The sequence below is a fragment of the Bifidobacterium biavatii DSM 23969 genome (genome assembly GCF_000741165.1).
Classification (GTDB): domain Bacteria; phylum Actinomycetota; class Actinomycetes; order Actinomycetales; family Bifidobacteriaceae; genus Bifidobacterium; species Bifidobacterium biavatii.
Map to the genome: position 1 here is coordinate 1 of NZ_JGYN01000013.1, position 57,671 is coordinate 57,671.

General features: G+C 63.8%; 46 protein-coding genes, 1 tRNA gene and 1 pseudogene (1 of these 48 running past the window's edge). 27 read left to right on the top strand and 21 right to left on the bottom strand.

Annotated elements, in window-relative coordinates:
• The 5 genes from BBIA_RS14845 to BBIA_RS13290 form a co-directional block, all read right to left on the bottom strand.
• The coding region (locus BBIA_RS14845; protein ID WP_274518577.1) for a Mur ligase family protein at positions 1–1,138 on the bottom strand (1,138 nt) is incomplete at its 3' end.
• Between the two features lie 22 nt (positions 1,139–1,160).
• Positions 1,161–2,588, bottom strand: coding sequence for a replicative DNA helicase (gene dnaB / locus BBIA_RS05340; protein ID WP_033494439.1), 1,428 nt, complete (start codon positions 2,586–2,588; stop codon positions 1,161–1,163).
• Between the two features lie 339 nt (positions 2,589–2,927).
• Positions 2,928–4,136, bottom strand: coding sequence for an AAA family ATPase (locus BBIA_RS13285; RefSeq protein WP_051923817.1), 1,209 nt, complete (start codon positions 4,134–4,136; stop codon positions 2,928–2,930).
• Between the two features lie 16 nt (positions 4,137–4,152).
• Positions 4,153–4,980: a nicotinamide riboside transporter PnuC gene (gene pnuC / locus BBIA_RS05350; RefSeq protein WP_238548449.1), complete on the bottom strand. Its 828-nt coding sequence runs from the start codon at positions 4,978–4,980 to the stop codon at positions 4,153–4,155.
• Between the two features lie 287 nt (positions 4,981–5,267).
• Positions 5,268–5,780, bottom strand: a complete 513-nt coding sequence (locus tag BBIA_RS13290; protein WP_051923818.1) for an NUDIX hydrolase — start codon at positions 5,778–5,780, stop codon at positions 5,268–5,270.
• Positions 5,781–6,418: 638 nt separating this feature from the next.
• Here BBIA_RS13290 and BBIA_RS05360 point away from each other — a divergent pair.
• On the top strand, positions 6,419–7,861 hold the full coding sequence (locus BBIA_RS05360) for an MATE family efflux transporter (protein WP_051923819.1): 1,443 nt from the start codon (positions 6,419–6,421) through the stop codon (positions 7,859–7,861).
• Positions 7,862–7,958: 97 nt separating this feature from the next.
• Here BBIA_RS05360 and BBIA_RS05365 read toward each other — a convergent pair whose 3' ends face one another.
• From BBIA_RS05365 to ftsY, 4 genes are all read right to left on the bottom strand, one after another.
• A complete protein-coding gene (locus BBIA_RS05365) occupies positions 7,959–9,791 on the bottom strand; it encodes a [protein-PII] uridylyltransferase family protein (RefSeq protein WP_033494401.1) in 1,833 nt (610 codons plus the stop codon).
• A 226-nt stretch (positions 9,792–10,017) separates the two neighbouring features.
• A complete protein-coding gene (locus BBIA_RS05370; protein WP_033494400.1) occupies positions 10,018–10,356 on the bottom strand; it encodes a P-II family nitrogen regulator in 339 nt (112 codons plus the stop codon).
• 1 nt (position 10,357) lies between these two features.
• On the bottom strand, positions 10,358–11,641 hold the full coding sequence (locus BBIA_RS05375; RefSeq protein ID WP_033494399.1) for an ammonium transporter: 1,284 nt from the start codon (positions 11,639–11,641) through the stop codon (positions 10,358–10,360).
• A gap of 281 nt (positions 11,642–11,922) precedes the next feature.
• Positions 11,923–13,323 carry a signal recognition particle-docking protein FtsY gene (gene ftsY, locus BBIA_RS05380; RefSeq protein ID WP_033494398.1) on the bottom strand — a complete coding sequence of 467 codons (1,401 nt, stop codon included), beginning with the start codon at positions 13,321–13,323 and terminating at the stop codon, positions 11,923–11,925.
• A gap of 597 nt (positions 13,324–13,920) precedes the next feature.
• Between ftsY and BBIA_RS05385 the strand changes: the two genes are divergently transcribed.
• From BBIA_RS05385 to BBIA_RS05395, 3 genes and pseudogenes are all read left to right on the top strand, one after another.
• A complete protein-coding gene (locus BBIA_RS05385; RefSeq protein ID WP_081892066.1) occupies positions 13,921–14,613 on the top strand; it encodes a TetR/AcrR family transcriptional regulator in 693 nt (230 codons plus the stop codon).
• A 73-nt stretch (positions 14,614–14,686) separates the two neighbouring features.
• A pseudogene (locus BBIA_RS05390) lies at positions 14,687–15,720 on the top strand (glycosyltransferase family 2 protein).
• 504 nt (positions 15,721–16,224) lie between these two features.
• Entirely contained in the window at positions 16,225–18,381 is a 2,157-nt protein-coding gene (locus BBIA_RS05395) for a DUF5696 domain-containing protein (RefSeq protein ID WP_033494396.1), read from the top strand.
• 302 nt (positions 18,382–18,683) lie between these two features.
• On the opposite strand, the gene BBIA_RS05400 is transcribed toward BBIA_RS05395, so the two are convergent.
• Positions 18,684–20,759: a C69 family dipeptidase gene (locus BBIA_RS05400; protein WP_420796684.1), complete on the bottom strand. Its 2,076-nt coding sequence runs from the start codon at positions 20,757–20,759 to the stop codon at positions 18,684–18,686.
• A gap of 26 nt (positions 20,760–20,785) precedes the next feature.
• On the opposite strand from BBIA_RS05400, the gene BBIA_RS05405 reads away from it, so the two are divergent.
• The 6 genes from BBIA_RS05405 (at position 20,786) to BBIA_RS05430 (ending at position 27,579) form a co-directional block, all read left to right on the top strand.
• On the top strand, positions 20,786–21,034 hold the full coding sequence (locus BBIA_RS05405) for a mycoredoxin (RefSeq protein ID WP_033494394.1): 249 nt from the start codon (positions 20,786–20,788) through the stop codon (positions 21,032–21,034).
• A gap of 817 nt (positions 21,035–21,851) precedes the next feature.
• Positions 21,852–22,511 carry an MptD family putative ECF transporter S component gene (locus tag BBIA_RS05410; protein ID WP_033494393.1) on the top strand — a complete coding sequence of 220 codons (660 nt, stop codon included), beginning with the start codon at positions 21,852–21,854 and terminating at the stop codon, positions 22,509–22,511.
• Between the two features lie 121 nt (positions 22,512–22,632).
• Positions 22,633–23,565 carry an energy-coupling factor transporter transmembrane component T family protein gene (locus BBIA_RS05415; protein ID WP_081892068.1) on the top strand — a complete coding sequence of 311 codons (933 nt, stop codon included), beginning with the start codon at positions 22,633–22,635 and terminating at the stop codon, positions 23,563–23,565.
• Positions 23,566–23,702: 137 nt separating this feature from the next.
• The gene (locus tag BBIA_RS14850; protein WP_051923820.1) at positions 23,703–25,577 is read left to right on the top strand and encodes an ABC transporter ATP-binding protein; all 1,875 of its coding nucleotides are present in this window, start codon (positions 23,703–23,705) and stop codon (positions 25,575–25,577) included.
• Positions 25,574–26,500, top strand: a complete 927-nt coding sequence (locus tag BBIA_RS05425; RefSeq protein ID WP_238548450.1) for a hypothetical protein — start codon at positions 25,574–25,576, stop codon at positions 26,498–26,500. Before BBIA_RS14850 ends, BBIA_RS05425 begins: the two co-directional genes overlap by 4 nt.
• A 386-nt stretch (positions 26,501–26,886) precedes the next feature.
• Positions 26,887–27,579 carry a hypothetical protein gene (locus BBIA_RS05430; RefSeq protein WP_033494392.1) on the top strand — a complete coding sequence of 231 codons (693 nt, stop codon included), beginning with the start codon at positions 26,887–26,889 and terminating at the stop codon, positions 27,577–27,579.
• Positions 27,580–27,900: 321 nt separating this feature from the next.
• Here BBIA_RS05430 and nrdF read toward each other — a convergent pair whose 3' ends face one another.
• From nrdF to BBIA_RS05450, 4 genes are all read right to left on the bottom strand, one after another.
• Complete coding sequence (gene nrdF / locus BBIA_RS05435; protein WP_033494391.1) at positions 27,901–28,893, bottom strand: class 1b ribonucleoside-diphosphate reductase subunit beta; 993 nt, start codon at positions 28,891–28,893, stop codon at positions 27,901–27,903.
• Positions 28,894–29,221: 328 nt separating this feature from the next.
• Positions 29,222–31,366: a class 1b ribonucleoside-diphosphate reductase subunit alpha gene (gene nrdE, locus BBIA_RS05440; protein WP_051923821.1), complete on the bottom strand. Its 2,145-nt coding sequence runs from the start codon at positions 31,364–31,366 to the stop codon at positions 29,222–29,224.
• 311 nt (positions 31,367–31,677) lie between these two features.
• The gene (gene nrdI / locus BBIA_RS05445) at positions 31,678–32,190 is read right to left on the bottom strand and encodes a class Ib ribonucleoside-diphosphate reductase assembly flavoprotein NrdI (RefSeq protein WP_420796685.1); all 513 of its coding nucleotides are present in this window, start codon (positions 32,188–32,190) and stop codon (positions 31,678–31,680) included.
• A gap of 140 nt (positions 32,191–32,330) precedes the next feature.
• Entirely contained in the window at positions 32,331–32,630 is a 300-nt protein-coding gene (locus BBIA_RS05450; RefSeq protein ID WP_033494390.1) for a glutaredoxin family protein, read from the bottom strand.
• Positions 32,631–33,058: 428 nt separating this feature from the next.
• Between BBIA_RS05450 and msrB the strand changes: the two genes are divergently transcribed.
• Positions 33,059–34,045: a peptide-methionine (R)-S-oxide reductase MsrB gene (gene msrB, locus BBIA_RS05455; protein ID WP_033494389.1), complete on the top strand. Its 987-nt coding sequence runs from the start codon at positions 33,059–33,061 to the stop codon at positions 34,043–34,045.
• An 891-nt stretch (positions 34,046–34,936) separates the two neighbouring features.
• Entirely contained in the window at positions 34,937–35,416 is a 480-nt protein-coding gene (locus BBIA_RS05460) for a hypothetical protein (protein WP_033494388.1), read from the top strand.
• Between the two features lie 464 nt (positions 35,417–35,880).
• Here the strand turns inward: BBIA_RS05460 and BBIA_RS05470 are convergent, their stop codons facing one another.
• A complete protein-coding gene (locus tag BBIA_RS05470) occupies positions 35,881–37,050 on the bottom strand; it encodes an ImmA/IrrE family metallo-endopeptidase (RefSeq protein ID WP_033494386.1) in 1,170 nt (389 codons plus the stop codon).
• A gap of 606 nt (positions 37,051–37,656) precedes the next feature.
• On the opposite strand from BBIA_RS05470, the gene BBIA_RS13295 reads away from it, so the two are divergent.
• The 5 genes from BBIA_RS13295 to BBIA_RS05495 all read left to right on the top strand — a co-directional run bounded on the left by BBIA_RS13295 (position 37,657) and on the right by BBIA_RS05495 (position 41,199).
• Entirely contained in the window at positions 37,657–38,109 is a 453-nt protein-coding gene (locus BBIA_RS13295; protein WP_051923822.1) for a helix-turn-helix domain-containing protein, read from the top strand.
• A gap of 342 nt (positions 38,110–38,451) precedes the next feature.
• On the top strand, positions 38,452–39,777 hold the full coding sequence (locus BBIA_RS14590) for a helix-turn-helix domain-containing protein (protein ID WP_033494385.1): 1,326 nt from the start codon (positions 38,452–38,454) through the stop codon (positions 39,775–39,777).
• Positions 39,774–40,358 carry a WhiB family transcriptional regulator gene (locus tag BBIA_RS13300; protein WP_051923823.1) on the top strand — a complete coding sequence of 195 codons (585 nt, stop codon included), beginning with the start codon at positions 39,774–39,776 and terminating at the stop codon, positions 40,356–40,358. Before BBIA_RS14590 ends, BBIA_RS13300 begins: the two co-directional genes overlap by 4 nt.
• A gap of 44 nt (positions 40,359–40,402) precedes the next feature.
• Positions 40,403–40,984: a ParA family protein gene (locus BBIA_RS05490; RefSeq protein ID WP_033494384.1), complete on the top strand. Its 582-nt coding sequence runs from the start codon at positions 40,403–40,405 to the stop codon at positions 40,982–40,984.
• Positions 40,981–41,199, top strand: a complete 219-nt coding sequence (locus BBIA_RS05495; protein ID WP_033494383.1) for a hypothetical protein — start codon at positions 40,981–40,983, stop codon at positions 41,197–41,199. The genes BBIA_RS05490 and BBIA_RS05495 overlap by 4 nt, the downstream gene beginning before the upstream one ends.
• Before the next feature lie 71 nt (positions 41,200–41,270).
• Here BBIA_RS05495 and BBIA_RS13790 read toward each other — a convergent pair whose 3' ends face one another.
• Positions 41,271–41,795 (bottom strand): GNAT family N-acetyltransferase, encoded by a 525-nt coding sequence (locus tag BBIA_RS13790; RefSeq protein WP_081892078.1) that lies wholly within the window; start codon positions 41,793–41,795, stop codon positions 41,271–41,273.
• 20 nt (positions 41,796–41,815) lie between these two features.
• On the bottom strand, positions 41,816–41,983 hold the full coding sequence (locus tag BBIA_RS14190; RefSeq protein ID WP_156103674.1) for a hypothetical protein: 168 nt from the start codon (positions 41,981–41,983) through the stop codon (positions 41,816–41,818).
• 365 nt (positions 41,984–42,348) lie between these two features.
• Here BBIA_RS14190 and BBIA_RS05505 point away from each other — a divergent pair, with 365 nt between their 5' ends.
• From BBIA_RS05505 to BBIA_RS14200, 10 genes are all read left to right on the top strand, one after another.
• Complete coding sequence (locus BBIA_RS05505) at positions 42,349–44,061, top strand: SpaH/EbpB family LPXTG-anchored major pilin (RefSeq protein WP_033494381.1); 1,713 nt, start codon at positions 42,349–42,351, stop codon at positions 44,059–44,061.
• A gap of 285 nt (positions 44,062–44,346) precedes the next feature.
• Positions 44,347–47,259, top strand: a complete 2,913-nt coding sequence (locus BBIA_RS05510; RefSeq protein ID WP_081892080.1) for an LPXTG cell wall anchor domain-containing protein — start codon at positions 44,347–44,349, stop codon at positions 47,257–47,259.
• Between the two features lie 169 nt (positions 47,260–47,428).
• Complete coding sequence (locus tag BBIA_RS05515) at positions 47,429–47,632, top strand: hypothetical protein (RefSeq protein ID WP_033494380.1); 204 nt, start codon at positions 47,429–47,431, stop codon at positions 47,630–47,632.
• Between the two features lie 64 nt (positions 47,633–47,696).
• Positions 47,697–48,548, top strand: a complete 852-nt coding sequence (locus BBIA_RS14405) for a VirB6/TrbL-like conjugal transfer protein, CD1112 family (RefSeq protein WP_160268251.1) — start codon at positions 47,697–47,699, stop codon at positions 48,546–48,548.
• Positions 48,549–48,574: 26 nt separating this feature from the next.
• A complete protein-coding gene (locus tag BBIA_RS14410) occupies positions 48,575–48,940 on the top strand; it encodes a PrgI family protein (RefSeq protein ID WP_033494379.1) in 366 nt (121 codons plus the stop codon).
• A gap of 2 nt (positions 48,941–48,942) precedes the next feature.
• A complete protein-coding gene (locus BBIA_RS05530; RefSeq protein ID WP_033494423.1) occupies positions 48,943–51,303 on the top strand; it encodes a VirB4-like conjugal transfer ATPase, CD1110 family in 2,361 nt (786 codons plus the stop codon).
• Positions 51,303–52,622 (top strand): CHAP domain-containing protein, encoded by a 1,320-nt coding sequence (locus BBIA_RS13305; protein WP_051923826.1) that lies wholly within the window; start codon positions 51,303–51,305, stop codon positions 52,620–52,622. The genes BBIA_RS05530 and BBIA_RS13305 overlap by 1 nt, the downstream gene beginning before the upstream one ends.
• 28 nt (positions 52,623–52,650) lie before the next feature.
• Positions 52,651–53,196 (top strand): hypothetical protein, encoded by a 546-nt coding sequence (locus BBIA_RS05540; protein WP_033494378.1) that lies wholly within the window; start codon positions 52,651–52,653, stop codon positions 53,194–53,196.
• A gap of 31 nt (positions 53,197–53,227) precedes the next feature.
• The gene (locus BBIA_RS05545) at positions 53,228–54,235 is read left to right on the top strand and encodes a hypothetical protein (RefSeq protein WP_033494377.1); all 1,008 of its coding nucleotides are present in this window, start codon (positions 53,228–53,230) and stop codon (positions 54,233–54,235) included.
• Positions 54,236–54,498: 263 nt separating this feature from the next.
• Positions 54,499–55,314, top strand: a complete 816-nt coding sequence (locus BBIA_RS14200; protein ID WP_100496521.1) for a hypothetical protein — start codon at positions 54,499–54,501, stop codon at positions 55,312–55,314.
• Between the two features lie 183 nt (positions 55,315–55,497).
• Here the strand turns inward: BBIA_RS14200 and BBIA_RS05555 are convergent.
• From BBIA_RS05555 to BBIA_RS14855, 4 genes are all read right to left on the bottom strand, one after another.
• Positions 55,498–55,570, bottom strand: a tRNA-Lys gene (locus tag BBIA_RS05555).
• An 89-nt stretch (positions 55,571–55,659) separates the two neighbouring features.
• Positions 55,660–56,757: a hypothetical protein gene (locus tag BBIA_RS05560; RefSeq protein ID WP_033494376.1), complete on the bottom strand. Its 1,098-nt coding sequence runs from the start codon at positions 56,755–56,757 to the stop codon at positions 55,660–55,662.
• Complete coding sequence (locus BBIA_RS05565) at positions 56,754–57,356, bottom strand: ATP-binding cassette domain-containing protein (RefSeq protein ID WP_033494375.1); 603 nt, start codon at positions 57,354–57,356, stop codon at positions 56,754–56,756. The genes BBIA_RS05560 and BBIA_RS05565 overlap by 4 nt, the downstream gene beginning before the upstream one ends.
• On the bottom strand, positions 57,346–57,671 hold the 3' portion of the coding sequence (locus tag BBIA_RS14855; protein WP_238548451.1) for a peptidoglycan-binding domain-containing protein. It continues 775 nt past the right edge of the window; the window shows 326 of its 1,101 coding nt (coding positions 776–1,101); its start codon lies beyond the right edge, outside the window; its stop codon occupies positions 57,346–57,348. The genes BBIA_RS05565 and BBIA_RS14855 overlap by 11 nt, the downstream gene beginning before the upstream one ends.

Here is a 57,671-nt window from a genome sequence, read left to right on the forward strand (position 1 = left end):
GGGCGGACGCGTCGGCCTGCACCGCGCGCACGACGGCGAGCGCGGCGGCCGCGTTGTACAGGTTGTACACGCCTTCGAGCCTGACCGTAGTGGAGCGCGGTGCCGATTCGCCGGCAAACAGGAAGTCGGCCTCGTGATCGCCCACGCGGGTGAGTGTCACGTCGGCGGGGAGCCGCCGCTCGCCGGAAATGCCAGAAGTGCCAGTTCCATCATTGGGTGTGAACGAACGATCCGGAGCGCTGTTTTCGGGGCCGGAACCACCTGCCTCTCCCCCAGTCGGCTGCGCCGACAGCCCCCTCGTCAGGGGGGGCCGAGAAGCACCGGGCTCCCCCGTCGTTCCGGCATCGTGCACGGCGCCGGCGTCCGCCGGGACACTGTTCGCAGCATCGTCCTCGACGTCTGCCGCAGCACCGCTCGCAGCACCGTCAGCAGCCCCTTCCACGGCCACGGTCGTCGCCATGTCGTCGTCGGACGGGAAGAACGAGCGCAGATCGTCGCCCAAGCCGAAATACCGAACGGAAGCACCCGGCTGATGCACGAGCTCGGCCAGTCGCGCGATGCGCGGATCCTCGCGGTTCAAGACCACCGTGCCGGTCGTCGCCGCGGCCACGTGGCCGAGCAGCCGCGCGGTGTTGTCGATTTCGCCGAACCGGTCGAGCTGGTCGCGCATCACGTTGAGCAGCAGCGCATAGCGGGGACGCACCTGCCGCACGAAGTGCACGGCGTACGCCTCGTCCAGTTCGAGCACGGCGATGTCCGCGTCGAGCCGGCCGCCGAGCGACACCGTTTGCAGCAGCGCGGAGACGACACCGCGCGTGAAGTTCGATCCGGTCGGATTGGTGAACACGCGCAATCCCAGGTCGGACAGCATGGACGCGACCATGCGCGTGGTCGTGGTCTTGCCGTTCGTGCCAGAGACGAGCACCACGCCGAGCGGCAGTTGTGCGAGCGTTCGCGCGAGGAATCCCGGGTCGATCTGTTCGACGATCTTGCCGGGGAACGCCGATCCGCCGTGCTTGGTGACGCGGGCCGCCGCGCGCACGAGCTTGCCGATCGCGGGCGTCGCGAACGAATTCCACGTCCTGTTGGCCATGCTGTCGGCTCCGCCGTTGCCCCCGTTGGCGGCCCCGCTGGTCATGTCGGTCTTGTTGCCGGCCATATCACACCCCCTGATTCGCGTTGTAGTCCTGCGGCATGTCCTTGAACTTGGACGTGGCGCCCAGGAACGCCAGATGGAACGTTTCGGTCGGACCGTTGCGATGCTTGGCCATGATGATGTCGGCCTCGCCCGGCCGGTCCTCCTTGTCGTAGAAGTCCGGTCGGTGCACGAGGAACACCACGTCGGCGTCCTGCTCGATCGAGCCGGATTCACGCAGATCCGACAGCTGCGGCTTCTTGTCGTTGCGCATTTCCGGGCCGCGGTTCAGCTGCGAGAGCGCCACGACCGGCACTTCGAGCTCTTTGGCGAGCAGCTTGAGCGCACGCGAGAATTCGGAGACCTCCTGCTGGCGGCTTTCGACGTGCTTGCCGGACGTCATGAGCTGCAGGTAGTCGATCACGACGAGCTTTAGATCATTGGTCTGCTTGAGCCGGCGACATTTCGCGCGGATCTCCATCAGGCTCATGTTCGGCGAGTCGTCGATGAACAGCGGCGCGTTGCGCATCTTGTCCCAGAAGTTGTTGAGCGTCGTCCAGCGTTCCGGCGTCAGGTTGTCGTCGTCGGCGCGGCGCAGCGCGACGAGCGGAATGTTCGTTTCTGCCGAAATGATGCGCTGCGCGAGCTCGACCTTGCTCATCTCCAAGCTAAACACGATCGACGTGAGCCCGTGGTGCAGCGCGGCCGCGCGCGCGAAGTCGATGCCGAGCGTCGACTTGCCCATGGCCGGGCGTCCTGCGACGACGATCATCTGGCCGGGCTGCAGGCCCTGCGTCACGTCGTCGATGTCGCGGAAGCCGGTCGGCACGCCCTTGTTGACGAGTCCCTGCTGCAGCTTGTCGAGCTGGTCGAGCGCGTCGTGCACGACCGGGCCGATCGCCGTGTAGTCCTGACGCACCTTGCCGACGCTCATCTCGTACACTTCGGCCTGCGCGAGATTGACGACGTCCTCGGCCTGCGATCCCTCCGCCGAATAGCCGAGCTGCGCGATCTTGGTGCCCGCCGCGATCACGTTGCGCAGAATCGCGCGCTGATGCACGATTTCCGCGTAGTACGTGGCATTCGCGGCGGTCGGCACGGACGCGACGAGACTGTGCAGATAGTCCGCGCCGCCGACCTTGTCGAGATCACCGTCGGCGAGCAGCTTGTTCGCGACGAGCACCACGTCGACCGGCTGCGACGCGGAGAACAGCGTGATGATCGCGTCGTAGATCGTCTGATGCTTCGGCTGGTAAAAGTCGGCTTCGTCGATCATCTGCGACACTTCGCCGATGGCGTCCTTGCTCATCAGCATGCCGCCGAGCACGGCCATTTCCGCGTCGTCGTCGTGCGGCGGCACGCGGTCGAACAACGCGTCGCGCACGGGCGCGCCTGCACCGCCGTTGTCCGACGATTCGGGGCGGCTGTCTTCCCAGTTGGTTCCTTCTGCCATAGTCCCCGAGTATAGATTGCCCCCGGCACCCCATGCTGCGTTACCTTGCAGAGAACCCGCCCCCCCCCCCGCTCGGGCCGGATGCGTTACCTCGCCGAGGTCTTTTCGCGCGTAGTGGGGAGAATGTCACGCCAATCCCCTCCGTTGCGTGACATTTTCCCCACTACGCGGCTCATGCTCTCTCCGATGTCACTCTACGGACACTTTTTGCGTGACATCGGAGAGGGTATGGTACGAGTACTGGCGCGGATGCAACGGATAGGTTTCCGCATGGAAAACAGCACAGGCCCAGTTCCCGGGATTGTTGAGTGAGCAATCCCGGGAACCGAGTCCCCCAACTCAATTCCTCGGCGTGAACCCGGTGCGCTCCCCGATCACGCGGATCGCGTGCGCGTCGCGCTCGGCGAAGGTCCTGTCGTCCAGCAGGACCACCCGGTCCGCGTATGGCGACTCGTTCAGCACGTCCATGAGCGTTTCATGGAACTTGTACCGGTCGGACGCCCACTGCATCGCGCGGAACCCGTCGTCCACGTACTCGGTAACCGGCGGGATCACGAGCACCAGGTCGGGCCGTTCCTGCCGAATCACCATGTCGAACGTCGAGTCGAGCCGCGCGGCCTCCTCCGGCGGCAGGTAGCGCTTCACGTACGTCTTGGTCACCATTGCGTCGGTGTCGAGGAAGACGATGCCGTGGTTCGCGTCCGAGGCGAGCGCCTGCTCGTTCTGCGCGAATTTGCTCAGAATGAGCCGCTGATAGTCGAACGCGGTCAGCTCGTCGTCGTCCACGTTGCGCGCCTCTTCGAACTCGCGCGCGTATTCGACGGCGATCGGCGCGTCGAACAGCTTCGACAGTCGCGTGACCATGGTCGTTTTGCCGACGGACGCGCTGCCGACGACGAGCACGACGGTCGTGAATTCGCGGCGGAACGTGTGATTGATGACCGGCCAGTACTTGCGATTGTGCGGATCGTCGCAGATCGTGCGCTGCAGGTCGTCGGAGCCGGCGACGAAATCGCCGACGCTCCAGCGGACGCGTTCGGACGACACGGCTTGCGTTTGCCCGTCGACTGCCGCGGCCGCCGCGGGTGACGACGATGCCGACGATGCAGTTTCGGCCGCCGGCCACACGTTGCGCAGCGTGCGGTCGACCGCGGTGATATCGGTCACGACGGTGATCTCGCGAGCCGCGGACGGATCGGCCAGTGCGGACAGCGCGACATCCTGCAGCCGCTTGATCCACGCGGGCGCGTCGACCGTTGCGGCTTCGTCGGACCAGATGAGTTTCTTCGGGCTGATCGCAGGATCGTCGTTGAACGCTTCGCGCAGATAACGGTACCGGTTGCGCGCGCTCAGGCCGGTGAGCGAGTCGAGGCCGATGCCGTCGGCCGGGTCGGGGCGCGAGGCGAGTACGAGGATCACGCCGTCATAGTGCGAGGCGAGATCGTAAATACGCTGTTCAAGGCCGACGTGCAGCGGGCTGAAGCGGCTGACGAGAACAGCAAAATGCGAGCCGGCGAGCGGCGCGGTGGACAGGTTGCAGCTGGGCATGGCGGGACGGCTTTCCTCAGGCCTGCGCGGCGGCCGTGCGCGCGGACTGGGCGCCGAGCTGCTCGGCCTTCTCGGCCGCGGCGGAGACGCTGTCCTTGTGGAACCAGACCCACGTGCCGTAGAAGCCGTTGACGAGCATGACGACCTGCAGCACGAACATGGACATCGCGCCCGGGCCGCCAGCGGCGAGCTGGTTCCACCAGATGACGACCTTGATGACGTCGAGCAGCAGCCATGCGATCCACTGCGAACGGTAGCCGTACGTCATGAGCACCTGGCCGATGATACCAAGCGGCAGCAGCGTGCCGTCGAGCCAGATCTGCACGCCGCCGGTCGCGTGCGAGGTGAACACGACGATCAGGTAGACGGCGACGGTGAAGACGGCGGCGAGCAGGCCCTGCCACCAAGTGATGTTGCGAGCCTTGACCTCAGCGGAGCCGACGGCGGACGAGTCGGAGCCGGCGGCCTGCTGGCGGTCGAGCTGGCGCTGCCAGACGTACACGCCGACGAACTGCATGATCACGTAGAAGATCTGCGAGAAGATGTCGCCGACGAGGTGGTTCATGACGGCGACCCACAGCCAGGTCGCGCAGCCGAGGAAGCCCCACAGGTAGTTGGTCAGGCGGCCGCGGTCGACGAGGATGAGGTTGAAGACGATGCAGATGCCGGAAACGAGGCCGATCCAGTCGGCGGCGGTGTAGGAGCCTGCGAAGATGAAGGAGATGATCTGCGCGAGCAGCATCACGCCGATCAAAGTGAATTCGCCGGGCTTGAAGTCCAGCAGTTCGCGCGCGACGCGCTTGGGGTCGACGGCGTTCTTCACGCCGTTCATCAGATCGTTCATAACGGTGCCTCTCTGTTCTTTCCCTCCGGGCACGCGGCGCAGGTGCGCGTCGCAGGTTTGCCCGGGTCAAGCTTTCGTGGCGCAGGCGGGCTGGCGAACGCTTGTAGCGTCGCCGTCCGCCGCGCGGTCCAAACAGAGGCGCGCAACGGTGTTGCAGGTGTTGCGCCGCCCCTTTCCGGACGTTACCGTTACGCTATACCTACATATGGTCAATCTGACTATTACTCACGTCCACTCATCCGCAATGCGGAATTGGCGGGAAACGCCGGCTCAGTCGAACGACCGAATCAGCGATACTTTTCCGCGATGTCCGGGTCGACGGCGTTGAAGTGCTCAAGCGCGATGAGCACGAGCGGCGAGGCGTTACGCTCGTTCATCGCGATCTTCGCGACGTAGCGATAGTCGGCGTCACCCTCGTACATGGACTTCTCGTCGGGCACGTCCACCACGCAGCGCGCAATCTCGCAAGTGTGCACCAGCTTGCGCACGCAGGCGTCCGACTCCGCGGCCAGACCGTCCTTGGCCTCCGCCGCATCGCCCTCCGCAACCGGCTCCGTTTCGCCCACGCGGGTGATCAGGTATTCGTCGCCGTACAGCAGCTGCGCGCCGGTCTGCTCAGCGATCGCGCGCTTCAGCGTCTCGTCGCGGTTCTCGCCCGGCAGCTGCCCGCCGCCCGGCAGATCGTATTTGCCGGCGTACGGGCCGTCCTTGCGCACGATCACCAGCAGCTTGTTGCCGGTCGGATCCTCAACGTATCCGTACACGCCGTGGTAGTACTCAACATCCTTGCCGTCACTCATCTCAGGTCCTTTCCTATGGCCCGTCTCAATCATGCCACCGCACCCGGCGCGACGCACCAGCTCAGGCCAAACCGCGCGCCGAATCGAGTGAATTGCTCGTGAACAGGATCCCGACCTCGCCGCCTGCGCAACGACTGCGCAACGCTCGCGCCCACGCCGATGCGACCCGCAACGTAGCGACGAACATTACCGCACATATGTCACCCTGCGTTCACCTTGCCGACGCGGGCACGACACGCTCGGATTGCTGCGATGTGGATAACTGAAATCGAGTTATCCACATTTCGGGGATAATTCGGTGGGTAATCCACCAAGTTATCCACATATTGGGGATAACTCTGTGCATAACTTGGGGATAAGTTGGGGACAACGTGTGGACGACCGAGCGTGCGTGAGACCGCGATTTGCACGCACGACCTCGCTGTGATATAAGTCATGGCCACTCGCCGTCACGCCGTAAACCGCACATCGTCCATGTGCGATTTGCCGCAATCGCCTGCACTATGCGAGCACCCTCGACACGCTCTCCCGACTCCGGTCATCCGCGCACGTATCCGTCACGCACCCTGCGCCCATCCGGCCAATCAGGCAAGACCACGAGCCAAATCCAGCCGACGGCCCGAGTACGGTAGGACATCATGAGCACGCACACGAATCAGGACAACCACGCCGACGACCACGCCGCGGACGTCGCCGGCACGGACGAAAACGCAACGGCCGCGCTCGCATCCACCTCAGGCATCGCGGCGGACGCCACCGTCAACCGGCGCATCCTCGCGCTCGCGCTGCCCACGTTCGGCCAGCTCATCGCCGAACCGACGTTCGTCCTCATCGACACAGCCATCGTCGGGCACATCGGCGACGCGGCACTGGCCGGACTGTCGATCGGCTCGACGATCATCCTCACCGCGGTCGGCCTGTGCATCTTCCTCGCGTATTCCACTACCGCGCAGGTCGCGCACCTGTTGGGCGCGGGCCGCCGGCGCGAAGGTTTGCAGGCCGGCATCGACGGACTGTGGCTGGCGCTCGGCATCGGCGTCGTGCTGGGCGTCGGCCTGTTCGCCGGCGCGGAACCGCTGTGCCGGGCGCTCGGCGGGCGCGGCGACGTGCTCGATCAGGCCGTCGCATACACGCGCGCGATCGTGCTCGGCGCGCCCGGCATGCTGCTCGTCTACGCAACGAACGGCATTTTCCGCGGATTGCAGAAGGTGCGCATCACGCTGATCGCCGCGGTGAGCGGGGCCGTGCTCAACACCGTGCTCGAAGTGCTGTTCGTGATCGTGCTCGGCTGGGGCATCACGGGATCCGGCGCGGCGACGCTGATCGCGCAATGGTATATGGGACTTTTCCTCACGGTTCCAGCGATGCTGTGGGCGAAGGCGGACGGTGCGAGCCTGCGACCCCGACTGGAAGGCATTGCGGCGGCGGGCGGCGACGGACTGCCGCTGTTCGTGCGCACGTTGGCGATCCGCGCGGCGATGGTGGCGACCGTGGCGTGCGCGGCCCGCATGGGCACGTCCGTGCTGGCCGGGTTTCAGGCGGTGAATTCGTGCTGGAACTTCGCAATGAACATGCTCGACTCCGTGGGCATCGCCGGACAGGCACTCGTGGCGACGGCGCTCGGCGCGGGCGGGGGCACGGGGCGCGCACAGGCTCGTCGGCTGACCGCGGCGACCGGACACGCGGGATTAACTGTCGGCGCGCTGATCGGAGTCGCGTTCACGATAATCGGCCTATTCGCCGGCCACGTCTTCTCCCCCACGCCGGCCGTGCAGCTGCTCGTGGCCGCCGGCATGGTGACGATGGGTGTGTTCTTCCCGCTCCAAGGCTGGATGATGGCGATCGACGGCATCCTGATCGGCGCGCGCGACTACCGGTATCTGGCCGCGACCTGCACGGCCACCGCCGCGGCGTACATCCTGCTGGTTCTCGCGCTGGCCGACGCGGCCACGGTCACACCGGTTCTGCCGAACGATCTTGCCCGCACGGTCGCTCTGTGGACGTTGTTCAACCTCGTGCTCATGGGCGGACGCGGCCTAGCCAATGGCCTGCGCGTCCGCACCGACCGCTGGATGCGTTGATCCGCGCCGCAGTCATCGTTCAATCACCGCTCGGGCAAAACGTTCGATCACCGCGCCGCAGACACCGCTCGATCACCGATCAACCGCCGCTCAATCATCACTCAATCATGGCCGAACGCGCGGCCGCGTACACGCCGCGAACGACCGCTTCGCGCCACCGCGACCAGCCGTACTGCTTGGTGAGCTGCTCGCCGGCCGTGGCGCCGAGCGAAGAACCGTCGGCGCGCGTCAGATCATAGAGCATGTCGAGCAGCGCGCGGTCGCCGTTCACACGCGCGGCCAGTTCCGCGCCAGTCGCCGGATCATTCGGGTCGCGCCCGGTGGCGAACTCCGACAAGGTCAGATGCTCGCGCACGAGCAGCGTCGCCCATTCCACGATGTCCGGCGCGTAGCCCATGCGCCGCAGGATCACCGGCACGTGCTTCGCACCCTCCGCCGCATGGTCGGTCACGAACGGGCGCTTGCCGATGTCGTGTAGCAGGCCGGCCAGCAGCAGCGCCGCATAATGCGCCTCGTCGTACTGCCGGCCCGACGCGGCCGACACCCGTTCCAGCCGCGAGACGACCTCGACGCTGTGCCGGTCGATAGTGTAGCGGTGCGCGGCGGACGCGCTCGGACGGTTGCGGATGCCGAGCCATTCAGGCATCCAGCGGCCGGGGATGTCCACAAAATCGATTTCATCCCACACGCGCATGAGTTCGGACCCGCTGGCGAGCAGCCGCACGAACAGGTCGCGCGTCTCCCCGCTCCACACCGAGTCGCGAATCGGCGCGTGACGCATGTTGGCCAGCGTGGCCGGGTTGATCGGCAGCTTCGATTCCGCCGACGCGACGGCCGCGCGCAACGGCAGGGCCGCGTCGCGCGCCGGGTCGACGCCGGGAGCCAGCACCACTTCGCCCTCGTGCGAGACGATGCCGGGCGCAAGCACGTCGAATTTCGGGGCTTCGCGCTTGCCGCCGGCTCGCGGGTTCATCATCTGGAAGAACGAAAACCGCGGTTTTTCGTGCGTGATCGAATGCTGCGCGCGCGAGGCGGTCGAGTCGAGCGCAAACGCGATCTGTCGGCCGAGCCGCGCAAGCCTTGTCTGCAGATCGTCGATGGAGCGCGCCTCACGTTCTCCTTCGGGCAGGGTCGGGTCGGCGAAGCCGAGCATCGCCGCAACCTTCGCCTGATACGGCGTGAGCAGCAGGTTCGTGTCCTTGTTCGCGGCCAGATGGATGCAGTCACGCACGTCGAGCAGCGCTTCGACCGCGTCGTCATACGCACCGTGCGGGCGGTCGGCCAACCACGACGCGGCGAGCGCGGAGACGAGCACGGAGTCGCGCAGGCCGCCGCGCGTTTCCTTGATGTCGGGCTGGTTGAGGTAGGGCAGGCGGCCGAATTCGTCGAGTCGTTTCTGCGCGGAGTCGAGTAGTTCGGGCAGGCGTTTGCGCGCGGCCTTGCGCCAGCGTTCGAGTATGGACGCGGCCGTGTCGGCGATGAGCTGCGTGTCGCCGGCGATCGGGCGCACGTCGAGCCAGCCCATGGCGGCCGGCAGGTCCTTGTCGGTGACGGATTCGCACTGTTGGCGCGTGCGCACGGAGTGGTCGAGGTCGAGTCCGGAATCCCACAGCGGATACCAGAGCTTGTTGGCGAGGTCGTTGAGCTGGCGGTCGTTGAGCGCGTGCGATTCGTAGATGATGACGAGGTCAAGGTCGGAGCTGGGGCCGATCTGGCCGCGGGCGAGCGAGCCGACCGCAGCGAGGCCGACGCCCTTGGCCGGCACGTCGAACGGGACCGCGTCGACCGCTTCGGCCCACAGTCTGGTCAGGCAGTCCATCGCCAGATCGGTGCGCGCCTTGCGTTTGGCCGCACCGTCGCGGTAGATGCCGTCCGGATCGGGCTGGCTCATCGCCATGAACCGCGCTTTGAGTTTGTCGACCGCCGACATATCGATCCTTTCCAGTGCGCATGTTCGCACATGATGCGTCATGTCGAGCGAGGTATCAGCCGAGTTGAAGAATCCTTTAATGCGTTTTGCGACAAGAGATTGCTCCGCTCGCTACGCTCGGTCGAAATGACAAGAAGTATGAAAAATCCCCGCACGGCGCAAGGCGCGTGCAGGGACCTGTCTTATTGATAACCCGAGCCGTAACCGGCGACCCGGGCCGATTTGATCAGATCGCGGCGGATCCGGTTTCGCCGGTGCGCACGCGGGTCACGGAGTCAAGCGGAGCGACCCAGACCTTGCCGTCGCCGATGGTGCCGGAGCCGGCGGACTTGACGATCACGCCCACGAGCGTGTCCGCGTCGGCATCGTCGGAAAGCACTTCGATGCGGATCTTCGGGATCAGGTCCACGGTGTATTCGGCACCGCGGTAGACCTCGGTATGGCCGCGCTGACGGCCGTATCCGTTGGCTTCCGAGACGGTCAGGCCGTGCACGCCTGCGGCGGCGAGCGCCTCCTTGACGTCGTCGAGCTTATGGGGCTGGATGATAGCGGTGATGAGCTTCATCTCACCTCACCTCCTTGAGAACAGAGCTGGCGGTTCCAGCAAAATCGTACGCGCGTTCGCCCTGATCGGCGAGGTCGATTCCACCGACCTCCTGGGCTTCGGTGACGCGCCAGCCGACGGTCTTCTCGAGCGCGAAGGCGATGATCGCGGTGATCACGCCGGAGTACAGGATCGCGACGAGCGCGATGATGATCTGCACGACGAGCTGCTTCCAATCGCCGCCGGCCAGCAGGCCGGTGCCTTCGCCGAAGAAGCCGATGAGGACGGTGCCGGTCAGACCGCCGACGCCGTGCACGCCGACCACGTCGAGCGAGTCGTCGTAGCCGAGCTTGAACTTGAGACCACAGGCGAGGCAGGTCAGGATGCCGACGATCGCGCCGAGCACGATGGCCCACAGCGGGGAGACGACATCGGCGGCCGGGGTGATGCCGACGAGGCCGGCGACCATGCCGGAGGCCGCGCCGATGGCGGTGTAGTGGCCGGTGCGGATCTTCTCCGTGAAGCCCCAGGAGAGCATGGCGGCCGCAGCCGCGGCGGTGGTGGAGACCCACGCGTAGCCGGCGGTGCCGTTCGCACCGAACGCGGAGCCGGCGTTGAAGCCGAACCAGCCGAACCACAGCAGGAACGCGCCGAGCATGACGAACGGGACGTTGTGCGGGCGGATCGGCTGCGTGCCGAAGCCCTTGCGCTTGCCGATGATGAGCACGATGATGAGCGCCGCGACTGCCGCGTTGATGTGCACGACGGTGCCGCCTGCGAAGTCGTGCGCGGCCGCACCAATGGCCTGCGAGATCGCGCCGTCACCGGAGAGCAGACCGTGGTTCCAGACCATGTGCGCCATCGGCGCGTAGTCGAACGTAATCCACAGGGCGACGAAGATCATCCACGTGCTGTACTTGACGCGCTCGGCGATGGAGCCGCAGATCAAGCCGACGGTGATCATCGCGAACGTCGTCTGGAACGCGACGTCGATGCTGCCCGGATAGTTGCCGGACGTGTTGGCCGCGCCGAACACGCCGTCCGTAGCAACCATCGAATCCTTGAGCAGGAAGCCGGTGGCGGGATCACCGAAGATGCCGCCGATCGACGTGCCGGCGTAGGCGATCGACCAGCCCCACAGGGTCCAGATGATCGCGGTGACCGACAGCGCGGCCGCCTCCAGCATGAGCATGTTCAGAACGGCCTTGGCGCGAACCATGCCGCCGTAGAAGAACGCCACACCCGGCGTCATGAGGAAAACCAAGGACGCGGATGTCAACATCCATGCAGCATTTCCGGTGTCCATGCCAACCTCCCTCTCTTTTCTTTCGTCTTGTCCGCCGGCCCGTTGCCCGAACCGGTCGGATTGTCTCGTTATTGCCGTCCCCCGTGGCGGGGGCTAACACAACGGTATGGAACGCCCGCCGCGTTTTCTGTAGGTTACGGGAGGTTACGCGCATGTAAAACGCAGCGGGCGGGCGTCGGCGCGCGCGATTCGGCGAATCGGCGCCGCACCGCGGTTTGACACGAAAAAACGTCCGCCCCCGACTGAGGGAGCGGACGTTTCAGGATGTGGCCGGAACGCGGTCAGGCGAGAATGCCGTCGACGAAGCCTTCCGGGTCGAACGGCGCGAGGTCGTCGGGGCCTTCGCCGAGCCCGACGAGCTTGACCGGCACGCCGAGCTCCTTCTGCACGGAGATCACGATGCCGCCCTTGGCCGAACCGTCGAGCTTGCTCAGCACCACGCCGGTGATGCCGATCGCCTCGGCGAACACCTTGGCCTGGGTCATGCCGTTCTGGCCGGTGGTCGCGTCGAGCACGAGCAGCACTTCGTCGACCGGCAGGTTCTTTTCGGTCACGCGCCGGATCTTGCCCAGCTCGTCCATCAGGTTCGCCTTGTTCTGCAGACGTCCGGCTGTGTCGATGATGAGCACGTCGGCGTTGGCTTCCTTGGCCTTGGCGCTCGCTTCGAACGCGACGGACGCCGGGTCGGCGCCGTCCTTGTCGGAGCGCACGACGGGCACGTTCACCTTCGCGCTCCACGTTTCGAGCTGGTCCGCGGCGGCGGCGCGGAACGTGTCGGCCGCGCCCATGACGACCTGCTTGCCGTCGGCGACGAACAGTCGCGCGAGCTTGCCTGCCGTGGTCGTCTTGCCTGTACCGTTGACGCCGACCATGATGATGACGGACGGCTTGTTCGCGCCCGGCTTGTTCACGTTGAGGCGGCGGTCCGTGTCGCGTCCGACAAGGTCGAGCAGTTTCTCGCGCAAGCTGGCGCGGACGTCGGCCGGATCGGCCTTGCCGGTGATGCGGGCGTCCTTGCGCAGGTCGTCAACGAGCTGTTCGCTGGCTTCGGCACCGACGTCGGCGAGCAGGAGCGTGTCCTCGACGTCCTCCCAGTCGGCCTCGGTGAGGTTGTCCTTGGCGAGGATATTGAACAGGGCCTTGCCGAACGGGTTGGAGCTGTTCGCAAGCTTTGCCTTGAGCCGCTGGATGCGCGAAAGCGTCGATTCGGGCTTTTCAGCCTTGGGTTTGGCGGGTTCGGCCGGAGCCGGGGCGGGGGCCGGAGCGGGCTGCTCGGCGGCGGGCTTCGCGGATTCGGCGGGCGCGGTCTGTTCGGCCGGTTCCGGTTGTTCCGGCTGTTCCGATGCGGGCTTGGCGACGGCCGGCGTGGACGGCTTAGACGGAGCGGACGGAGCCGCGGATTCGGCGGTCGGTTCCGGCTCGGGCTTCTTGGCGGAGGGGCTCGCAACGGGTTTCGCACCAGCCTCTTCGGCCTGCTTGCTTTCGGTCTTCGCGGCCTGAGCCTTGGCGGCTGCGGCACGTTCGGCCGCGGCCTTCGCTTCGGCGGCCTGCTGGGCCCGACGGGCTTCCTCCGCGGCGGCGGACTGCTTGGCGGAACGGCTCTTGACCACTCCCCATGCAATCAGCGCCACGACAACGACAGCCACGACGGCCACAATGCCGATGATCATATTGGTATCCATGCTCCCAGCCTAAAAACCGCAACGGACAGCCGAAAACCAGCGCAATCCCTCCCAAACCGGCATCCGAACAAACCATCGCGCACCGCAATCAGACCAGCACCAAGCCGGCTCTCCGTATTTTGGTGTGTATGGCACGCGTGCCTGTTGTATCGGAATCGCGCTGTCGCGCGATGCTGTGTTGTTGGCGGCGCGTAGCGCCGCAGACGCTCCCCCAGTCACGCTGCGCGTGGCAGCCCCCTCAGCCGAGGGGGCCAAGAGCTACCGCCAGCATCACCGGCGTTACAACCATTCGGGGCGCGGCAGCGATGGCTGCTGCTGGGAATGCTGGATTGCGCGAGAGCGCAATACCGTTTCATCGCGCGCAGCGCGATGCTGAGATTGTGCTCTTGCGCAATCTCACGACAACACAGCATCGGACGCACGAACAGTGCGGACGATACCGATACCACAGAGCCACACTTCACCGAACCCACCCATACACACCAAAATACGAAAAACTGCCGAACCACTCCCCGGTCCGAGCCGTTCCCGCCAATCGCCCGATTCGGCCACGGCGGGCGCGCAACTACACTGGAGCGCATGGCCAATACTTCACGTATGACATCACTCCAGCGCCGCGAACAGCTCATCCAGGTCGGGCGCGCGCTGTTCGCCGCCAAGGGGTTCGAGGCGGTGAGCGTGGAGGAGATCGCCGCAAGCGCGAAAGTGAGCAAGCCGATCGTCTACGAGCATTTCGGCGGCAAGGAGGGCCTGTACGCAGTGATCGTCGATCGCGAAATGCAGACGCTAACCAGTACGATCACGGCCACGCTCACCGATCCGGACATGCATCCGCGGCAGATCGTCGAACGCGCGGCGCTCGCACTGCTCACGTACATCGAACAGAACGCGGACGGATTCCAAGTGCTCGTGCGCGACTCGCCGAGCACCGATCCGGCCGGATCGTTCAGCTCGCTGCTCGGCGACATCTCGCTGCAGGTCGAGGACCTGCTCACGGCCTCGTTCAAACGGCAGAAACTGTCGGTCAAAGGCGTGCCGTACTACGCGCAGATGCTCGTCGGCATGATCGTCTTCACCGGCCAGTACTGGGCCGACCGACCGAAGGTCAGCAAGGAGCAGCTCGCCGCATATATCGTCGATCTCGCGTGGCACGGCCTGTCGCGACTCGATTCCAAGCCGGCGCTGCGGTTCGAGGGCAAGCGGGCGCATAATCATCCCGCAACGGACACGGCGGACGAAGCAGACTCGGCCGTTCACGCCACGGAACGTGCGGATCCGGCCGAAGCCTAGCGTCAGATAAGACGCTGGTGCTAGCTTGGGATGAGCAACAAACCGGCGGCGAGGGACAATCCCGAGGGAGACCATGAACCAGAACGCGACCACACTGACCTTCATCGTGCCCGCATACAACATGGAGGAGTATCTCGAACGCTGCGTATCCTCGCTGCTGCAGGCGCGCGACAACGGCGACATCGAAGTGCTCATCGTCGACGACGGCTCGCACGACTCCACGCCGCAGCTCGCCGACACGTACGAGCGTCGCTGGCCGGGCCGCGTACGCGCCATCCACCAGCCAAACAAGGGTCACGGCGGCGCGGTCAACACGGGCATCGCGAACGCGCGCGGCACGTACGTCAAGGTCGTCGACGCGGACGACTGGATCGACCCGCAGTCGATCGACACGATGATGGCGACGCTGCGCGAGCAGTGCGCGTCCGACCGGCCGGTCGACATGGTCGTCACGAACTACGTCTACGACAAAGTCGGCAAGCGGCGCAAGCACACGGTGAACTTCCGTCACGCCATGCGGCCGGGCGAAATCCTCACGTGGGACGATCTGGGGCACTTCGGTCTCGCCGAATACATCCTCATGCACGCGCTCACGTTCCGCACGGCGGTCGTGCGCGAATCCGGCATGGTGCTGCCCGAGCACACGTTCTACGTCGACTTCATCTACGCATACCAGCCGTTCACCAAGGTGCGCACGATGCTGTACCTCGACATGCCGTTCTACCACTACTTCATCGGCCGCGAGGGCCAGTCGGTGCAGACCGACGTGATGATCCGCCGCGTCGAGCAGCTCATCCTCGTCAACCACCGCATGGTCGAGGCGACGCCCGAGCCGGGCACCGTGCCGGACGGGCTGTACAAGTACATGATCCACTTCCTGGCGATCGAAAGCTCCGTGACGTCGGTGTTCCTGATCCTCTCGCGCGATCCGGAGAACTATCGCAAGAAGGACCGGCTGTGGGCCGACATCGCCGCGCATTCGCCGGCGATCGGCCGCGACGTGCGCCGCAAGGCCATGTCGCGCGCGCTCAACCTGCCCGGTTCGGCCGGCCGCTGGATCATCCGCCACGCTACGCCATCGCCGAACGCGTCGTCGGCTTCAACTGATCCGCAATCTATCCTGTATCGATCCGTTACCGCGGCATGACACGCGGCTTCGCGCGCCGTCTATCGTCCGTTGCGCGAAGCGAGCCGGATAGACCTTCGGCGAATTGCCCCGCCAAAAGGCCACTCAGTGAGGCAATTCACCGAAAAACCATCCGATTCACCTCGCCGCAACTCGTCAGCGCGGCAAACCCGACAGACCTTCGGAAAACCACCCCGCTGACAGCCCACCCAACGAAGCAATTCACCGAAGATCCGGCCGGTTTGCCACGTCAAATCCTCTCAGCGGAGCAAACCTGATAGGCCTTCGGAAAACCAACCCGATGGCAGCCTGCTCAGCGAAGCAATCCTCCGAAGATCCAGCCGGTTTGCCACGCTAAACCCTCTCAGCGGAGCAAACCCGACAGACCTTCGGAGGATCGCTTCGCCAAGAGCCCTCTCAGCGGGGTAATTTGTCTAAGATGTAGACAAATTACCCCGCACACCAAGCCTTCAGGGAGGACGGCCATGCAATTCACCTGTTCGGGAACCGACGTTCGCTTCGACGAGAAAACGCTGCGCTTCGCCTTCCGCCGCGACGGCGCGGACTGGACGTGGCGTGACGGGTTCATGCCATCATTCGATTGCCATGTTGCCGGTCGTCCCGCGGATGCAGCCACGGTCGTTCCCGGACACACCACATCGGCCGATTCCGACCAGTCCAATCCCAACGACCGTATACGCACGTTCGCGTTCGCAGACGCCGCGTCGATCACGCACGAATTGCGCGAGACGGGCACCGGTGTCGGCGTGTTCAGCACGTTCCGCGGATTCGGCGATGCGCCCGATTTCGCGTTTGCGACGTACGTGTGGGTCGAGCGCGCGTCCGGTGACGTGATCTGCGAGTGGATGCCGCTCGACGAGACCGGCTTGTCCGTGACGCGGCTGACGTGGCCGGGCGAGATGACGTTCGACGGTGAGTCCGACCGCGACGTCACGCTGATCACGCACCAGCAGGGCGTGATGATCCCGAACACGTGGCCGACGGCGGTCAGTTCGGCGCACGGCGACATCGTGTTCGGCGGCCGTTTCGAAACAGCGGGCGGATACATGCCGTGGTTCGCGCAGATCCGCGGATCGCAGGCCGACTGCGGCAAGAACGGGAACGACGAGCCGCATGATGATCGCGACGGCCGCGACGACGGCCGCGACACGCAATCAACGCGATCGGCGCGAATCAGCGACGATGACAGCCGACCCACGACGACCGGCGCGCCCGCGTACATCGCGATCTGCGAGACACCGTGGAACGCGGGCTACGCGATCGAACATCCCGCCGGCGGACGCGAGACGCCGGCCGAGGCCGGCAACGTCGCAGCCGGCACGTTCGTCGGCACGTGCATCGGCATGTGGTTCGAGCCGAGCCTCGGCCGCATGGACTACCGCCGCGTCGTGCGCTACCGTTTCCTGAGCGACGCCGACCACACGTCGGTCGCCAAGTCGTACCGCGCATACGTCGACGAACGCGGCCGACTGCGCACGTTGGCGGAAAAGGCCGCGCGCAATCCGTCCGTCCGCAACCTTATCGGCTGCTCGTGGATGCACGTCGGCATCAAAACCGTCGTTCAGCCGGAGTCGCGCTTCTACGATCGCGAGCATCCCGAGAACAACCTGCACGTGACATCGTTCGCCGCGCGCGCCAAGCAACTCGCGACCCTGCACGAGCTCGGCGCAGGACGCATCTACATGCACCTGGACGGCTGGGCCGAGCCGGGCTACGACAACCAGCATCCCGACTATCTGCCCGCGTGCGAGGAGGCCGGCGGCTGGGCCGGCATGAAGGCGCTCGTCGACGCGTGCCACGCGCGGGGCGACCTGTTCGGCACGCACGACCAGTACCGCGACTACTACTTCGACGCGCGCACGTTCGACCGCAACAACGCGGTCCGTCTGCCCGACGGCACGAACCCCGAGCAGACGATCTGGGCGGGCGGTCACCAGACCTTTCTGTGCGCCGAACTCGCGCCCGACTACGTGCGCCGGAATTTCGCCGAAATCGCCGCGAACGGCGTCAGGCTCGACTGCGCGTACCTTGACGTGTTCACCTGCAACGAGGGCGACGAATGCGCGAATCCCGAGCACCGCATGACGCGCCGCGACTGCTATGAGCGCCGCGCGGAATGCTTCGAATACCTGCTCTCGCACGGCATCCTCTCCAGCTCCGAGGAGGTATCGGACTGGGCCGTGCCGAGCCTCGTGTTCTGCCATTACGCGCCGTACGACTTCCAGATGCGAGATCCGTCCGCGCCGCGACAGGGCGTGCCGGTGCCGCTGTACAACCTCGTCTATCACGACTGCGTGATCGAGCCGTGGATGATGGAGCGCGTGGCCGGCGGCGACGACTACATGCTGTACGCGCTGCTCAACGGTGGCGCGCCGTATCTGATCCGCGACGCCGCATACGTCGGCGTGGACGGCGACATGAGCCCGGAGCAGCGCGCGCAGGCCGAGAACGACATCGAACGGTGCAACGCGGTGGCCGCGCTGCACGAGCGCGTCGGCATGAGCGAGCTCGTGCGGCACGATTTCGTCGGCGGCGACCCGCTCGTGCAGCGGTCCGTGTTCGCGGACGGCACAGTCGTCACCTGCGACTTCCACGATCAGACGTACCGAATCGAGGGGTAACGGGACTGTCCGATCGTTCGGCGAATGATCGGACGGACAGTGATCGGACGGGTGTGGGCATAGACGGTACAGGAACACTTACGGAATCGCGAGCATCCGGACCGGATGGAACCTCCTGGAACCTGACGTGGGCATAGACGGTACATTTCGGCCCACCGTGCGTGGGCATAAACCGTCCATATAGATGAGCGTGGGCATAGACGGTACGTTAAGAGGCCTCTCAGGCCCTCGTAGCGTACCGTTTATGCCCACACACTCATATCCCGGACCTCACGAACACACCCACCCGTGAGACCGTGAAATCACACCCAGCGGTCGGACATCGCGAAGCCGTTGTGCATGAGGTTGCTGGACGTGTACAGCACCTCGCCGAGCAGCTTGGTCGTGCGCGTCTGCAGATAGTCGGCCATGCGATCGTTCGCCTCGGCGAGCACGCTGGCCACGGGCATGCCGTCGCGGCTGCCGTCGCCGTCCGCGCGCCCGTCGCCGTTGCCGTCGATGCCGTCGTCGAAACGTCCGCTGGCGAGCGCCGCGTCGGTCTCCCCCAGCAGCCGGTGTCCGAAGATGCGCACGTTTTCGGCGTATCGTTCGATCGCGTTGCGCGTGTCGAACCAGTGCGCGTCGGCGAGCGCCGCGATCAGCCGGTTCGTCCAGTACAGGCTGCCGGTCGACACGTCCGGCGTCGTGTCGCGCAGGTATGCGGGCGTGTCGTCGACGTTTGCGTAGAACGGCGCGGCCGTGGTGAACGGGCCGGAGCCGTACGAGATCCACATGACCGCGCGGCTGGCGGCGGGCGCGTACGGGCGCAGCTGGATCGCGACCATGTGTCCGGTGCGGTTCACGCCGATCGGACGGTAGCGGTGTCGTGATTCGGCGGTGCCGGTAGTGCCGTACGGGTCGTACGGCGTGCCTTCGAAGTGCGACGAGAGCAGGAAATCAACATCCTCGATAGTCACCTTGCTTTCGGGCACGCGGCACCACGGGATGTCGTCGGATTCGGGCGTGTAGCGGGCGGCGGGCGAATCCCAGTCGTCGCTCGGGTTGAGCCGGCGCTGCATGTACCAGGCGCGCGGCGTGTTGTAGATGTGGTCCTTCGGCGTGCTCGTGCCGAATGCGAGGCGCGGGTTGAACACGTCGGGCACGGCGGTTTCGGTCGTCGGGTTTTCTCGGCTCCCCTTGTCAGGGGAGCTGTCACGCAGTGACTGAGGGGTAGTCAGAGCCGTCTGCAGCGAATCCGGCGCAGCGCTAGCCGCGCCCGCTCCCATCGTCCGGTCGAGCCGATGCCGTGCCATGAACTCGCACAGGTCGGCGCTGCACATGTATTCACGCTGTTCGCCGAACGCGTCGGCCAGGTCGAAGCGGTCGATGCCGAGCTGGTTCGGGATCGTCGCGTAGCAGTCGTCGGGCACGCGGCGTGCGATCCAATGGTGGCCACCAATCGTCTCGACGTACCAGATTTCGTCCGTGTCGGAGATAATCACGCCGTTCGACTCGTACGTGCCGTACGTTTGCAGCAGGTCGCCGAGCCGACGCACGCCTTCGCGCGCGGTCGAGACGTACGGCAGGACGAGCGTGATGATGTCCTCCTCGCCGATGCCGCCCGGCTGTTCAGGCTGGTAGTCGGGCGAACCCGGATCGCCGGCGGCCGGCACGAGCTCGACGAACGGGTCGGCCGCGGCGACGCGCTCGTTGACGGCGATCGTCTCGGTCGCGCTCATCGCCACGTTGCGTTCGTTCGCGCCGGCTTCAGCAAGCACGCCGCGGTTGTTGAGCACGTTCGGCACGATCGTGTACCGGCACGGGTCGTCGGGCAGGTCGATTTCGACGTGGCTGAGCACGCTGCGGTAGTGCCGCGACTGGTCCTGCGGCCGGACGGCGACGAAGCGCTTGGGATCGTAGCGGCCGGAGCCGGAGTCGTCGTCGCGCGCGATGATCGTGGACCCGTCGATGCTGGCTGATTTTCCGATGAGAATGGTGGTGCATGACATGTGATCCACTCTAGGAGCGGGTGCGGCCGTGCCGGTACGGCAACATGGCCGCAGGGACACTGGTTCTACATCATGTGGACTCAGTTTGAGCCGTTCCCATGCCGAAAAAGACTGTATCTGGCGCACGACCTCACCACCGGGACTCAGTTTGAGCCGTTCCCACCCCCAAAACGGCCGTATCCGATACACGACCCCACCACCGGGACTCAGTTTGAGCCGTCTATGGGGGAAACGTGAAGTCAGAGAAGTCAGAAGAGTCGATAAACGTTCGCGGATGGCGTGGTTGGGCGGATGGGCCGTGGGATCGTGAGACGGTAGTGTGGGTGATAACGGGTGCCGGGGTTCGTCCGGCCGGCCGATTGGGCCGCGGGCGGATGGCCGGCATCGCATTATGGATCAAACGGAAAGGAATCATCATGGCCATTGAGATGTACGGCGCGGACTGGTGCGGCGACTGCAAGCGCGCGAAGGCGGCACTGCAGCGTCTGGGCGCGGAGTACGTGTGGCACGACATCGAATCCGAGGAGGGCGCCGCCGACCGCGCGGTCGAGATCAGCGGTCAGAAGCACATTCCGGTCGTGCTGTACCCGGACGGCGCGTTCCAGGTGGAACCGTCCGCCACGGACATCGAGAAGAAGCTCAAGGAACTGGGCATCATCGCCTGACCGGTCTGATCGGCGTGCCGTCGAACGGCGCTGCGTGAACCATTCCGCGCATCCGCGTCGCGGATCGGACACGCATCGAACGCATCATGCGGTTCCGCGCACACAAGCACCATCACGGTTAAACCGCATGTGCCTGCACACGCCGCATCACAGCGCGCCGATCCGCGATTCCAAGCGTTTTCCCAGCAAAACCGGGCGTCTTGCCCAGCAAAACCGCGGGAAACGCTGAAGGTCACCGTCCTATCCTGTATTTCAGGCCGCAAGGCCGATATAACTTAACCTCTTTCCTCTCTCTTCTCTTCTTTCTCTGCAAGCCCGGCGCCAACCCCGCCGGGCTTTCTTGATCGCGACGAAACCACTTGCATACAAGCCACGGCCCGCGCCGCGGCGGCTCTTTCGCGAGTGTGAACCACGGTTCCCGCAGCATTGGCGTGACATCGCCGCTAGTACGTCAATCAAACCGGGGTCATTGTCACGCAAATCGGCCTTGTAGCGTGACATCGCCGCTAGTACGTCAACATCACTAGTACTTTGTCGGGTTTAAACTGTTGCTTCCTTTTCCTCGGCTCCCCTTGTCAGGGGAGCTGTCACGTAGTGACTGAGGGGTAGTCAGCACCCATCACATTAAGTCCGACAAAGTACTAGGCTCAATGTCACGCCAACACCATGCACACCACGATGCGGGGGATCTCACCAAGCCGCGAACGGGGGTATTGTGTCGCGCGCCGATGCCCGATACATTGAATGGAGTTTGTCCATTTCGCGCGTTCCGTCGAGAGCGGAAACCGAAACCGTTCCACCCCTCATCGGAGATCACATGACCCAGCATCAGCCCGCAGCAAACCCGTCCCCGGCTGAACCGGCACCGCAGCCGACGTCCGCCGCCAAGCCCGGCCGCCTCGCCATCCCCGATCTCATCTCGATCGGCATTTTCACCGCCCTGTACTTCGTGTGCGTGTGCGTCGCCACGCTCGTCTCCACGCTCATCGCCGGCGCGGGCACGATCTTCCTGCCGGCCGTCGCCGCGCTCATCTGCGGCCCGGTGTTCATGCTCTCGGTCGCGCGCGTCGGCAAGTTCGGCGGCATCACCGTCATGGGCGTGGTGATCGGCCTGTTCCTGTTCGTCTCCGGCCATTTCGCGCTTTCGTTCGTCGCGAGCGTGGTCTTTCCACTCGTCGGCGACCTGATCGCGCGCATCGGCAACTACAAGAATCGTCTAACGATCCTTATCGGTTACGTCGTGTTCTGCTACGGCCTGACCGGCCCGATCCTGCCACTGTGGTTCATGAAGGACGCGTACGTCGCCTCGCTCGAAGCGCGCGGCAAAAGCGCGGCGTATATCAACGACCTGTTCGCGCAGATCAGCGTCGGCTCGTTCTTCGTGGCGATGGCCGCGATCCTCGTGTGCGGCCTGATCGGCGGTTGGTTCGGCCAGCGCATCCTCAAGAAGCATTTCGTCAAGGCCGGCATCGCCTGATGACCAAAATGGCTGCGATGATTACGGTACGTGATCGGTGGGCCGGCGCGTACGTTCGCATGCTGCCGCACTGTGCGAACGTACGCGTTCGTTGCAGCGGCTTGACGATTGGGCGTCGCACATGACCAATTCGTCGTCAGCATCCTCCGCCCGCGCTGATTCGCGCGCCGGAATGAATTCCGATTCGCGCGCCGCGTCCTGCTCTGCACCGCGGGTCGAGGCGCGCTCCGGCGTGCGTCTCGACCCGCGCGCGAAACTGTATCTGTTGCTGCTCGCGAACCTGCTGCTGTTCTTCCACGTGGACACACGCGGCGAGGCGATCATGGTCGCGCTGTTTCTGCTGCCGCTGTTCACGGCCGGACGGTGGCGGAACGGACTGCGCCTAACCGTGCTGTACGTCGCGCTGCTCGGGCTGGGACTGTGGTCCGACGCGGCGACGATGGGCGGATCGGGCGGTTCTGGCGGATCGCTGATCGGCGTAATCGGCGGCGCGACGGGTTCGGCGGCAGGACCGTCCGGCACGGCCGTTGCGGCCGGAAACGTCGCTGTGACTGCGGCGTCCGCGACGTCCGTAATGGCGACGGCCGGGCACGTCGCCGGATTGCTGTCGGTCGGCATCCGCATGATGATGCCGTGCCTGATCACCGGCGCGTACGCGTTCACCACGACCTCGATCAGCGAATTCGTGTGCGCGATGCGGCGCATGCGCGTGCCCGAGGCGATCGTCATCCCGTGCATGGTTGTGATCCGCTTCTTCCCGACCATTGCGCACGATTATCGGCAGATCCGCAACGCGATGGCCCTGCGCGGCATCGCGGCCGGACGGTTCGCGCTCGTGCGGCATCCGGTGCAATCATTGGAATTCATCATCGTGCCACTGCTTATGAACGCGACGTTCGTCTCGCGCGACCTGTCCGTCGCGGCGCTCACCAAAGGGCTCGGCATCGCCGGCGAACACACCTGCATGACCACCATCCGCATGCACTGGTTCGACTGGGCGTATATGGCCATGTGCACCGCGCCACTGGCTCTCGCGATCGGAGGCGTGCTGTGAGCGGACCCTCCCCCACCATGTCATCCCCGCCGAACGAAGCCCCCACGACGTCATCGCGACCGAGCGAAGCTTCCACTACGCCATTTCAACCAAGCGGTACCCCAACCATGTCATTTCGACCGAACGGTACCCCAACCATGTCATTTCGACCGAGCGAAGCGAGCGGAGAAATCCTATCCCGCGCCGCATCATCGCCGTCCGCACCAATCGTCCTGATATCCGACACGTCGTTCCGATACGCGCATGACGACGCCGGCACGGGTCCCGACAACCCGCCCACGGCATCCACACCAACCGGCACCGTCCCAATCATGTCGGAATCTGCGGTCCCATCCGAACTCGCACTGTCGCACGTCAATCTCACCATCCTTCCCAGCGAAACCGTCATGCTGTGCGGACAGTCCGGCTGTGGCAAAACCACGGTCACGCGACTCATCAACGGCCTGATCCCGAATTTCTTCCACGGTTCGCTGACCGGCTCGCAGACCATCTGCGGACTGGGCGGCGACATCGAGACAGCAGACGACGCGAACAATGCGAACATGACTGCACCCGTGCCGATCGAAGCGCTCGTGCCGCTCGTCGGCAGCGTCTTCCAGAATCCGAAAACGCAGTATTTCAACGCGGACACGACCAGCGAACTCGCGTTTCCGTGCGAAAACATCGGCATGGAGCCGGCGGCCATCCGCGCGCGCGTTGACGACATCGCGCAACGATTCAACATCGGACATCTGCTCGACCGCAGCGTGTTCAAGCTGTCCGGCGGCGAAAAGCAGCGGCTCGCGGTCGCCGCGGCGACGATGCTGCACCCGCGCATCATCGTCATGGACGAGCCGACCAGCAACCTCGACGCGACCGCCATGCGCGACCTGCACGACATGGTCGCCGCGCTCAAACGCGACGGCGTGACGGTCGTGATCGCCGAGCATCGGCTCGCGTGGTGCGCCGATCTGATCGACCGGTACGTGCGTTGTGACGGCGGCACGATCGCCGGCGAATACACGGCCGCCGAGTTTTCCGCACTGCCACCGCAACAGTTGGAATCATGGGGGTTGCGAGCGCTCGATCTCACGCCGTATCGTGCGGAGCTGCGGGCGAAAACCGGTGCAACCGGTGTCGCACCGGCCGATGTTCCGCAATCCAGCGCAACACCATCAGTCGAGTTAGCCGACGCGACGCCATCGGCCAAGTCGCTCGACGCGTCGATCGCGGCATCGGCCAGCCCCGTCATCGACTCGGCAAGTCGGCATTCTTCCACGCTGGGAACGCAACAACGACCATCCATCGGCAACAACGCCCCCATCATCACTACGCGCAATCTCGTCGTTGGCTATCGGCACGCGTTCCGGCGCGATGTCGCCGATCTTGCGTTGCGCGGCGGCGAGATCGTCGGACTCATGGGTCGCAACGGCGCGGGCAAAAGCACGCTCGTGCGCACGCTGTGCGGGCTGCAGAAACCACTCGCGGGACATGTGCTGCTGCACGGCAAGCCGGCGAAACCGGCCGCGCTCACCCGCGCTGGATTCCTCGTCATGCAAGACGTCAACTATCAGCTGTTCGCCGACAGCGCGCGAGAAGAACTGCTGCTCGGGCTCGGCGATGCAAACGATGCCATCCGACAGCCAATCGACCTGTCGAGCACAACCACATCCCCGGCAACGCCGCGACTGCACCCCGCGACCCTCGGCGAACAAGCCGATCGCGTGCTGGAATCGCTCGACCTGCTGCCGTTTGCGGAACGGCATCCGATGAGCCTGTCGGGCGGGCAGAAGCAACGGCTGGCGATCGCGTCGGCGATCATGTGCGGCAAGGAGCTGATCGTGCTCGACGAGCCGACCAGCGGCCTCGACCGCGCGCACATGATGCAGGTGGGTGCGCTGCTGCGGCGGCTCGCGGACGAAGGGCGGGCCGTGCTCGTCGTCACGCACGACGAGGAGCTCGCCGCGCTGTGGTGCGACCGCATCATCGATCTGGACGGCAACGGCCCCACAACGAACAAGGAGAACTCATGACGGAATCTGCGGCAATCCCCGGCAACACTCCTGCACCGACGCGTGCGACGGCCGACGTCACCTCGCCGTCGGCGGCACCATCCGCATCGGACATATCGGAGAGCCGCGTCAAACCGGGCGTAGCGGCGAACGTCTTGGAATCGGCCGCATCGACACACGAGCCGGCCAATTCGGCAGCAAGTAGCAAATCGCCGTTGAATCCGGCCGAATGGACCGGCGACTGGATCAGCTTCGAGCAGCTCATCAACAGCCGTGAACCCGCACTCGAACGCGCGTGGACGGAATCGGAAGCGGCCATGCGCGCGCACCGGTCCGCGTTCACGCTCATGCTGCCGTTTTTCGGAGGAAGCATCCGCCGGTTCTGGCGGTGGGCGTGCCGCACGACCTGCCGCGAAAACCGTCACGCGCCGATCGCCGGATGGCATATCGAACCGTTGGAATACGGCGAGAACGCCGGCAATGGGTTCGCGCTCGAATGGCGCAGCGGCGAAAATACGGTGATCGGGCGCTACGCCTACCAGCTCGACCACATGATCGACCGTGGCCTCGAGGGCAAGCCGTGCTACGTGTTCCACGCCGACTCCGCGCCGGAAGGCAGCCCGTTCCGGGTGCTTATCGCGATGGACCCCATGCCGTCACGGGCCGAACAGGCCGTGCTGGATGAACGCACCGAACACACCAAACAAGCCGATCAGGTCGAACAGGCCGGTCACGAGGGTCTGCTCAGCCACCTGCACTTCCAGTACGGTAGCAGCGAGGCGGCGCTGCTGCGCGGAGGCCCGAACGCGGGTGCGGCGGCCAAACTCCGCCATCGCATGTGGTATCCGACCATGTGCGCGGGAGACGGCGACCTGCTCGCGCAGTGCAACGTCGTGCGCGCGCTGCACAAGCTGCCTTTGTGGGAGCGACTGCCCGAACAGTGACACGGTTCAAAGTGGCCTCAGGCCGTTCGCTCATGGTCAACGCGACGAGAGTTTGACGATCGAGAGGCTGATTCCAGAACTTGCACAGGTCAGTTTGACGATCGAGAGGCTACATTCTCACCGCACTTTCGATAGCACGCCATCCAAACCACCCAAAACCGCCAAAAACGTCCCGGCAAATCGGCCTCCGACCGGAGTATCGGCGAGCAGCAGCCTCTCAATCGTCAAACTGACCTCATCACTCGGCGAAATCAGCCTCTCGATCGTCAAACCGTGAACAAACTGCGGGAAAATTACAGAGCATTGCAGAGTAGCAGGCTCATGTACCGACGCGAGGGCGGCGCGTCGCAGCGTACGCTCGCGCAAACCCTCCTACAGTGGAACACATGGGAAACGCCGTCGCACACCGCACACCGGAGCCGGGATCGGAGCTGGAACCGCAATCGGAATCGGCCTGTTCGCCCGAAGAATGGCAGGGAAGCCGTCAACCGGTACGACAGCTCATCCGCCGGCGACTCTGGCAGACGTTCGGCCCGGCGGTCGTGGTGGCGGCGCTCGGCGTGATCGGCGTCATCTGCGTGTGGATCGTGCGCGACACGATCGGCCGGCCGCTGTTCCCGGACGGTATATCGCCGTGGGAGTACGTGCTCATCGCCGTCGGGCTGCTGGTATTGGGGTCGATCGGCTGGCTGGCCCTGCATTCGGTGATCGTCCAGTTGCCGTACGACATGGTCGGCGTGCGCACCGACGACGATTTTCCGCTGCGGCTCGTCCGCAAGCCGCACGACAACCGCGATCTCGAACTCGAAGACCCCGACTTTCTCGTGTCAGCGATCCTGTTTTCCGGCAATCTCAACCGGGTGTTCAAGGTGCTCGAACTGGACGGCGGCGAGGCCGACGTCTGCTGGACGATCATGCAGGTCAGCGACGGCCGGTTGCGCGTTGTCAGCCGCGACTGCGTCGATACGGGCACACGGCTCGCATGCGCGGAACAGTACACGACCGACGACCTGACCGGCATTCCTCTCGACGACAACTGCGAATATGATCAGCGCAACAGCATGCTCATCGTGCGCTGACCGTTTCTGCCACCCGGCTCACCGTTTTTTCGCAGCTTTCTGCAATCTGTGAGGCAGATTTTGCCACTTGCACGGGTCTACTCGCGATCTGTGAGGCAGCTATTCGAAAGATCACCTCAACAACTGGCGGAAACGGGCAATATCACGGGGATTATCCCCGACGACTGACCGACCAGCTGCCTCACAGATCGCAGATAGAGCCATGCAAAAGACGAAAACCGCCTCACAGATGAGAGAAACCACAACAATTTGGCCGTCGTCGACAGTCCGAGGCCTCAGGACGCCCAAGATGCCCCGAGCGCCCCAAGACACCCCGAAAGATCAGAAGTCCCAATCCTCGTCGTCGGTCTCCTCGGCCTTGCCCATCACGTACGACGAGCCGGAACCGGAGAAGAAGTCGTGGTTCTCGTCCGCGTTCGGCGAGAGCGACGCGATGATCGCCGGGTTCACGTCGCAGATCTCCGCCGGGAACAGCGCCGGGTAGCCGAGATTCATGAGCGCCTTGTTGCCGTTGTAGCGCAGGAACTTCTCCACGTCCTCCGTCAGGCCCACACCGTCGTACAGCGACTCGGTGTACTCCACCTCGTTGTCGTACAGCTCGTTGAGCAGATCGTACGTGTACTCGCGCAGCTCCTCGCGCTTCTCGCCGCCGACCAGCTCCAGGCCCTTCTGATACTTGTATCCAATGTAGTAGCCGTGCACGGCCTCGTCGCGGATGATCAGGCGGATCACATCGGCCGTGTTCGTGAGCTTCGCGTGGCTCGAGAAGTACATCGGCAGGTAGAAGCCCGAGTAGAACAGGAACGATTCGAGCAGCGTCGAGGCGACCTTGCGCTTGAGCGGGCTGTCGCCCTCGTAGTAGTCGAGCACGATCTGCGCCTTGCGCTGCAGGAACTCGTTCTCCTCGCTCCACGCGAATGCGGCGTCGATCTGCTCGCTCGAGCACAGCGTCGAGAAGATGCTCGAATACGACTTCGCATGCACGGATTCCATGAACGCGATGTTCGTGTACACGGCCTCCTCGTGCGGGGTGAGCGCGTCCGGAATCAGCGACACCGCGCCGACCGTGCCCTGGATCGTGTCGAGCAGGGTCAAGCCGGTGAACACGCGCATGGTGAGCATGTGCTCCTCCTCGCTCATCGACTGCCAGCTGGGGATGTCGTTGGAGACGGGGACCTTCTCGGGCAGCCAGAAGTTGCCGGTGAGACGGTCCCAGACCTCGAGGTCCTTCTCGTCCTCGAGTTTGTTCCAGTTGATCGCGCTGACGCGGTCGATGAGCTTCAACGGTTTGCGCGGAATGGAGATCGGTGCCATGTTTGGATTCCTTTGTTCGATGCGATTGACGTGACGATATATAAATGTGACGATATAAGTGTGTCGATATGAGTGTGTGCGTTGCCGCGACGGGAGCCGGCATGTATTACTCGACACGCTCCGGGCCGCTCGGCCAAGTCATACGGTCGAGCAACACATGCCGGCTCCCGTCGCTCAGTTACGTCGTGCTGTTGCGTTTCGTATGCGTCTTTTCAACTGAACGCACAGCGTGGTGCGGCATGTGTTGCTCGACCGTAAGCTTGGCCGAACGGCCTTGAGTGTGTCGAGCGACATATGCCGCCGCACCACGCGGCAGAGCCGCAGCCATCTACAGCATGCAAGACACGCAGCCCTGCACCTCGGTGCCTTCCAGCGCCTGCTGGCGGATGCGGATGTAGTAGAGGGTCTTGATGCCCTTGCGCCACGCATAGATCTGCGCCTTGTTCACGTCGCGCGTGGTGGCCGTGTCGGGGAAGAACAGCGTGAGCGAGAGTCCCTGATCGACGTGCTGCGTCGCCTCGGCATACGTGTCGACGATCGCCTTCCAGCCGATCTCGTACGCGTCCTTGAAGTATTCGAGGTTCTCGTTCGTCATGTACGGCGCGGGGTAGTACATGCGGCCGATCTTGCCTTCCTTGCGGATTTCGATTTTGGAGGCGATCGGGTGGATCGACGACGTGCTGTGGTTGATGTACGAGATCGATCCGGTCGGCGGCACGGCCTGCAGGTTCTGGTTGTAGATGCCGTCGCGCAGGATCGCGTCGCGCAGCGCAGCCCAGTCGTCGACGGTCGGGATCGCGATGCCGTACTGCGCGAACAGGTCACGGACCCGGTCCGTACGCGGGGACAGCGAACGGCGGCCGTCGGTGTACTTGTCGAAATAGTTGCCCTGTCCGGCCGGCTTCGCGTACGCGGATCGCTCGAATCCGACGAACGCGCGGCCGCGCTCGACCGCAAGGTCGTGCGACGCGCGGTAGGCGTGGTAGGCGACGGTCATGAAGTACATGTCGGTGAAGTCGAGCGCCTCGTCGGAGCCGTACTGGATGCCTTCGCGGGCGAGGAAACCATGCAGGTTCATCTGGCCGAGGCCGATCGCGTGGCCTTCCTCGTTGGCGCGGCGGATCGACGGCACTGCGGCGATGCTGGTCTGTTCGGCGACCGACGTGAGCGCGCGGATCGCTGTTTCGACCGTGCCGCCGAGGCCGCCATCCATCGCCTTGGCAATGTTGAGCGAGCCGAGGTTGCAGGAAATGTCGCGGCCGACGTGCGCGTACGTGAGGTCCTCGTTGTACGCGCTCGGCTCCTGCACCTGCAGGATTTCGGAGCACAGGTTCGACATGGTCACGCGGCCGTCGATCGGGTTGGCGCGGTTGACGGTGTCCTCGAACACGATGTACGGATAGCCGGACTCGAACTGGAGTTCCGCGAGCGTGGTGAAGAACTTGCGCGCGTCGATGTACGTTTTGCGAATGCGATCGTCTGCGACCATCTTCTCGTAGTTCTCGCTGATCGGCACGTCGGCGAACGGCTTGCCGTACACGCGCTCGACGTCGTACGGGCTGAACAGCGCCATCTGCGCCTTCTGCTTGGCCAGTTCGAACGTGATGTCCGGCACGACCACGCCGAGCGCGAGCGATTTGATGCGGATCTTCTCGTCCGCGTTCTCGCGCTTGGTGTCGAGGAAGCGCATGATGTCGGGGTGGTGCGCGCTCAGGTAGACCGCGCCCGCGCCCTGTCGCGCGCCGAGCTGGTTCGCGTACGAGAACGAGTCCTCGAGTAGTTTCATGACCGGCACGACGCCGCTCGACTGGTTTTCAATGTGCTTGATCGGCGCGCCCAGCTCGCGCAGGTTGCTCAGCAGCAGAGCCACGCCGCCGCCGCGCTTGGACAGCTGCAGGGCCGCGTTGATGCCGCGCGAGATCGATTCCATGTTGTCCTCGATGCGCACGAGGAAGCAGCTGACCGCTTCGCCGCGCTGCGCTTTGCCGAGGTTGAGGAACGTGGGCGTGGCCGGCTGGAAGCGGCCGGCGATCATCTCGTCGAGGTAGGCGATGGCGGCCTGCTCGTCGCCTGCGGCCAGTGCGAGCGCAACGGCGGCGCAGCGCTGCGGGAAGTCTTCGAGGTACTGCTTGCCGTCGAACGACTTGAGCGCGTAGGAGCGGAAGAATTTGAACGCGCCGAGGAACGTTTCGAACTCGTAGCCGCTGGCGGCCGCGCGCGCGTAGAACGAGTCGAGGAATTCGGGCGTGTACTGGTCGAACACGCGCTTCTCGTAGTACTGGTTGCCGATCAGGTACGCGAGGCGTTCTGCGGTGGAGGCGAAGCGGCGCGTGTTCGGCTCGATTTCGCTGGCGACGTACGCGCGTTCGGCTTCCTTGTCCTTGTCGAACTGGATGCGGTGGTGCTCGTCGTACAGGTTGAGCATCGCGTTGAGCGCGTGGTAGTCGGTGGACGGGTCGTAGGTGGTGGTCATGGAAGATCTTTCTTGGTTGAATGGAGTTATTGGCGTGGCATTGGCGAGGTTTGCCGGATATTACTGGGCCGAATGTCACGCAGATCAGCCCACTTGCGTGACATTCAGACCAGTAGCAGGGCTGCACTATCCCGAATGTCACGGAACCGGGTCATTTGGCGTGACATTCCCGCTAGTACTTTGTCGGATTAAACTGTTGCATTCCTTTTCTCGGCTCCCCTTGTCAGAGGAGCTGTCACGAAGTGACTGAGGGGGTAGTCAGAACCCATCACATTAGGTCTGACAACCATCGCACCGGTACTGGCCGCATGTCACGCAAGGGAAGTGTCCGGCACCGTATCAGTCGGCGCAGCAGCCGCGAAGAACCGGGCCAGCCCGTCGCGCGTCTTGCGCACGTCCTCCGGCGTGCCCATGAGTTCGAACGTGAACAGCAGCGGCACCTTGCATTTTGCGGATACGATGCGCCCGGCAGCGGCGTATGCGTCGCCGAAGTTCGTGTTGCCCGACGCGATCACGCCGCGGATCCACGTGCGATTGTCGGGATCGTTGAGGAATCGCTTGACTTGCGGCGGCACGGCCTTGCTCACGACTCCCCCGCCGTACGTCGGCACGATCAGCACGTACGGTTCGTGCACGGCGAGCGGTTCGTCGCCGGGGCGCAGCGGGATGCGATAGGACGCGATGCCGAGTTCGTCGAGTCGGCAGTTTGCGACGAATCGTGCAGTGTTTTCCGACGCGGATGAAAAGTAGACGACGGCGCCGGCGTGGCGCGGCGACGATGCGGCCGGTCCAGCTGCGGTTGCATGAGCGGCTGTCGCAACGATGGCCGATGTCACCGAAACTGCCGACGACGACCGTTCGGCCGCGGCGGTCACCGAGTCGGATGCGCTGGTTGCGACGGTCGCCATGTCAGATGCGACTGCGGTCGCGATGACGGACGCGCTTGACTGCGTTGCCGGATCGCTCATGCGACCAGAATGCGTTCGTTGGCGCCGGTCGCCGAGATGGTGTCGTGTTCGGCGGCGGATTCGGCCGCGATGGCTTTCGCCAGTTCGCGAATGAGGTCGGGGCGGTATCCAGTCCACGAATTGTCCGGCGTGATGACGACCGGAGCCTGCTTGAAACCAGCCTCCTGCAGCTGTTCGAGCGTGGACGGGTTTTCGGACAGATCGACGGTTTCGAACGGAACGCCCAGCTTGGTGAGCTGGCGCTTGGTGGCGTCGCACTGCGGGCAACGCGGTTTGGTGAAGACGGTAACGGTCATGTGATGCCTCCATTCGGTCGATGCTGTGAACTGCCGAGGAACTAGACTACAACCATGCACGACACTAGTTCTTGTGGCGTGTCGGACACTCCGTCACTAGATATAGGGTTTGCGCCCGTTCTGGCAGTAGGCGTGTCGCACTATGTCGCAGCGTCCGCGCCGCGGTCGCGCAGCCGAAAATCATCACTGTCAGATACATCACATTGCGCGCCGTCGTCGCACAGCACCAAGCACCAAGCACCAAGCACCACCACACATCGCGCGCCCATCTCCCGCGTGGCAGAAATAACTCGCTCCGCATCCCCCAAACGGATGATTTCTGCCACGCAATCCGGCAGCACGTGGCAGAAACGCCTCAGTGAGGAGCCTGTCAGCGAGCGTTTCCGCCACGAGCACAGGCGGGCGGAACGTGGAGTAACGTGAAGCCCATGAGCGAGAACAATGCGACGGCGAGCGCCGAGAATACGCCGAAAGACGATGCACGGACCGAAACCGCGTACTTTGCGGGCGGATGTTTCTGGGGATTGGAACGGTATTTCCAGAACGTGGACGGAGTGACCGACACGACGGTCGGATACGCGCAGTCGAAAACGGAGTCGCCCACGTACGAGCAGGTGTGCTCGGGCGAGACGGACGCGGCGGAGACCGTGCAGGTCACGTTCGATCCAGATCGCGTCACGCTGCGTACGTTGTCGCTGCTGTTTCTCGAAGTCATCGACCCGTTCTCCGTCGACCAGCAGGGCGAGGATCGCGGCCGGCAGTACCGCACCGGCATGTGGTATACGGACGAGTCGCAGCAGGCCGTGTACGTCGCCGCGCTCGAACAGCTCGTCGACCGTCAGCCGCAGCGTCCGGCCGTGCTCGTCGAGCCGCTGCGCAACTTCTATCCGGCGGACCGTCATCAGGACTATCTGATCAACAATCCCGGCGGCTACTGCCATGTGCCGATCGCCGCGATCGCGAACGTGCGCAACCGGCAGAAGTACGTCGAAAAGATCTGGGACCTGACGCTCGAGCAGTTCGCCGTGACGCAGCTCGCCGCGACCGAACGGCCGTTCGTCAACGAGTACGATCACGAGTTCGAGCCGGGCATCTACGTGGACATCGTCAGCGGCAAGCCGCTGTTTTCGTCGCGCGACAAGTTCGACTCGGGCTGCGGCTGGCCCGCGTTCAGCAAGCCGATCGACGCGGATTCGCTGACCGAGCACGAGGATCACCGCATCCCCGGCCGCGACCGCATCGAAGTGCGCACCGCCGACACGCAGATCCATCTCGGCCACGTGTTCACCGACGGCCCCGCCGACCGCGGCGGCCTGCGCTACTGCATGAACTCCGCCGCCCTGCGCTTCGTCCCGCGCTCCCGCATGGCCGAGGAGGGCTACGCCGACTGGATTCCCACGGTCGACGGCGAGTAATTGTTTCGCGCACGCGTTTCGGCACCCTGTCCGCAGGCTTGCATGCGTTCGCGTTATTCCGCGCCGATATCGGCAAGTAGCGCGGACGCATGCCGTCCATCGATCTTTCCGAGTCTGCCGCGCTCTCACTACGCCCGCTGATACGCTAGGGAATGCGGAGCGGATGCGTTCGTTTGCACTCGCGTTCCGCCGTGTCGGCCTCCGCACGTATATCAGGATTCCGCCGCCCGATACGAATGGCGTCAGGAGTTGCAAAGCCCCGGAACGTATCCAGTCCCACCACGGGGACGCTAAGCATCGTGGGGAACGCTCCGCCAAAAGGCGGGGTGGATAGTCACCGCGGTAGACGTTAAAGGCCACAAGCAAGCCGGTCAGCCCAAGGGCGCCGGCTTTTTGCATAGACTGTTTGACATAGGGGCGCTTGACAAAGACCCGGCTCCGACGAAATCCCGCTTGTTTTACGGATAACCGGCTTTTCGATAGGATGATTATGCCTGGACGGGGTGAGTCTCGTCCGTGATATCAGAATGCCGGCCTGCGCGCCGGCATTCTTGCTTCAAGCCGTTTCCGGATCATCCGTCCGGCCATTGCCCAGACGTCAGTGCTGAGGCAGCGGACATGCGCCTGAACATGGTCGCAAGTATCCGATTACAGTTTGAAAATATCCGATTAGATGCCTCGGGAATGGCATCAAACGTTGATTTTTCAACGATAAGCATCGGATAGATCATGGTTCAAACTATCCGATTAACGCAGATACTATCCGATTCGGGAACATTCCCGCCGCTTCGCAATGGACAATCGTTCTCATACACTGACATACAGCAAAGGCAAGCGACGCAGCTTACGTCGTCCCTATACCGGCGTTCTGGTCCGGAGGGAAGGGAACGGATGATGTACGGAGCAGAGTTACACGGTAATGATCCCACAGCAGATCCCTCAGCAGCAGATACGACCGCGAAACGATCATTCTCTGCTACAAACGCGATCTCATGTCGTTCGTTCGGCCACGTGCGCGGCAATGTGGATAAGATCATCCTGCAAACCACGCATCGTACGCTTGGCCTTATCGACCGTGTCACTCAGAGTCGTATCGACGTCAGGTTCGGACCAGAGTTGGACTCGATCGTGAAACAGATTCAGATGGGCATGGAGGTTGATACGCGCGGTTTTATCCGGGCCAATGACAGCGAGTTGCCGTCGATGGATGCGGAGGAACTGATGATCATCCGCGAAGGGCATCGTCCGCTGGTTACGGCCGAAGACTTGGAAGGGACGATCGGCTTGGATAGCACCGGCGGATTCGGATCCGTTGATTTCGCGTCCGCTTTGCGTGACAACGATGCCGGCGAGACCTTAGATGGGAAGTAAGTGACGAACGCGATACCGCGATTTCACAACGTTATTCCAGAGCGCCGTAGTGGATACGAACAGGATCATTCATGGAGAGATGGAGCCAATCCCTCATCGGAACTTGCAGACGGTTTTATTTAAGTCGGTGGACCAACGAAAGCTCCCCGTGTCCAGAAAACGTTGATCTTTCAAGGTTTCTTTATTTAAATCAATCATCCTATTCCGCAACAGGTTTGTTGCTCGGCCTGTCCGACGATCCCGCTCCTTCGACGGCGAAGGAGGTGGTCGCCTTCACATAGAAGAAGCCCTCTCCTTGCGAGAGAGGGCCAGGTCCGTTCGGGATCCGTGGAGGCGGCCGGTCAAAACCGTTTCCCGGATTCCAATCAAGGTAACCAAGAATGGATGAAACTCCTTGTAGGAAAACGGGTGATGGGTGCGGTAGGACTCGATGAAAATGTTCGAGTCCAGCAAAAACAGATCGCTCACTGATCCAAGCCTTTCGCCTTGAGCAGGCCGTCATAGGCGTGCATGGACCTGACGCCCAGCAGGGACAGGCCATCGGAATAGGGCAGGCTTCCCCGGTCGACACCGTCCCGGATCATGCGCACGAACCTCGTGTCCAGATGGGAAGCGTTCGTCAGGTTCTGATTGCCGCCGGAACCGGCGGCCTCCGTATCCGTCACACGCCGTTCGCTCAGGGCGCGGACCAGACGCACGTCCTCGTCACTGGCCAAGCCAAGCTTATGGGCGTGAATCGTCAATGCCAAAGCGCTCAGACCGTACCTTTTCGCGCAACCATCCGCAATGTCCTGCACGCGAGCACCATCCGCAACCATCTTCTTCCAATACGCGCGGAATTCCTGCTCGTCATCCACGACCGTCAGAACGACGGCCTGGTTGATCTTGCGTTCGACACCATTGCCGCCATCCACGGAGGAGTCGTTGTACACCTCGTTGGAACCGAGCAGCACGTGACCGATCTCATGCAGGAGGGAGAACAGCATCGCCGCATAGGAATCATTGCGATTGACGAAAATCAGCGGCGCCACGTCATCCAACAGCACGAACGCGCGAAACTCGCGCACGTCCAGACGGCGCGCATTGGACGTTCCCACCCGGGAGTCGACCATCACCATCAGACCAGCGTCGGAAGCCCTGCCACGCAGGAAACGGAACCGATCGGCACTGCTCTTATGCCGGCACCAGCCAACGTCCAAAGACAATCCCTCGCGAATACGCTCCGCAAGTTCACCCGCGGTCGCATGGGACGGCACACTGCCGACCAGCAGATTCTCCCCGAAGCCCTGCGCGATCATCTCGTCACGCGCCCAATCCTGACGGTTGCGCATGACCGCGATCGTATCCTGAAGATTCCGGCTCGCTTCGACCCCGTGGTTATCAATCGTGCGATACCGGATCAACTCATCCTCGTGGGATTCGGGAACCACGGAACGCACCAGCGCGCCAAACGGCACCTGCAACGCGGAACCGATCGCGGACAACTTGGCAAAAGACAGACTCAACGGACCCGTCTCGTTCAACCACTGCGGAAACTCAGCAAGACCATCCTTACGCGCCACAGCCGCGGGATCAGCACCACTCTGCCTAACGGCCCACCGGAGCGTGGCCGGATGCACGGTAATAGACGCCATCGCCACACTCCCTTCCGATACCGCAGACAAAAAGACCCACCACATGTCAGAGCGGCGATCTGCAACCTCGGGTGGGTATTGGTTGGTTTCATCATATCCGACCGATCGGATTCCAGCACAATCTACGGTCTTTGCTTAACCCATACTTCTCACTGGAACAGAAAAACCCTTGGAATCGTTGAAATTCCAAGGGTTTTGTTGTGCCACCGTGGGATTCGAACCCACAACTTCGAACCCACAACCCACGATTCTTTTTCAATATAGAAATGGCAGATAACGACCGATTGCGAGAAGTGTTGTAAACCGTTGAAAATACTAGGTTTTTACAGCTCTAATCGCTTGGGAGATTGTGACGTTTTTGGACGTTTTACGTCTTTCATGTTGTCTCTATGTTGTCCCTTCCAGTGCCCCTTCGGCGAGCCCGTCCCGCCACGCCGATTTTGGATTGTCTGGCGGAGGTGTGTATCTTAGTGCTGTTGCCCCTTTAGCTCAACGGTTAGAGCAGCGTCCTTTTAAGTCGTGGGTTTTTCGGGGATTAAACGTACTGCCCCGACCCGCTTCACGGATTAAATTTGAACGGTTCCCGGTCATGGAAAGCGTGTTTCCATGTCTCGGACCAGTGCCTCCGCCGCGTGCGCGTTGCCGCCGGTGTTTGCCGTTGACGGCTTCGCCGATGCCTCGCGCGTCCTGTTCGGGCGTGGTGTCGTTCCTCAATCCCATGATACCCGTTTTCTGCTGGTTCCCGCCTCGAACCGTGGCATAAGCGTGCCTGACGGGCAGGGTGCGGCAAGCGAACGCGAGTTGCGTCGTGACGGCGTGACCACGCGCCGCGTGCGCATGCTGATGGGCGAGCCGAATTATGTGAGCTACGCGGCGCTGGCTCGTATCATGCGGCTGTCGAAGTCGTCGGTGACGGGCAAGCTTAACGGCGACATCAACTGGACGTTGCCCGACATTCGGCGCATCGCGTCGCATTTCCGCGTTTCCAGCGACTGGCTGCTCGGCCTGTCTGACGATCCCGTTCCTTCGACGGCGAAGGAGGTGGTCGCCTTCACATAGAAGAAGCCCTCTCCTTGCGGGAGAGGGCCAGGTCCGTTCGGGATCCGTGGAGGCGGCCGGTCAAAACCGTTTCCCGGATTCCAATCAAGGTAACCAAGAAAGCCCGAATTTTGTGAAGAGAAAGGAAGGCTTTCGCGGTGCAGACAGAGATTGGATTCTTATGTCTTACAAGCAGGATTGTATACCCGCGCGCGTGACCGTCATCGTGTGCGGAAGCCCGGAAACCCACGGTTTTGAGGGAAAGTCTTATATCACGGTTTCACCGTATCTCGACGAATCGGTCAGCCGCGCTGACCGGTTGCGGCGTGCCGTGGCCGCGCATCCGGCGGGAGGTGAGCGCCGATGAGCATCCAGGCATTGAGCCGCGTGTTCACGCTCAAGCGGCTGATCGAGGACCCGTACGCCCAGCTCGTGCTCATCAACCTCGCCGACAACGCCGACGAGCACGGGCGCAACTCCTTCCCCGGCATCAAAAAGATGGCCAGGAACTCGTGCATGTGCGAACGGTCGGTGCAGCGCAAGCTGCGCTGGCTGGAGGAGAACGGCTTCATCCGCAAGTCGGAAGCCACTGAGGTGATCCAGTACCTGCCCGAGTATAAGCGGCCGACCGTGTGGGAAATCTGCATGGATCGCGACGAGACGCTGCCCGCATCATCCGATCGCAAACCACGCGGGTCCCGAAAGGGCGAAGACCCGACGCGAGACGGTGCAACGGGCGATGATACCGCGCAGGAGTTCAATACCGGCGGCTCAGATGACGAACCCGGCGTATCACAGACACCCGGTGCATCACAGTCACCGGGTGCAGGAGAAGCACCGGGCGGCAGCAAGACGCCCGATGCATTGAGGGTCACCAGCCCGGTGACCGTGCAGTCATCCAAACCATCCTATGAACCTATTACCCCTCTGTCCCCTAAAGGGGACATCTCCCCACGGGGAGATTCGACCGAGAAGGTCACACCAACCACCAGTCAATCATCCGACGCATCGAACCGCGATTTTGGTGACGACAACGTTTCCGCATTCGATTGCGATGCGCTGTTGCACGGTTTCGCCGAACTGCTCGCCAGCGAACAAGTGATGGCCAAGCCAGTGCGGGCACGAGATCAACGCGCTGCGGCGAAACTGCTTACGGAACACTCTCAGATGGAAATTCTGGAGCTGGTGCTGTGGACCGTCAAGAATCCGTTCTGGCGTGCGAAAACGCTGAGCATGACCGAGTTCGCGCGTCATTGGGAACGCCTGCGGCAGGAGCGACGCGGCGAGATCGAACAGCGACAGATCAGGGCCAAACGCATCAAAGCCGGGACCATGCCGGCGAAAGACGAGGAGGAGAAAGACCCGCATGCCGCGGTGCTGGTCTCGTGCGAAACCGCCACACGGTGCCCGGTGTTCGGCTACTCGTCGTTCCAGCACGGCAGATCGAACAGTCGAATCGCGTTCGCGCAGAACCATCTCAACGGCTCCATTCGCCGGGACAAGTGCCCGGTATGCGCGTACGACGAACGCAACCTGGCGCTGCACGGCAACGCGCGCACCACGGAAGCCGTCAAGCGGGCGCGAATCGAGGCCGACGAACAGACGAAACGCTGGAAGGAACACCTGCGGCGGAAGGAAGAGCAGCCGGCCGAGTTCGACAGGATGCTGAGCATGGAACGGAACGCATGATGAACGGGTTCCGTCCCACCGGCAAGCCGGCCGGCAAACCGGCACGCGACCCGGGCGGCGACGAGTGGATACACACGTCGATGCTGCCGCCCGGCGGCCTGTGCGCGCAGGCGCAGCTCGACCTGTACGACATGATCTGGATGGAACTCGACGCCGCCGGCAACTCACGTCCCGACCAGATGCTGCGCGGCGCGGCCAAACGCCTGTGTGCGCAATGCCCGATGCTCATGCCGTGCCTGGCCCGCAGTCTGCTGCGCCCGGTCACGCACGGCATCCTCGGCGGCATGACCTACAAGGAACGCCAGTACGCGATGCGTGTCGTCATCGTCCACGACGTCCTGCCCGGCCGCAAGGCCGCGGACATCACCCAACCGTACCGGCTGCTGCTCGACTGGCTCGACGCGCACCCCGAAATCCACAGCATCGTACGCAACCGGCGACGCAACGAACGCGCACGCAAAACCGGCAACGGCGAACCGCTCGGACGGCCACGCAGGCTCACCCGGCTCAAACCAGGCGAACGCGATCCACCGGACACGTCCGACGAACAGGCGCAGCCGGACACATCCGCAAAGAAATAAAGAAATAAAGAAAAACACAAAAACATACACAAAGGGAGACCACCATGAGAATCGCCATCGCCAACGCAAAGGGCGGGGTCGGCAAGACCACCATCGCGCAATACCTGTGCCACGCGCTCGTCCGCGACGGGAAGAGGGTCACACTTCTGGATGCCGACCCGCAGTACTCCGCGACCCTGTGGGACAGGATCGCCAACCTCAGCAACGAAACGCTGCCGTTCAACGTGCGGGCCGCTTCCGGTGACGAACTCGCCGCAATCCGCACCACGCCGGGAGAATGGCTCGTCATCGACGCGCCGCCCACGCACGCGGGCCTCAAGACCGCGCTCGACATGGCCGACTTCGTGATCGTGCCCACCACCGAATCGCCCGTCGATCTGCAGCAGGCATGGGCGACCGTCAACGCGGCCGGACGCACGCCCGCCGCCGTACTGCTCAACCGCGTCGAAACGAACACGGTCGCGTTCCGGCAGGCCATGCACGCGCTCGAAACGCAGGATACGCCGCGATTCGACACAATCGTGCCCAAACGGCAGGAGATCAAGACCAGTTTCGGACACCGGCCGACCAAACTCTGGGAATACGGCCTCGTCCTGCACGAGCTGAGACGGGCGGTCGGACGATGAAGGGGAACCTGAGCTATCTGCCCGCCGAACGCGAGATCACGTCGGTCGACGACATCTACCGCGAGGAACCGGCCAACGACCCCTACATGGTCACCAGCATCAAGATCCGCACCTCGCTGCGCAACCGCATCAAAGCGGCCGCCGGCATCAAGGGCATCCGCATGCAGGACCTCGTCGCCCAAGCCCTCGCCGAATACCTCGACCGGCACGAGTGAAGTTATTGCTGGTGCGCCGCAGCGGAGACATTCCTTGCAGTCGTACCAGCAATACAGCCAATCGTGATGGATCAGCGTCTCGCCCATAGGTTGAACACGAAGCCGTGACGATCCTTCTCATATGTGCGGATGAGCTGGTATCCGAACGAGGCGAACAAATGAGCGCTGGCACGGTTGTTTTCATCAATAGTGGCGATGAACACCGGGTTTAAGTCACGTTGGACGGCATCGCGGGTCGCAACCGCCATCGCGTCGCGTAAGGCCTGCGTACCTAATCCCAGGCCTCGGAGCCTGCGGGATACAGCGATCACCGCGATTTCGTACACCCCGTTACCCTTATGCGCTACCGCACAGTATGAAGCCAGATTGCCGGTCTCATCGTCCACGCCCACGCGAATCCAGCAATCCTTGTCGTGATATATCGGACTGTTATGGATGAGACGTTGCACCAAAAGCGCCCACGGTTCCGGATGAAGCTGTGATCCTTTGACCCATCGTCCGTCAATCTGACGGTTGGCCGGTACGGGATCAGTGCAAGAGAAACTAGTGAACCGCGACTGATCGGACTTGTCGGCGAAACGAAAACGAACCGGCACTCTGCTGCTCCGTCAACGGCTCAAGCGTAAACCTGTTCACGAGGAGACGGGACAGCGCCCGGCTCCGCTTCAGAGGATTTGCCGAGAAATTCCAACACATCCTGCGGCAGGGGCGCATCGCACAAACGCAGATAGTCGCATTCGGCACTGTCCTTATCCACCGTGTACAAATCAACGAGTTTTACCATGACACGCCTCCTTTCGTAAAGATATGCTACCGCACGTCATGGTCCGGCATCAAGGGATTTTTCCTGAAAGGAAGTCATGCCAGATCCACATAAACAAAGAAATACGAACATAAAGAAATGCTACGAAACTACCGGCTGATGGGTGGTATCGGGGACGGTGACGATTATCGTGGTGGGACCACGAAGCCGTGGCGGGCGGCGACAGGATGAGGGGTGTGCGGTCGGGCCAAGGGTGGTTCGGGTAAACGTTCCGCACCTTCCCTCTCATGACATGGCCGCGCCGTCGGGTTCTCTTCCTTTCTCTTCCCCGTCGGCGCGGTTCGTGCCTTGGTCTCGGGGGATGCGGATAGTGAAGGATTCCGATCATGTTCTCTTCCCGCAGGTTCGGCCGGCTGCTGCGCGTGACGATGGCGGCCGCGCTGCTGCTGGCCACAGTGTCGGCCGGAGGCATCGCCCATGCCGATGAAACCGGCGAGACGACGCCCGTATTGGGTGATTCGATCACGCTGAACGCCGGTCCGGGCTCGTCGCTGAATGGCGCGAACTTCAAAGTGGTCAAACTCGCCGGGTTCGCGATCCAGGGGTCCGCTGTGACGGTGCGCACCGAGGATACAGTGCGCGGCGATGTGATCGCCTCGCTGCCGAAAGTCGGCGACAGCGAGTACCCGGCCGGCGCAGGCGATGCCGACGGCGAAACGGCCAGCGGGACGACACGGGGCAACGGTGGCGCGGCGGACACGGGTTCCGGCGGCGAGGATCCGATCGTGTGGCTGGCACGGCAGGGCGATGCGAAGGATTCCCCGGTTTGGCGGCTGTTCGCCGATCGCATGGCGGCCACCGTTTCCGTCACGGATGCGCCGGTCATGTCCGGCACGACGACGCCCGCCGACGACGGCACGATTTCCTCGGTCATATTCGCCGGATTGCAGCCCGGCCTGTACCTGCTGGAGGATGCGAACACCGCGTTGACCGGTACCACGCGTTCGGCGCCGATACTGGTCGGCACGGCGATCACCGCCGCGAAACCACCGATCGGCAACGCCGACGGCACAGCCGAGATCAAGAACCAGCGCGTCACGATCGGCAAGAACATCATCAACGGCGATGATGCGACGCTGACGGACGACCGCAATGTGGGCGATATCGTGGACTATCGTATTGAAACCCTCATCCCCGATACCACGAAATACACGAATGATGCGGCCAACCCGTACGTGTTCCGCCTGGCGGACACCCTGTCGAAAGGCCAGCGGTTCAACGATGACCTGTCCGTCACGGCCAGCAAGGACGGACAGGCATGGCGTCCACTCGACGGTGACGATTACACGTTGCAGGCAAGCGAGTCCGATGGCGGCACGGCAACCACGATCGATCTCGATCTGAGCGCATGGGTTTACACGAATGGCCGTGACGGCATGGCGGGCGGTTTGCTGCGCGTCGACTATTCGGCCACGCTCACCGAGCATGCGACGATCGACGGCGACGGCAACACAAACACGGTCATGCTCACGTACTCGAACGATCCGAAAACCAACCAGACCGGAGAGCTCACGCCTCCGGACACCACCGTGTACACGCACGGCTTCCAATTCGACAAGATCGGCGAAGACGGCAAGACGCCGCTTGCCGGCGCGACGTTCACGCTCTACACGGCGGACACGTTCGCGGACGACGCCAAGTACCGTCGCGCCGACCGTCCCGACGAGGACGTGACCGCCACGTCCGACCGCAACGGCCTCGTGAGGTTCGACGGTCTGGCCGCCGGCACGTACTGGGTGCGCGAAACCGGAGTGCCGGACGGCTACCGTGACCTCGACGTGCGGTTCAAGGTCACGATCACCGCAGATCCCGGTAAAGCGGCGCTGGTCGTGTTCGAGCGCGTGCCCTCACTGGCTGATTCGCTCGTGCAGATCGAGAAGAACGGCCTGCTGTTCGTGCTCAACGTCACCACGATCACGAATCTGCCCTTGACCGGCAGCGGCGGCATTGTCCTGTTTCTCGTCATCGGCGGCCTGCTCGCCGCCGGCGGCGCGGCCATCGCCGTCATGACCCATCGCAAGGGACGTCTGCTCAAATAAACGCTCCACGACCGCCCCCGTTGCGCAACCCTACGGAATCGCGCGACGGGGGCTTTCGTGTTTTCTCAAGGCATACGGCACTCCAATATCCGCTCGGGACCACGGGCGACGGATGCGGGGCCGGATACTGGCTGGCGTGCGGTGGGGCGCCAATGGTGGGCTCCGGTCAAATGATCCGCACGGGCTTTCCGGTTCGTCGTTCGCCGTCGCGGGTTTCTCTCTCCCTTTTTCTCGCGGCGGCGGCCTTCGGCCGGGGCTGGCTCCTCGTGAAAGGGAGTGTTCCATATGGGCGTGTTGGGAAGGAAATGCTGTGTCTCGGCGGCCATCGCCGCGGCGGTGTGCCTGCTGGTGTCGCCGATGCTGGCGTTGGGGTCGCCGGACGGCACAGCCGGCGCCGGAAGCGGCGGCGTGGTCGGCGGTACGGCCGGCGGGCGTGGCAATACGGCGGATACGGCGTCGCTGGGCTGGTATCTGCCGAACAAGGCATGGGTGCGCATGGACGACGACGGCGTCTGGCAGATGGTTTCCGATCCCGAGCGGGATAATCACGTCGGCGCGGACGGCATGTCGTTCCTTGACGGCGACGTGGTCGCGGCGGCGGTGAATTTCACGGTGCCGTGGTGGGATGAGCCCACCCGGTTGGAGCTGGTGGACGATTGGACGCTGGTGGACCGGTATCTCGATGTGCGGGACGTGTCCGAGGTACGCGTGTACGTGGCCGAAATGGACGAATACGATGCTCCCTCGCTGGATGGCATCAACGTGACCGGCGAGGATGTGACCGACCGTTTCGACATCGTCTCGGAGGGCATGACGGTCACGGCGAAGGCGACGGCCGAGTATCTGGCGTCGCTGGACCTGAGGGAACGTCGCAAGTCGTTGCAGTTCTCGATGCTGGTGCCGTTCGACGTGAGGTTCGACGTGCGCGAGGATCTGCAGCGGGACATCGACGCGATGCGCACGCGCAGCGGGTCGATCGACAATACGTGCAGCGATGGCAAACACGAGCTGGTCAACCGCGGCGGCGTGTTCTGGGCCGATCACGAGTATTGGGAAACGAACGAGCCTCGCCTGTGCATCGTGCGCCCGGAGTTCGACAAGGATGTGACCGCGAGCGAAACGGAGGGCGGCGACGGGTCGAGCATTGACGGACGCAGCGTGCTGCCCGGCCAGACGGTCACCTATGAGCTGGAATTGCAGGTGGGGGCCGCATCCGACTACACGCTGCGCACGCTGGAGTTCGTGGACGAGTACGACGTGCGCACGACGCCGGTCAAGGAGAGCCTGACGGTCATCGATGCGCGTGATGGTGTGACGGTGCCGGCCGAAGCGTACGACGTGGAGTGGGACGACGCCGGGCACAAACTGTCGGTCTCGTTCCGGCGCGACTGGCTGGACGAGCATTGGGATCCGTACACGGGTCATCGGTATCGGTTGGAGTTCGACGCGACAGTGTCCGAGGATGCGGCCACGGACACGGTGATCTCGAACCGCGGCTGGGTGACGTTGAACAATTCCGGATTGGAGTCGAACGAGGTGACGAACCGGCCGGTCGACCCGCAGCCGGTCAAGCAGGACACGCAGGCGGACGCGTCGGTGGACATCGACGGCAGGACCGTACTGGTCGGCGACCGCCTGTACTACCGGATCACAATCGACGCGGCAGGTTTGGCCGACCCGGCGTATCCGGTGCGCCGGCTGGGCGTGATCGACGACTACGACGAAACCGTGCTGGACGTGGACGAGGCCGGCATCCAGATGCTTGGCGAGCAGGGCGCGGACGTGACCGACCTGGTGAACGTGCAGGTCGCCGATGGCGTCGTCTACGCGTTCTTCAAGACCGTGGACACCACGCTTGCCGACGGAACGGTGCTGCCGGGCGATCCGCAGCCCGCCGATCTGGCCGAATACGCGCGGCGTGAACTGTCCGCGGAACGTGACGCGGGCATCGACCAGTCGCTGCTCGGCAAGACGTACCAGCTGGTACTGCCGATGACGGCCATCGCGGCGGCGGACGGCGGCTCGGTCGAGAACACGGCCGTGCAGGTCACGAACAAGCGCCGCGCGGTGTCGAACACGGTCACGAACGTGCTCGCACAACTCGACCCGTTCAAGGACGTGACGGTCGACGTCGGCGCGGACAGCGCGGACGGCATGAGCATCTACAAGGATCAGCTGTTCCTCTACCGGCTGGACTCCTCCCTGCTGCCCGCGAACCGCGCCTACCCGCAGGTGACGCAGTGGCGCATCGACGACGATTACGACGAGTCGGGCGATGAATACGCCGGCCAGTGGGCCGTGTACGCGGCCGAGGACCTGCACGACGCGGCCGGCAGTGTGATCGCGGCGAAGGGCTCGCGCATCGCGGGCAGCGGCTTCGATTCCGCAAGGTTCGGCGGCGACCTGTTCTCTCTGGACATGCGCGACGGCTCGTTCACGGTCGCAGCCACGCAGCGCTATCTCGACCTGGTGTCGGCCGACGGCGCGCATGCGCAGGCATGGCGCGCGTACGTGCAGTTCCGACGGGTGAAGGCCGGCGAGTTCTCCAATACGTTCACGGAGACGCTGAACGGCGTGGAACGCCCGTCGAACACGGTGACCACGCGCACGTCCGAACGCTCCCCGTCCGTGGGCGTGGAGAAGTTCGACGAAGCGTCCGGCCTAGAGGCGGGCGACCGCGACGACACGAAGGACGCGTTGGAGATCACGGGCGACGGCACGGTGATCGTGTTCCGCATCACGAACACCGGCGACGTGCCCCTGACCGGTCTCGAACTGTCCGACGAGACGATCGCCGGCGACGGCACGGTCACCGACCTGAAATACCCGGACGGTTGGGCGACGCTCGTATTGCAGCCGGGCGAATCCGTGGACGTGACCGGCATATTGACCGGCGTCACCGACCTGCACACCGATCGCGCGACCGTGCAGGCCGCGCCGGTCATCGAATGCGTGCCGAAGGACGACGACCCGTTCGACGACCAGCCCGCGCAGCCGGTCGAACCCGGCACGGTGTGCACGGACACGCCGATCACGAGCGAACCGGACGACTGGAGCGCCTACATGAAACGCATGCTGCCGCACACCGGCGTCGATCTGACCGGCATCATGGCGGCCAGCATGCTCGTCCTGCTGATCGGGTTCGCCATGCTGCGCATCGCCCACGCGCATCGCCGGAACCCGGTTTCCGACAGCTGACTTCCGCTGCGGCCACGGCATCATCCGCATGACCGCAACGGTTCCTACGGGGATGCCGTCGACCGTCAGACAGGGTCGGCGGCATCCCGTCGCCAAGGCCGTCCGGCTTTCGACAACACCGAACGGCCGTCCACTCACCGTTGAGTCCCATCACCGCAAAGGAGCCGTCATGGACACGATCACCACGATTCTCGAACTGCTGCAGAAGGCCGCGCTGCTGGGCGGCGGCATCTGGAGCGTATGGGGTGCGATCACCCTGGCCGGAGGTTTGAAGGACCATTCCGGCCCGCAAACCCAGTCCGGCATATGGCAGCTGGTCGGCGGCGCGGTCATCATCGCCGCGGCCGCCCTGTTCGCCAACCTCAGCTTCTGAACCTTCATTGTTCATCGAACACCCAATCGGCAGCGGATGACCGTATGGAACGGGAGGTTTGATCATGGCGGACTTGGTGGAACCGTGCGTGAACATGCTCAACGCGATCGGCGGCGGCATTGACGGCAGCATACTCGACCGGCTCGCATTGGGGCCGGCCGAGTTCAACGCGAGTCTGTACGGCATGGCGGGATCGGTGCATACGAGCGCGGTCAAACCGGTGTCCGCCACCATCGCCAGCATCGTGTTCACGCTGGAACTGGCCCGCGCGGCGACCCGCGCGGACGGCGACCGCGAACTGGGCGTGAAGATCATCGGCGGCGTGCTGCTCAAATGCGCGCTCGTGCTCCTGTTCGCGTCCAATGCGGCGCTGATCCTGCAGGGCATCGACGCGGTCGTCTCGCAGATCGTGTCCGCCGCGTCGGGCGTGCTCGCTGCCGCGCCCGGCAGCGAGACGCAACTGCTGGGCGATCAGATGCGCTCCGCGATCGAGGATGCCGGCCTCATCGGCCAGAGCGGGCTCATGGTGCTGGTATTGATCCCGTTCATCGCCTCGCAGATCGCCGGCGTGGTGCTGCTGGCGGTCGTGTACATGCGGTTCATGCAGATCTACATGCTGACCTGTTTCGCGTCGCTGCCGATCGTGTTCATGGCCTCGGAGCATACGCGCATGATGGGCGTCGGCTATCTGAAACGCTACGGGCAGGTCTCGTTCCAGGCGATCACCCTGACGGTCGGCGTGATCCTGTACCGCACGTTCGTCGGCGAGGCGCTGCGGCTCGACGGCTATGTGGACGGCGGCGACCTGTGGCAGTACATCATCGCGAACTTCGGCACGCTGCTGTTGGGGGCGATCATGCTCGGCTGTCTGGTCATAGTGTCCTCGGCCACCGCCAAGGCCGTGTTCGGCGAATAGACGCGAGATCAGGGAAGGCGGCGGCGATGGCGTTGGAGATCAGGATCTACAAGGAGATCACGGCCACCGAGGCGCGGGTCATGTGGGGCATGAGCTGGCGGCAGCTCGCCGCGGCCGCGATGATGGGCTGCCTGTCGACGGGCGTGTGGCTCGTGTTCTGGCGCCTGCTCGGGCTCCCCGACATAGGCCAGTACGTGGTGTTCCTCGTGAACCTGCCGTTGGCCGCATGGGGTTGGCTGCGCCCGAAGGGGCTGAAACCGGAGGTCTGGTTCGGATACGTGATCGCATGCCGGTTCGGACAGCAACGGTATTTCATCGACGGGCCCGCACGGCCTCGCCGACGGGAGCGAAAACGAGGCAGGAAGGCCATACGCGAACGAAAGGACGGATGATCATGGCACGACGCAAACCGGCAGACAGGCAGGGGCGCAGGATTCGCCGGCGGCGGGAGCGAGGGTATCGCACGGCGAAGGAGCTGATCGGCTACGAGGCGATGCTCTCCAACGGGATCGCGTATCTGGGCGACGACCGGTGGAGCGTGACCGTGCGCATGTCCGACATCAACTATGAGACGGCCACGCGCGAACGGCAGGCGCAGCTCATCAACGCGTGGGCGGAGTTCCTGAACACGTTCGACGGCTCCACCCGGCTGCAGGTCACCTGCGTGACGCGCACGCTCGACGCCCATGACGTGATGTCGATGGTCGGTATGCGATTGGACGGCGGCCCGTTCGACGCGCTGCGCGCGGAATCGAACCGGATCATGCTCGCCAAGCTCGGAGAACGCTCCCGCAACGCGGTCACCGACAAATACCTGACGATCACGATCACGGAAGAGGACCCGGAACGCGCGCAGGCCACGCTGAACCGACTTGTCAAAACGTCCGAAAGCCAGCTTTCCACGTTGGACGGATGCAAGATCACGCCGCTCGGCCGAGGCGAACGACTGCGCCTGCTGGCCCTGCTGCTGCGTCCGGGCGAACCGTTCCGCTACGACGACAAGCTGGTCGAATCCGGCCGCGCCACGTCGAAGGACTTCGTCACGCCGTGGTGCGTGGACGCGACGGACGCGCGCGTATTGCGACTGTCGAACGCCGCGGGCGACACGCTGCGCTCGACGTTGTGGATACGCGACTTCCCGCCGATCATGTCCGACCGGCTGATCGCCGAACTGACCGGTTTGAAGACCGAAGGCACGGTGTCGATTCATCTCGCGCCGTACGATCGCAGCGTCGGCGCGGAACTGGTGGACCGCAAGATCGCCGAAATGGACATGCAACGCCTGGAGGAGCGCCGCAGGAACATGCGCCGGCACATTCCCGCCGACGAACTGCCCGCCGACCTGCGCGACTCGTTGGAGGAGGCGCATAATCTTCGCGACGAGATGCGCCGGTCGAACGAACGGCTCGTGGAGGCGCTGGCGGCGGTCACGGTCTCGGCCCCCACACGCCCGCTGCTTGACCAGCGGGTCAAGGACGTGCTCGCCGCCTGCCGCAAGCTCTCCTGCACGGCCGAAACCCTCGCCTGCATGCAGCTCGACGGGTTGAACGCAAGCCTGCCGTTGGGCGTGAACCCGCTGCCGATGCGACGCACGCTGACCACGAGCAGCGCAGCGATCATGATGCCTTTCACGAATCAGGAGATCATGGACGAGCAAGGCGTGTTCTATGGGGTCAACGCGCGCAGCGGCAACGCGCTCATGGTCGACCGCACCCGCACCACGATCAACGCGAACGGGTTCGTGCTCGGCACCACCGGAAGCGGCAAATCGCAGGCCGCGAAGGCCGAAATGACCGCCTTGTTCCTGTCACGGCCCGACGACGATCTGATCATCGTCGACCCCGAACATGAGTACGCGCCCCTGTGCGAGGCGCTGCACGGCGCGAGGGTGATCGTCAGCGCCGGTTCCGCCGACCGCATCAACCCGATGGACATCACGCTCGACGCCACACTGGACGGCGACCCGATCCGCACGAAGGCGAACGCGGTCATCTCCATGATCGGCGCGCTCATCGGCGGCTCCGACGGGCTGAACGCCGCGGAACGCTCCATCGTGGACCGGTGCACACTGGGGCTGTACCGCGAATACCGCAACAATCCCTCCCTGCCGCAACCCACCTTGGCCGACCTGCATCGCAGGCTCGTGGCCAGCAGCGAGCCGGAGGCGCGGGGGCTGGCGCTGAGCCTCGAATCGTATACGCTCGGCAGCCTGTCGGGCTTCGCCGGCCAGACCACCGTGGACACGTCCAACCGGTTCACCGTGTTCGACGTGGCCGCGTTGGAAGGCGAATTGAAGACGTTCGGGATGATGGTCGTTCTCGACCATCTGTGGAACCAGGTCGCCCGCAACCGGAAAGCGGACCGGCGCACCTGGATCTATGTGGACGAGTTCCACCGCATGTTCTCCAACAGGTACGCGTCCGAACAGTTCCTCGACATGTTCAAACGCGCCCGCAAATGGGGTCTCGGCATGACCGGCGTCACCCAGAACATCGAGGAACTGCTCGCCAGCAAGGAGGCGCGGTTCATGCTCGCCAACTCCGCGTTCCTGCTGCTCATGAACCAGACGCCCACCGACGCGGCGAAACTGGCCGACATGTGGCATCTGTCGCCCGAACTGAAGGAACGGTTGGGCGGCGCACGCCCCGGCGAGGGCCTGCTCAAGGCCGGTGAGGCGTTCATCCCGTTCGACGGGCGCATCCCGACCGATTCCACGCTCTACCGGCTGTTCACCACGAAATTCGGGGAGACCTGATGGTCGAACTCATGGACCCTCGGACCGGCACCGCCGGCAAGCTCACCTCATACACCGGCCGCATCCGCGAAGGCGAAGGACTGACGGGCCGACTGCGCTCGACCACGGTCAGGCTCGCCGGCGACGCCGCCGCGCTCGGCCGCAACACCATGCAAACCGCGACAGAGACAACGGACGAGCATGAGGAAAACGGTATCGACCCGGCTGACGCGATCCTTGATGTCGGGCAAGGGCTGCGTTCCGCCGGCCGACTTGTACCAAACACCGGCAGACGCGGCGGGCAACATGTTCGGCGACCGACGACCACGACGGAGCCATTGAACGATATCGCCGATGCCGAACCGACCTTGGATGTCTTCGCGGAACCGGCAGACGGCGGGCCGATCATGAACGGTCCGGCTCGTCATACGCCTGTCACGTCGTCATCCGGCACGGCTCCGAGCCCCACTGCCACGCTGAGCACGCCGCCCGGCAGCACCCGCGGCGTCGCACGCCGGCTCGCGCAATCCGGAACAACAGGCGGGATGCGCCGTGCGGGGAACACGGCGCACGGAACGGCCGGAGGCATACGTTTCGCGTCGCCATTGTCCAGATTCACGCCCGGCTCCACGGGTTCCGCGACGCGTGGCACCAGAAATACCGCCAAGGGAGTGGCGAAGGCGGCGGACGGCTTGTCCAATCTCATGCGGGCGGCCGTCGACGGCGCGCGCAGGATCATGGCATCCGTCGTTTCGGCCGTGACGGGCGCGGTCGGCATGCCGGTGTTCCTATTGGCGACGGCCGCGATCATGGTGCTCGCGACGCTCATGGCGCTCCTGTCATGGCTGCCCGGCTTCAACGCCACGCAGCAGGGCTGCGCCGGCGGCGACTGTTCCGTCACCGGCAGCGTGATCGGCTCGCTGGAACCGCCATTGGTCATGAACGGCGACGATTCGGCCGTGAACGTGGACGCGATGAACCTGCCCGAAATCGTCTCGTACGAGCGCTGGCAGTGCACATGGTGGGGCGCGTCCCGACGCGAGCAGATCGGCAAGCCCGTCGACCCGTGGATGGGCGACGGGCACATGTGGCGTGCCAGCGCCGAACGGTTCGGTTATCCGATCGACAAGGCTCCCCGCCCCGGAGACGTCATGGTCTTCCAAGCGGGCACGCTCGGCGCCGACGACTACTACGGGCACGTCGCCATCGTCGAGGAAGTCAACGAAGACGGCGACATCATCATCTCCGAAAGCGGCGCCGCAGCAGCCCGCGTCACCCTGCGCACGCTCACCGCGCAGCAGCTCGCGGACAACCGGGCGAACATCGACTTCATCCACTGACCGAACCACATCATGCAAAGGAGCATCCATGAACAATCGAGACCCCAAACGCAATCTGATCATCATTGTCACGGTCGCGCTCATTCCAGTCATCCTGCTCGGAGCGGCATGTCTGCGCACGCTCATGCCCGCACGGCATACGGTCGCCCCGATCGTCGTGCGCAACGATCAAAACCGGACGGTCGAACCGAAATCGGATACGACGGTCAACGGGCAGAGGATCGACGTCTACCGCACGGACGAAGCGTGCGTGCTGATGGCGCCGCTCGCCGTGCAGGCGTACGTTTCCGACCGGGACGACCGCGACCGGAACCTGAGCGACCTGTTCACCGAGGACGCGGAAGGCCTGCAGATACCGGTCGAACGCATACGCCACGACGACGCCGGTTCGCTTGGCAACGGCTACGTGAAGGTCGCCATCAACGACGACGCGGCCGCATGCGTGGTCGAGACCGAGTCCGGCGTGATCTGGGAGGTCTACTACGCGGACTTCGACCGTGACGGCTACAAGGCCAGCAAGATCATCAGCCACGACAGGGAACGCGCCTACGTTCCCGACACCGACGCCCTGTAACCGGCCACGCGTCACGGAAAGGAACAAGATCATGACCGACGTACCGTTTAATCTCGGCCCGTCCAGCTTCCCCGCCATCGATGACGAAGATCCGGGCGCGACCCAAGTCCTCGGTATGGATGCTCCGCCGCGACGATGCGAAGGCTCCACGGCCAACATCGCTCATAATGCCGCCGATGCCATGCCTCTGAACCTCGGACCGGACGGATGCCATGACCGCAACGATGACGAGAACGATGACGGGTATCCCGGTGCCGACAGCGGTCGGTTCGCGCCACGATTGCCGGAAAACGCCGTCAAACCGGCGGTGGTCGGATTGGCCGCGCTGCTGCTGGTCGGCGGCATGATCGCGGGCGTTCGCGTCATCACCGCGACGAATCATGTCGCACCGACTATCCAACAACCGACGCAGGCGGACAACGAACGTAGGCAAGCAGAACGTCTGCATGATGCAATGACGGTCGCAAAGGCGCTGCTCGAACGCATCAGGCGCAGTCCCATCGCCGATCGAATCGACCCCAGCCAGCTTGAACAGGCTATGGACGATCAGGACATCGAACACATGGAAGCGCTCACCAAACAGCTGGAAGCCTCATACGCTACGGCGCTAGACGACACGACCAGTCAGACGTCCGAGACCCTCGGCGAGGCGATCGGCCGAGCCGACAAGCTGCGCGAAGCGCCGGAATCCGACGAACATGCACGGCTCAATCAGCTTGCCGACACATGGCGCGACAAAACCGTCACCGAGGAGAACCTGGCCGATGCCATCGCAGCCGTACGCCAAATCGCCGACCTTGCCGCGACGGTCGAATCGCAGCAGGCAAAAGCTGAGGAAGCGGAACGGCAGCGGGAACAACGCGAGCAAGAGGAACGCGAACGACAGTCCGCACAGCAACAGTCCACGCAGCAACAGGCGACGGCACCGACGCAGCCACAGCAGCCGCAGTACCAGCCGTCCACGCCGCAGCCAGCACCCTCGTGGAACGTTCCCGGCCAGCAAACAGATCGCCTACCCAACCGGGATGGCAGCCTCTGACAGCAGGCACGGGATCACATGCAAACGCGAACGCAACCCCGCGTCCCGACCCGGCACCAACCGTCACGTTTCATGCAAACGCAAGCGGCCATTCCCGACCCCACGCCAACGCAAGTTAATCCATCCAGACCGTCGGCATATCCCCGATATGCCGACGGTTTACCTTTGCCCAGCGGATCGTCACAATATCTGGACATGGCAGGAGGCGCCGAAGGTGACGCTATCCTTGATATTTATCATCACATCGAATCTGGAGGTCAGATATGGTCAGGTCCGACGCAATAGATAATGCGCAAAGTAGTGATGGCTCCAGCCATACCTCTTCAGGAACGGATCTGGAGCGCCGCAATCGGGCTGATGAGGGAGCGGCACTGCTTGGTCAGGCTCGTTTTGGACGTTATCTTGATGATGCCGCCGGCGATGTTGATCTTGCCATAGCCTTATGCCAGTGGAACCAACGATTCGCCGGCATACTCCATTCGCAGCTTGGCTATGTGGAGCTTGCTGTGCGCAACACACTGGATCGCCAACTACGCGAACTGTCCTTCCGGGAAAAAGGATCACAGGACTGGTGTCTTCCGGGCAACGCCCCGGATCTGGTCAACAGACTCATCCGAGGAACACTTCATGATGCCAATGATCGTGCACGAGCCGATGCTCGTCAGCGAGTACGCCGTGGTAGTCACCGTGCTAATGCGGAAGTCATCCATGACGACGTGCTCTCCCAGTTGATGTGGGGCACTTGGGTTAAGCTGATAGGCAACCCGGAAACCAGCGAAAAGACTTTGGACCAGCAAGAGCTGTGGATGACAGCCACTCGGAATGCTTTTCCTTATGCGTCTGATGGGGAAACTGGACGCATCAAAACCTCTCTTGGGCTGCAGTACATCCGTAGGGTACGAAACAACGAAGCGCATTACGACAACCTGTACAAGGAAGCGCGCAATGTCAACAAAATCATCGGTACGTCCATGTCCCTGTTGAACTCAATCAACCCCGCGTTCACACAAAACTGGATAGATACGGCGGCGCTACGTCGCGCTGCCAGAGAATTGAACACGATCCTTTCTGCCAAGTGACAAAGCCACCCGCTCAGAGGTTTCTTCAAGACAGTTTTTCTGGTACGATTAAATATGCCTGGACGGGGTGAGTCCCGTCTGTGACTTCGGAATGCCGGCTCCTTGAGCCGGCATTCTTGCTTTCAATGAGTCGTGCAGAAACAGAAAAACCCTTGGAAACATTGGCTTCCAAGGGTTGAACTGTGCCCCCTGTGGGATTCGAACCCACAACCCACAACTTAAAAGGATGCTGCTCTAACCGTTGAGCTAAAGGGGCAACAGCACTAAGATACACACCTCCGCCAGACAATCCAAAAATCGGCGTGGCGGGACGAATTCACTGGGGAGACACTGGAACCTAACCTGTCAGCGTTCTTTGAAGTAGGTGAAAAGGTGTCGTTCTTTGATGTGGAGGGTGGTGATGGTGGTGGCGAGTAGGTAGGCGGTGTTGGTGGTGATGGTGGTTTGTATGGCGTTGAGGGTGATGGCGGTTCGGTCGGTGGTGTCGATGAGGAGTCTGGCGGCGGTCATGTCGATGGGCAGGCTGATGGCGGTGGCGAGCAGGATGGTGATGCCGGTTTCGATGATGATCTGCGTGGCGAGTGCGGGTTTGGGGACGCCGCAGTGCAGTGCGGAGGCGATTTCGAGCCGGCGGCCGCGTATGAGGAGGTAGCCGATGGCGAGGGCGATGAGCGCGCCGCAGGCGGGCAGGATGCGTGTGGAGCGTTGCCGGTAGAGGGTTTGTCCGTCGAAGCCGTCGCCTTTGGTGGTGTTGAGCTGGCCGAGGGTGGGTGCGTCGTCGCCGGTGGTTTTCGCGTTCGGGGTGAGGGTGGACCATAGGGCGTTGCGGGTCTGGCTGGTTTGCGGCCAGGTCTTGGCCCAGCAGGCGTCGAACGTGCCGGTGGCGGGTGTTTCCTCCATGAGCGCGTACGCGTATCCGGGGGTGCGTCCGTCGTCGGGGTATTGGTAGACGCCCTTGACGTGCGCGGTGCGCCCGTCGGCGAGGCCGATCGTGCCACCGGTGGAGGTGCCGAGCGTTTCGGCGACTTGTTGGGAGGCGATCAGTCCGGTCGTGTTCGTGTCCTGTTTCGTGTCGAGGAGTCTGGCCAGTCCGGGGGTGATCTGGTAGAGGGGTGTGGTGGTGTCGGGCAGTGCGGCGAGGGTGAGCGGGTCCGTCGTACGGATCGCTCCGGCGGCTTGGACGTTCGTGAGGCTGGTGAGGCGTTCGCAGGATGCCGCGTCGATGCCGTCGGGCGCGTTGAGCACGAGGATGTCGGCCCCGGATTGCCGGTATGCGCTTGCCTGATTAAGGATGGTCGAGCCGGCGGCGATGTCCATGACGCCCATGCCGGCGGCGGTCAGGGCCAGAGCGAGGACGGCCGGGGCGAGGCGGGCGGCGCCGCTGGTGATGGAGCGCCATGCCTCGGAGATGACGGAGGTTGCTTTCATCGTGGTGTGGTTCATTGGTAGTTCTTCAGGTCGATGATGTCGGTGCACGCGTCGCGCGTGTTCGGGTCGTGGGTGGAGACCACGACGATCGTGTCGTTGCGGGCGATACGGGAGAGGGATTCGCTGACCGTGGCCGCGGTGTGCATGTCGAGCTGGGCGGTGGGCTCGTCCACGAGCATGAGCGAGGGCTGGGCCGCGAACGCGCGGGCGAGCATGAGGCGCTGGGCCTCGCCGCCGGACAGTTCCGCGAACCTGCGGTCGGCGACCCGGGTCAGGTTGAACCGGTCCATGAGCGTGCGCGCCCGTTCCTCGGCCTCGCGGCGCGGGAGCCCCTTGGCGAGCAGGGGCAGGCTGACGTGGTCGATCGCGGTGCGTTGGGCCACGCCGTGCGGGTTCTGGAAGATCCAGCGCATCGATTCGATGCCCTGTCGGGTCACCTGGCCTGCGGCGGGCGTGGTCCAGCCGGCAATGATGCCGAGCAGCGTGGACTTGCCCGCGCCGCTCGGCCCGGTCAACGCGTACACGTGTCCGGGCACGAGGCTCGCGGTCAGATCGTGGAACAGGAGCGGACCGTCGGCGTACCGGTGGCCGACGTGGTCGAGGTCAACGCGCATCGCACGCCGCCTGTCCCGGATCGGCCTTGATGCGCGCGGGAGCCTTGCCGTCGATCGTGACCAGCGTGCGACCCAATGAGCTGCCGGCCACGTGCGCCTTGACGCTCGTGCCGTCGGTCGCCACCACGCATCCGTCGCTGCCCTTAAGCCCGGTGAGGGCGGACGCGGGCACCGAGTACACGCCGATCGGCTTTTTGAGCTTGTAGGTCACGGTCACGCTCGTAGTGTCCTCGCCGTCCTTGCGCGCGCCCGTGTACGTGGACCATCCCGCCATCGCCTGCAACGCGGCCGTGTCCGACACGATGCCGTCGTCGC

Bases quoted from the DNA above. Each gene is read 5' to 3' on its own strand.
- dnaB (WP_033494439.1), bottom strand. From the start codon at position 2,588: ATGGCAGAAGGAACCAACTGGGAAGACAGCCGCCCCGAATCGTCGGAC.
- BBIA_RS13285 (WP_051923817.1), bottom strand. From the start codon at position 4,136: ATGCCCAGCTGCAACCTGTCCACCGCGCCGCTCGCCGGCTCGCATTTT.
- pnuC (WP_238548449.1), bottom strand. From the start codon at position 4,980: ATGAACGATCTGATGAACGGCGTGAAGAACGCCGTCGACCCCAAGCGC.
- BBIA_RS13290 (WP_051923818.1), bottom strand. From the start codon at position 5,780: ATGAGTGACGGCAAGGATGTTGAGTACTACCACGGCGTGTACGGATAC.
- BBIA_RS05360 (WP_051923819.1), top strand. From the start codon at position 6,419: ATGAGCACGCACACGAATCAGGACAACCACGCCGACGACCACGCCGCG.
- BBIA_RS05365 (WP_033494401.1), bottom strand. From the start codon at position 9,791: ATGTCGGCGGTCGACAAACTCAAAGCGCGGTTCATGGCGATGAGCCAG.
- BBIA_RS05370 (WP_033494400.1), bottom strand. From the start codon at position 10,356: ATGAAGCTCATCACCGCTATCATCCAGCCCCATAAGCTCGACGACGTC.
- BBIA_RS05375 (WP_033494399.1), bottom strand. From the start codon at position 11,641: ATGGACACCGGAAATGCTGCATGGATGTTGACATCCGCGTCCTTGGTT.
- ftsY (WP_033494398.1), bottom strand. From the start codon at position 13,323: ATGGATACCAATATGATCATCGGCATTGTGGCCGTCGTGGCTGTCGTT.
- BBIA_RS05385 (WP_081892066.1), top strand. From the start codon at position 13,921: ATGACATCACTCCAGCGCCGCGAACAGCTCATCCAGGTCGGGCGCGCG.
- BBIA_RS05395 (WP_033494396.1), top strand. From the start codon at position 16,225: ATGCAATTCACCTGTTCGGGAACCGACGTTCGCTTCGACGAGAAAACG.
- BBIA_RS05400 (WP_420796684.1), bottom strand. From the start codon at position 20,759: ATGCGATGCCGGCCATCCGCCCGCGGCCCAATCGGCCGGCCGGACGAA.
- BBIA_RS05405 (WP_033494394.1), top strand. From the start codon at position 20,786: ATGGCCATTGAGATGTACGGCGCGGACTGGTGCGGCGACTGCAAGCGC.
- BBIA_RS05410 (WP_033494393.1), top strand. From the start codon at position 21,852: ATGACCCAGCATCAGCCCGCAGCAAACCCGTCCCCGGCTGAACCGGCA.
- BBIA_RS05415 (WP_081892068.1), top strand. From the start codon at position 22,633: ATGACCAATTCGTCGTCAGCATCCTCCGCCCGCGCTGATTCGCGCGCC.
- BBIA_RS14850 (WP_051923820.1), top strand. From the start codon at position 23,703: ATGTCATTTCGACCGAGCGAAGCGAGCGGAGAAATCCTATCCCGCGCC.
- BBIA_RS05425 (WP_238548450.1), top strand. From the start codon at position 25,574: ATGACGGAATCTGCGGCAATCCCCGGCAACACTCCTGCACCGACGCGT.
- BBIA_RS05430 (WP_033494392.1), top strand. From the start codon at position 26,887: ATGGGAAACGCCGTCGCACACCGCACACCGGAGCCGGGATCGGAGCTG.
- nrdF (WP_033494391.1), bottom strand. From the start codon at position 28,893: ATGGCACCGATCTCCATTCCGCGCAAACCGTTGAAGCTCATCGACCGC.
- nrdE (WP_051923821.1), bottom strand. From the start codon at position 31,366: ATGACCACCACCTACGACCCGTCCACCGACTACCACGCGCTCAACGCG.
- BBIA_RS05450 (WP_033494390.1), bottom strand. From the start codon at position 32,630: ATGACCGTTACCGTCTTCACCAAACCGCGTTGCCCGCAGTGCGACGCC.
- msrB (WP_033494389.1), top strand. From the start codon at position 33,059: ATGAGCGAGAACAATGCGACGGCGAGCGCCGAGAATACGCCGAAAGAC.
- BBIA_RS05460 (WP_033494388.1), top strand. From the start codon at position 34,937: ATGATGTACGGAGCAGAGTTACACGGTAATGATCCCACAGCAGATCCC.
- BBIA_RS05470 (WP_033494386.1), bottom strand. From the start codon at position 37,050: ATGGCGTCTATTACCGTGCATCCGGCCACGCTCCGGTGGGCCGTTAGG.
- BBIA_RS13295 (WP_051923822.1), top strand. From the start codon at position 37,657: ATGTCTCGGACCAGTGCCTCCGCCGCGTGCGCGTTGCCGCCGGTGTTT.
- BBIA_RS14590 (WP_033494385.1), top strand. From the start codon at position 38,452: ATGAGCATCCAGGCATTGAGCCGCGTGTTCACGCTCAAGCGGCTGATC.
- BBIA_RS13300 (WP_051923823.1), top strand. From the start codon at position 39,774: ATGATGAACGGGTTCCGTCCCACCGGCAAGCCGGCCGGCAAACCGGCA.
- BBIA_RS05490 (WP_033494384.1), top strand. From the start codon at position 40,403: ATGAGAATCGCCATCGCCAACGCAAAGGGCGGGGTCGGCAAGACCACC.
- BBIA_RS05495 (WP_033494383.1), top strand. From the start codon at position 40,981: ATGAAGGGGAACCTGAGCTATCTGCCCGCCGAACGCGAGATCACGTCG.
- BBIA_RS14190 (WP_156103674.1), bottom strand. From the start codon at position 41,983: ATGGTAAAACTCGTTGATTTGTACACGGTGGATAAGGACAGTGCCGAA.
- BBIA_RS05505 (WP_033494381.1), top strand. From the start codon at position 42,349: ATGTTCTCTTCCCGCAGGTTCGGCCGGCTGCTGCGCGTGACGATGGCG.
- BBIA_RS05510 (WP_081892080.1), top strand. From the start codon at position 44,347: ATGGGCGTGTTGGGAAGGAAATGCTGTGTCTCGGCGGCCATCGCCGCG.
- BBIA_RS05515 (WP_033494380.1), top strand. From the start codon at position 47,429: ATGGACACGATCACCACGATTCTCGAACTGCTGCAGAAGGCCGCGCTG.
- BBIA_RS14405 (WP_160268251.1), top strand. From the start codon at position 47,697: ATGGCGGACTTGGTGGAACCGTGCGTGAACATGCTCAACGCGATCGGC.
- BBIA_RS14410 (WP_033494379.1), top strand. From the start codon at position 48,575: ATGGCGTTGGAGATCAGGATCTACAAGGAGATCACGGCCACCGAGGCG.
- BBIA_RS05530 (WP_033494423.1), top strand. From the start codon at position 48,943: ATGGCACGACGCAAACCGGCAGACAGGCAGGGGCGCAGGATTCGCCGG.
- BBIA_RS13305 (WP_051923826.1), top strand. From the start codon at position 51,303: ATGGTCGAACTCATGGACCCTCGGACCGGCACCGCCGGCAAGCTCACC.
- BBIA_RS05540 (WP_033494378.1), top strand. From the start codon at position 52,651: ATGAACAATCGAGACCCCAAACGCAATCTGATCATCATTGTCACGGTC.
- BBIA_RS05545 (WP_033494377.1), top strand. From the start codon at position 53,228: ATGACCGACGTACCGTTTAATCTCGGCCCGTCCAGCTTCCCCGCCATC.
- BBIA_RS14200 (WP_100496521.1), top strand. From the start codon at position 54,499: ATGGTCAGGTCCGACGCAATAGATAATGCGCAAAGTAGTGATGGCTCC.
- BBIA_RS05560 (WP_033494376.1), bottom strand. From the start codon at position 56,757: ATGAACCACACCACGATGAAAGCAACCTCCGTCATCTCCGAGGCATGG.
- BBIA_RS05565 (WP_033494375.1), bottom strand. From the start codon at position 57,356: ATGCGCGTTGACCTCGACCACGTCGGCCACCGGTACGCCGACGGTCCG.